Raw genomic sequence first — 55,932 nt, forward strand, 5'->3', positions numbered from 1 at the left:
GCTGTCGCCTTCACGCTCGGCCCGTCGACGACCACCACGGACAAGAAGGGCCGTGCGTATCCGACGCCGGGGCTGACGCAGGAGACGGAGCGCTCGCGCGACCTTATGCCCGCCGGCGTGCTCGTCGCCTGGGCGGACGACGAGTCAGGCAATCGCGCCGTCGTGATGGACGACGGCCGTGTCCTGTGGTGGTGGCACGACGCCGACCCGGGGGACGAGCTCGAGGCGGTCGAGATCGTCTGGGATCCGTCGCCCGAGGCGTTCGACGCGGTCGAGAACGGCGAGCCGCTGCCGTAGCGCGCCGCGTCAGCCAGTGAGCCGGCAGGTGCGCGCGAGCCGCACGCGCAGGTCGATCGCCCGCGCGACCGACCCGCGGACCGCGGCGAGGTCCAGCCGCTTGCGGCCCAGGTCGGCCGTCAGCGCGCGCGACGCCGCCAGGGCCGCGTCCGTCGTGACGCCGTAGAGGAGCAGGTCGACACCGGCCAGGGCCGCCGCACGGGCGACCCCGGTCTGCGACGCGGCGCCGGCGAACGCGCCGGCCTCGAGGTCGTCCGAGATCGTCACCCCGCGGAACCCGAGCCGGCGCCGCAGCTCTGCGTTGACGAGGTTCGGGTTGAGCACCGCCGGCGTCGGGCCGAACGCGGGGTAGATCGCGTTCGAGAGCATCACGAGGTCCGTGCCCGCGCCGATCGCGGCGCGGAACGGCAGCTCGTCGGCGGACCGCAGCGCCTCGGGCGCCGCGGTGATCCGCACGCGGGTGTCGTCCGTGTTCGCCTGCGCCCGGCCGAGGCCGGGGAAGTGCTTCGTCGCCGTCGCGATCCCGCCGCGGCGGGAGGCCGTGACGAGGCTGCGCACGGCGCGCGCCGTGGTCGTCACGTCGTCGGCGTACGTGCGGCCCTGCTGGGCGATCGCGCCCGTGCCGACGTCGGCCACGGGCGCGAGGTTCACGTTCACGCCCGCGCGGCAGAGCGCGACGGCGCTGTCCGTCCCGGCGCGGGCGACGGCGCCGAGGCCGGCGGCGCCCTGGGCGCTGGCGCTCGCCCGCGGCGGGGCGTCCGTGATGCGGCGGACCTGCCCGCCCTCCTGATCCGTCAGCACGAGCAACGGCACGTCGCGCAGCTCCGCCGGGCGCGGCAGGGCCTGCAGCCGGCGGGTGAGGCGACGGACCTGGGCGAGCGTGGTGGCGTTCTCCGAGAAGAGGATGACCCCGCCGACGCGTCCGCGCCGGATCGCGGTGCGCAGCGCGGGCGGGATCGCGCCCGCGCCGGCGCGGCGGAACGGGCTGATGATCGTCTGCCCGACGAGCTCCTCGGCACTCAGGGTGCGGGCGATGCGCTGGCCGGCGGTGGGCTGCGACTTCGCGGCCGGCTTCGGGTCGTCCCCGCCGCAGGCCACCACGAGCACGACCACGAGCAGCAGCAGCCCGAGGACCCCCAGGAGCACCGCGCGCCGGCGCCGCGCGGCGAGCTCCTCCCCCGGCGGGCGCCGCCGGCGGGGGCGGACGAACGGGTCGTCTGCGGGCGGAGGGGCTGGCGCCGACACGTCCCCCAGGCTAGCCGTCGCGCCCGGCGGCGTGAGCGACGAACCACTCCAGCGCCGTAGGGTCCTGCAGGTTGTCCGGGTTGACGACCTCGTGGGCGGCTCGACCCATGAGGATCCGCTTCACCGGCACCTCGAGCACCTTGCCCGACAGGGTGCGCGGCACCGCGCCGACCGCGAGCACGACGTCGGGTACGTGGCGCGGCGACGCCGTCTCGCGCACGCCGCGCGCGATCCGGCGGCGCAGGTCGTCGTCGAGCGTCGCCCCGTCGCGGAGGACGACGAAGAGCTCGATCGTGCTGCCCCCGGCGTCGTCGGGCAGGTCGACGACGAGGGCGTCGACGATCTCGTCCTGCGCCAGCACGCCGGCGTAGATCTCGCTCGTGCCCATCCGCACGCCGCCGCGGTTGATCGTTGCGTCAGAGCGGCCGTGGAGCACGGCGCCGCCGTCCGGCGTGCGCTCGAGCCAGTCGCCGTGACGCCACACGCCGGGGAAGTGCTCGAAATACGCGTCCCGGAGGCGCGATCCGTCCTCGTCGCCCCACAGCCGCAGCGGCATCGAGGGCATCGGGCGGGTCAGGACGAGCTCACCGACCTGCCCCGTGGCGACGGGCGTCCCGTCCTCGTCCCACGCCTCGAGCGCCGCGCCGAGCGCGGGAGCCTGCAGCCGCCCCTCGACCACGGGAAGCGTCGGCACGCCGCCGACGAACGCCGAGCAGACGTCGGTCCCGCCCGAGGTCGAGAACAGCCAGACGTCCTTGCCGAGCTCGTCGTAGACCCAGCGGAAGCCCTCCGGCGACAGCGGGGACCCCGTCGAACCGATCGCGCGCAACGCCGAGAGGTCGCGCCCCTCGCGCGGGCGCACGCCGGCCTTCGCGCACGACTGGAGGAACGCGGCGCTCGTGCCGAACGTCGTCGCGCCCGCGTCGGCCGCCAGCTGCCACAGGCGGCTCAGGTCCGGCGCGCCCGCGTCGTCGGGCGGCGACGGCGAGCCGTCCCACAGCACGACCTCGGCGGGCGTCAGCAGCACCCCGACGAGGAAGTTCCACATCATCCAGCCCGTCGTCGTGAACCAGAACACGCGGTCGCCGTCGCGCGCGTCGAGGTGCAGCGTCATGTGCTTGAGGTGCTCGAGCAGGATCCCGCCCTGCCCCTGCACGATCGCCTTCGGCAACCCCGTCGTGCCCGAGGAGTAGAGGACCCACAGCGGGTGGTCGAAGGGGACGGGCTCGTACGTCAGGTCGGCGTCCGCGCCCGCACCGCCGTAGTCCGCCCACGCCACCGCGTCGCGGAGCGTCCCCGGGTCGGCGCCCGCGTCGAGGTACGGCAGCAGCACGGTACGGCGCAGCGACGGCAGCGCGTCCTGCAGCGCACGGACCGCGGCGAGACGGTCGAAGTCGCGGCCGTTGTAGCGGTAGCCGTCGACGGCGAGCAGCACCGTCGGGGTGATCTGCCCGAAGCGGTCGAGGACCGCGCGCGGTCCGAAGTCGGGCGAGCACGACGACCACGTCGCGCCGATCGCGGCGCAGGCGAGCACGCCGGCCATCGCCTCGGGCACGTTGGGCAGGTACGCGACGACGCGGTCCCCGGGGCGCACCCCGTCGGCGCGCAGGCCGCGGGCGATCCGGGCGGCCTCGGCCCGCAGCCGCCCCCAGGTCCACGTGTCGAGTGACCGCAGCTCCGAGGCGTGGCGCAGCGCGACGGCGTGCTCGTCGCGGCCCTCGAGCACGTGCTCGGCCAGGTTGAGCGTGGCGCCCGGGAACCACTCCGCGCCCGGCACCTGCTCGGGCGGGGTGCCGAGGACCCGCTCGGGCTCGGCGTGCCAGCGCACGCCCGAGAACGTGGCGACGGACGCCCAGAACTCCTCGAGCCGGTCGACCGACCACGTGTGCAGCGCCGCGTAGTCCGGCAGCTCGACCCCGTGACGCTCGGCGGTCCAGGCGCGGAACCGCTCGAGGGTCGCGTGCTCCAACCGCTCGGGGTCCGGCGGGTGGACGCGCGGGGCGTCCGCCGCCGTCGCCGCGTCCCCCGGCAGGCCGCCCGTCCCCGGGGCGTCGCCCGTCCCCCGCGCCGCGCTCATCGCAGGCCCCCCGGGCCGTTCGTCGCCGGGATCCGCGGGCCCGCGGTCGACAGGGCGCTCGGCAGCTGGTGCCCGACGAGGTCGCGCAGCAGGGCGCTGGCGTGCAGCAGCATCCCCAGGTCGATCCCGGTGTCGACCCCCAGGTCGTCGAGGACGGAGACGAGGTCCTCCGTCGCCAGGTTGCCCGCCGCGCCCTCCGCGAAGGGCGACCCGCCGAGCCCGCCGACGGAGGCGTCGAACCGCGTGACCCCGCGCTGCAGCCCCGCGTACGCGCAGAGCAGGGCGGTGCCGCGCGTCTCGTGGAGGTGCAGGCCCACGTCCGTGCCGACCGCGTCGAGCACCTCGTCGATGCGGCGCGGCGTGGCCATCCCCGTCGTGTCGGCGAGCGTCACGCGGTCGGCGCCCCGCTCGCGCGCCGCGGTCACGAGTCGCGCGACCTCGTCCGGCGCGATCTCGCCCTCGTAGGGAGAGCCGAAACAGCAGGAGATGACGGCGTCCAGCGGCGTGTCGGCCGTGCGGGCCGTCTCGCCGATCGCCTCGAGCGCCACGAGCGACTCCGCGATGCTCATCCGTACGTTCCGGCGGCTGTAGCCCTCGGACGCCGACAGCGTGGCGGAGAGCTCGTCGGCCCCGGCGGCCACCGCGTCGATCGCGCCGCGATCGTTCGGCACGAGCGCGACCAGGGTCACGCCGTCGATCCGGCCCAGCGCCTCGAACAGGTCGGCCGCGCCGGCCATCGCCGGCATCGCCCGCGGCGAGACGAACGAGCCGACCTCGATGTGCCTCAGCCCCGCGGCGACCAGCGCGTGCACCAGCCGGGCCCGGTCGGCGACGCTCAGCGGCTTCTCCACCTGCAACCCGTCGCGGGGACCCACGTCGCGCACGGTGACCTCCGACGGGAGGGAGCGGGACGGCGCTGGGGGCGTCATGGGCCCATCATCGCCCGCGGTAGGCCCCGAGCGCCAGTGCGGGTTCTCGCCGTTCAGGCCGCCGGGCGGCTCCGCCGGGTGGCGGAGGGCGGCCCGTCCACCCTCAGATCCACCGCCGCCACTTGAACACCGCCCACAGCACCACGCCGACGAGCACCATCATCACCAGCGCCATCGGGTACCCCAGCTGCCACTCAAGCTCGGGCATGGTCTTGAAGTTCATCCCGTAGATCGTGCCCACGAGGGTGGGCGCGAAGAGGATGGCGGCCCAGGCGGAGATCGTCTTGACCTCCTCGTTCTGGGCGATCGACGCCTCGGACAGCGCCTTCGTCTCGAGTGTCAGATTGACGTTCAGGATGTTCTGCAGCAGCTCACGGAACCCGGCCGCCTGCTCCCGGACCCGCAGCGCGTGGTCCTGCACGTCGCGCAGGTAGCGCCGCTCCTCCTCGCCGACGTGCTCGTGGGCCATGAGCCGCCCGAGCATCTCCGGCAGCGACACCGTCGCGCGCTGGAACTCGATGACCTCGCGCGTGAGCTCGTAGATCCGCCGCGACGCGCTCGGGCTGCCGTCGAAGACGTCGTCCTCGATCTCGTCGATGTCGTTCTCGATCCCCGCGACGACGGGGTTGTAGTCGTCGACGACGCGGTCGACGATGGCGTGGGCGATGGCCAGCTCGCCCAGGCGCAGCAGGTCGGGGCGGGACTCGAGCGCCGCCCGGACGCCCTTGAGCACCGACGCGTCGCCGTGCCGCACCGTGATGACGAACCCGGGGCCGACGAAGACGTGGACCTCGCCGAACTCCACCGTCTCCGTCGCGTCGAGGTAGCGGGCGGTGCGCAGCACGAAGAACCGCGTCTCGCCGTACTGCTCGAGCTTCGGCCGTTGGTGCGCCTGGATCGCGTCCTCCACGGCCAGCTCGTGCAGATCGAACTCGCGGGCGACGTCCGCGAACTCCTCCTGGGTGGGGGCGTGCAGCCCGAGCCAGACCACCGTCCCCGGCGTGCGGCACTGCGCGAACAGCGCGCCGAGGTCGTCGGGGGCGTCTTCGACGCGACGGCCCTCGCGGTAGATGGCACGTCCGACGATCACGGGCGCGAGCGTAGCGAGCGGTGCCTTGCCCGCCCGCCACGACGCGGCCCGTCCCCGACCGTGCGAGCCTCCGCCCCATGACCACGACCGCACGGGACTACACCGTCGAGCTCGACCGCATCCCCGGGGCCGGGCAGGACGAGGAGACCTTCGTCGTGCGCCAGGCGGACGGATCCGACGAGCGGATCCGTCTGCACGACTACGACCGCGTCTACGCGATCCCGGGCCTCTACGAGGAGGTCGTCCAGCAGCAGCTCGAGTGCGCCTCGCCCGCCACCATCGTCGCGAAGCTGGCCGAGGCGATCGCCGCCGACGGTCGCCACGCGGGCGACATCCGCGTGCTCGACGTCGGCGCCGGCAACGGCGTGATCGGCGAGGGCCTGCGCGACGCCGGGTTCCGCGTGCCCGTCGCCTCCGACGCCCTCGTCGAGGCGCGCGACGCCGCCGAGCGCGACCGCCCCGGCCTGTACGCGGAGTACGTCATCGACGACGGCACCGTCGAGGCGTTCGGCAAGATCGCCGGCGCCATCCGCCGCCACGAGCTCAACGCGCTGACCTGCGCGGCCGCCCTCGGGCCGGGCCACATCCCGCTCGAGCGCCTCGTCGGCATCTGGGGCCTGATGCCCGCCGGCTCGTACCTCGCGCTGACGGCGTCCTCCGCGCTCGTCGCGGAGTGGGGCGGCGCCCAGAACGCCCTCAACGCCGTCTCCGGCGACGACGCCCCGACCGAGGTCCTCGTCGCCGAGCCCTTCCGCCACCGCCTGCTCATGCGCGGCGGCAGCGTGGACTACGACGTGATCGTCGGGCGCAAGCCGCTCGAGGGCTGAGGGGACCCCGGGCCTCCGGGACCCGGCGGGCGCCGTCACATGCTCGGTCTCGTCACGGCGACGCTCGCGGGCCTGGCGCTCGTCGTCCTGGTCGTGGCGGACGTGTTCGACGTCCTCTTCGCCCGCGGGTCCCGTCCGTGGTCGCTGAGCCGACGGATCGCGGCCCTCGTGTGGCGCCTCGTGCACGCCTCCGGACGCAGCCGCCTCGGGCTCGCGGGGCCGCTGGCGCTGGTGCTCGTCGTCGTGGCTTGGGCGACGTTCCTCATCGGCGGGTTCGCGCTCGTCTACCTGCCCCACGTGCCGGACGGATTCGTGCTGCCCGCCCACCTCGCGGAGGACCACCCGGCGTGGACGTCCCTGTACTTCTCGGCCGTGACGATCGGCACCCTGGGCTACGGCGAGATGACGCCCCGCACGGGCCTGATGCAGGTCGTCGCCCCGGTCCAGGCCCTGGTCGGCTTCGCGCTGCTGACGGCCTCGATCTCGTGGTTCCTGTCCGTCCACCCCGTGCTGGCGCGACGCCGCGCGCTCGCGTACGACCTCCTGCTGCTCGAGAAGGCCGAGGCGCGCCGGCCGGCGGGGAGCCGGCCCGCGCTGGCCGACGACCTCGACGGGCTCCACCGCCGCGTCATCGAGGTCGAGCGCGATCTGGTGTCGTTCCCGATCACCCTCTACTTCTCCGAGCTGGACGAACGCCACTCCCTGGCCGCGGCGCTCCCGCGGCTGCTGCGGGCCCTCCAGGACCTCGACCCCGCGGAACTCGCGGGCCCCGAACGCCTCCACGCCGAGATGCTGCAGGCGGCCCTCGACGACTACGCCGCCACCGTGAGTACGTTCCCGGGCTACCGGGAGGGCAGCACCGCCGACGTGCTCCGCACCCACGCGGAGCGGCACGCACCCGACCGGGGCCAGGCGACGGGCTGACCCGCCCGGACCGGTCCTAGCGTCGGCGGCGGCGGGTCGCAGCCGAACGCGGCGGCGTTGCGCGCATGTGGTCGCGCACGGGCTCCAGCAGGCCGGCCAGCGCCTCGACGTCGTCGCGCGACAACGGCTCCAGCAGCATCCGGCTGATGACCTCCGCGTGACCGGGCAGCACCTTCGCGACCCGCGCCCGGCCGTCGTCGGTGATGGTGACCGTGATGCTCCGCTCGTCCTCTGCGGACGGCGCGCGGGTGACCAGGCCGGCCTTCTCGAGCAGGCCCGCCTGGTACGTCAGGCCGCTGCGGCTGTAGACGACGCCGTCGGCGAGATCCGTCATCCGGTGGCTGCCCGTCGGCGCGTCGTTCAGGCGGGCCAGGAGCTGGAACTGCACGTAGCTCAGGTCGCCGGCCTCACGCAGCTGCTGCTCGACGGCGTGGCGGAGCAGCCCCACCACCTCGATGAGCGCGAAGTACGCGTCGAGCTGGACGCGGTCGAGGGGCGGTGGTGCGTCGGCCATGCCCGCAGTCTACGTGCTTCGAATTCAACGTACTTGCTTCGAATTCAAAGTCTTGCTACGGTGCTCACCAGGTGCTTCGAACTTGAAGCACGCCACCGACACCACGAAGGCAGGCCCCTCATGAAGGCAGTTCGATTCCACGAGCACGGCGACAGCGGCGTCCTCCGCTACGAGGACGCGGAGCAGCCCGTCCCCGCCGCCGGCGAGGCCCGCGTCCGCGTCGCCGCGACGTCGTTCAACCCCGTCGACGGCGGCATCCGCGGCGGCTACCTGCAGGGCCCGTTCCCGGTGACCCTCCCCCACGTCCCCGGCATCGAGGTCTCCGGGACGGTCGACGCGATCGGCGAGGGCGTGAGCAACGTCGCGGTCGGCGACGCGGTCGTCGGATTCCTCTCCATGACGGCCGACGGCGCGTCTGCCGAGTACGTCGTCACTCCCGCCGAGTTCTTGGCACCGGCGCCCACGAGCATCCCGCTCGCCGACGCCGCCGCACTGCCGATGGTGGGCCTCACCGCCTACCAGGCGCTCTTCGACGACGCGGGCCTGCAGGCCGGACAGCGCGTCCTCATCAACGGCGCGGGCGGCGCGGTCGGCGGGTACGCCGTGCAGCTGGCCAAGCACGCCGGGGCCTACGTGATCGCGACCGCCAGCCCGCGCAGCGAGGGGCGCGTCCGGTCCGCCGGTGCGGACGAGGTCATCGACCACACCACCACCGCGGTGGCCGACGCCGTGATCGAGCCGGTCGACGTCCTGCTCAACCTCGCGCGCATCGACGCCGACGCGCTGGTCGCGTTGGCCACGCTCGTCCGCTCGGGCGGCGTCGTTCTGAACTCGGTGCCGATGATCCCGACCCCCGCCGACGAAGCCCGCGGCGTACGCGGGGTCGGCATCTTCGTCCGCAGCGACGCCGACCAGCTCTCGCGTCTGGTGGGCCTGGTCGACCGCGGCGAGCTGCGCGTCGACGTCGCGCAGCGCGTCCCGCTGGCCGAGCTGCCCGCGGTGCACGCCAAGGACGACGCCGGGGAGCCCTCGGGCCGGGTCGTCGTCGTCGTCGTCGAGCACCAGAACTGACGGCGAGGAGCCGAATCATGTCCCTGAACCTCGATCCCGAGATCGCCGCGGCGCTGGCCCCGATGGCGGAGTCCGGCTTCGCCCCGCCGCCGGTCGGCGACGTCGCCGGACGCCGCGCCATGTGGGAGCCGATCATCGGCGCCGCGAGCGCCGCCCAGCCCATCCCGGACGACGTGACCACCAGCGAGTACTACGCGACCGCCGGCGATGGTGCCCAGATCAAGATGCGCTGGTACGCCAAGGATGGTGCGACGCCGGGTCCGGCGGTGCTGTTCTTCCACGGCGGCGGCTACATCTTCGGGCACATCGACCTGTTCGACGGACCGGTCTCCCGCTACGTGTCCGCCAGCGGCGTGCCGATGCTGTCGGTCGAATACCGCCGAGCCCCGGAGCACCCGTTCCCGACACCCGTCGAGGACGGCTACGCCGCGCTGCGCTGGTTGCACGAGCACGCCGACGAGCTCGGCGTCGATCCGGACCGGATCGGCGTGATGGGTGACAGCGCCGGAGGCGGCATGGCCGCGGCCCTGGCGATCCTCACCCGCGATCGCGGCGGACCGAAGGTCGCCCGGCAGATCCTCCTCATGCCGATGCTCGACGACCGGACGAGCACCCCCGACCCGCACATCGCGCCGTACGTCCTGTGGTCCTACGACGACAGCGCCACCGCCTGGCCGGCCCTGCTCGGGGACGCAGCGGGCGGACCGGACGTCCCCGCCACGGCCGCTCCCGCGCGGCTCGAAGACGCCACAGGGCTGCCGCCGGCGTACATCGAGGTCGGACAGATCGACGTGTTCCGCGACGAGGACCTCGCCTACGCGACGAAGCTCAGCCGCGCCGGCGTGCCCGTCGAGTTCCACCTCCACCCGGGTGCCCCACACGAGTTCGACTCGATCGCGTTCGAGTCCGACGTCGCGCGCCGCGCGATCGCCGACCGCGTCCGAGTCCTCAAGGCGATCTGAAGACGGAGCGCGGCCGCGGGCTGCCCGCGGCCGACGAACGCGCTCCCCCTCACCGGCATGGCCCCCGGCCCGCCGTCACCCCACGAACCGAAACGACACCACCATGACCATCTGGAACCCCATCACCGCCGGTGCCCTCGAGCTGCCGCACCGCCTCGCCATGGCGCCCATGACCCGCGGCCGCGCCCGGGCGGACGGCGTCCCCACCGACCTGCAGCGTGAGTACTACCGCCAGCGCGCCTCGATGGCCCTGCTCGTCACCGAGGGCATCCAGCCCTCCGACGACGGGCAGGGCTACACGCTCACCCCGGGCATCTACACCGAGCCGCACGTCGCCGGCTGGCAGGAGGTCACCGGCGCAGTGCACGCCGAGGGCGGACGCATCGTCGCCCAGCTCATGCACGTCGGCCGCGTCTCGCACCCCGACAACACGCCGCACGGCCGCCAGTCCGTCGCACCGTCGGCCATCGCGGCCAAGGGCACGATGTTCACCCCCACGGGCCCGCAGGACATGCCCGCCCCCCGCGCCCTGGGCACGGACGAGATCCCCGGGATCGTCGCCGAGTTCCGGGCCGCGGCGTCCGCCGCGATCGCTGCGGGCTTCGACGGCGTCGAGATCCACGGCGCCAACGGCTACCTGCTGCACCAGTTCCTCTCGAGCAACGCGAACGCGCGCACCGACGGGTACGGCGGCTCCATCGCCAACCGCATCCGCCTCGCGACGGAGGTCGTCTCGGCGGTGGCCGACGAGATCGGCGCCGAGCGCACGGGCCTGCGGCTCTCGCCCGGCACGCAGCTGAACGACATCGTCGAGCACGACGCGCACGACGTGTACCCGGCGCTCATCGCGGCCCTCTCTCCCCTGAACCTCGCCTATCTGCACCTGCTCCACGGCGGCGACGAGGAGTTGCTGCAGACGATCCGCAAGGCGTGGCCGACGACGCTCATCCTCAACCGCCCCGGCGCCGACCTCGACACGCGCATCGCGGACCTCGACTCCGGGCGGGCCGACGTCATCACGGTCGGGACGATGGCCCTGGCCAACCCCGACCTCCCCGCCCGCATCAAGGCGGGGGCACCGCTCAACAGCGCCGATCCGGCCACGTTCTACGGCGGTGACCACGTCGGCTACACCGACTACCCCACGCTCGAGGCCCCGGCTCCGAGCGACCCCGCCGTACCGGCCGCCGTCTGATGCGCGTCGGCGCCTTCATCGTTCCCGACGCGGCGGACCCGGCTACGACGGTCCGCCAGATCGAGGCCGCCGAGGGCGCCGGCCTCGACCTCGTCGGGATCCAGGACCACCCGTACCAGCCGCGCTTTCTGGAGACCTGGACGCTCCTGGCCTTCGCGGCCGCGCGGACCCGCTCGATCCAGCTGGTCAGCGGCGTCGCCAACCTCCCCCTGCGCCCGCCGGCGATGCTCGCCAAGGCGGCCGCGTCGCTCGAGCTGCTCAGCGAGGGCCGGTTCGCCCTCGGCCTGGGCAGCGGCGCCTTCGGCGACGCCGTCGCCGCCATGGGCGGCCCGAAGCGCACCGCACCGGAGGGCGTGGACGCGCTCGAGGAGGCCATCGCGATCATCCAGGGCTGGTGGCGCGGCGACCGGCCGCTGACCGTCGACGGCACGCACTACCGGGTCAAGGGCGCCCACCCGGGCCCGCCCCCGAGCCAGAAGATCCCCCTGTGGCTCGGGGCGTACAAGCCGCGGATGCTCGGCCTGACGGGGCGCCTGGCCGACGGCTGGCTGCCCACGATCCCCTACATCGACCTGGCGGCCGACGCGCAGCGCAGTCACCACGCCATCGACGAGGCGGCCAAGCGGGCGGGCCGCGAGCCGGGGGACGTCGAACGCGCGCTCATCGCGCCGCTCGACGGCCCGCCGCCCACGTGGCCCGACCAGCTCGTCCGCCTGCACGAGACCCACCGGTTCGGCACTGCCCTGGTCACCGTCCCCGCCGGCACCGAGGGACTCGACCAGCTCGCCCGCCTCGGCGAGCAGGCCGCGGTCGCCCGCGAGCGCACCCCCGCCGGCTCCTGACGCACCCACGATCCCACCGACCCGTCCGGGCCGCCACGGCGGCCCGGACACCGACCACCAGGACACGAAGCACCATGCTCATCACCGCAAGCGACACGACCGTCCCCGTCACCGTCCAGGGCCGCACGTCGGTTCCGCCCGAGACCGCGTTCGACGTGGTCGTGCCCATCGACCTCTCGCTGATCTTCACGGGCTGGCGCGGCATCTTCCCGGGCGTCCGAGGCTCGAAGAACGAGACCGGACCGTGGGACCACGTCGGCGCCTCGCGCAACCCCGACCTGGCCGACGGCTCGACCGCCACCGAGACCCTGGCGGAGTACACCCGCCCCTCGAGCTTCGCCTACACCCTCGTCGACTTCACCAACGTCCTCGGCCGTCTGGTCGGAGGCGTCCGCGGCGAGTGGACGTTCGCCCCCGACGGGACCGGCACGCTGATCCGTTGGACCTACGAGTTCAAGCCCCTCCCCGGTCGCACCGTGATCATGCGGCGGATCGTCGGGCCGCTGTGGCGCCGGTACATGGCCCAGGCCCTGCGGGCGACGATCGAGGTGGCCGAGCGGACGCCCTCGGAGGCGTCGAGCACCGGGACGCCGCAGGACGACGTGCAGCCCGCGCGCTCCGCGGCCGCCTGAGCCGCTCAGACCCTGAGGACCGCCCGCGCCAGCCTGGCGGGCGATGTCGCGCCGTCCGCGTGCACGAGTTCGGAGGCCAGGCGGGCCTGGCGGCGGACGGCGACGCCTGACGCGCCCCGGCTACCGGCGCAACCCGTCCAGGACGGTCTGCAGGAGCGGCTCGGCGAAGGCGGCGTCGCCCGGCATCCGGGCGACCGCGACGACGAGCAGCAGGACCTGCTCCAGGGTGAGGTCGTCGCGGACCTCGCCCGCCTCCTGAGCCGCCATCAGCAGCGGCGCGCCGGCGGCGAACACCCGGGCGCGGTTGCCGTCGAAGACGGGGTCGTCGCCGGCGGCGTGCTCCAAGAGCTCCGCCGCGACGTGGCGCTTGCTCCGGAAGTACGCGAAGAACCGGCGCAGCCACGCCTGCAGCGCCGCCCCGGGTGCCTCGTCGTCCAGCTCCTCCGCCGCCCGGACGACCGCGTCGACCTCATCGACGTAGAGCGCCTCGAGCAGCTCGCGGCGGCCCGCGAAGTTGCGGTAGAGCGTCGCCATGCCGACGCCGGCGCGGCGCGAGACCTCGGCCATGGAGACGTCGGCCTCCGGGTCGGCGAAGGCCTCGCGGGCAGCCGCGAGGATCTTCTCGCGGTTGCGCTCCGCGTCGGCGCGCTTGGTGGGGGTGCGGGTCGGTTCTGGAGTCATGACTCGTAAGTGGACTGGCTATCCGCTACTCTTTACGGACAGCCTCTCCACTTCATGGTGGATCGTACCCGACCGCGAGCATCGCGGTCGCCACAAAGGACACCCATGCCCCACCCCACGCCCATCCCCGCCGTCTCCGTCAAGCCGATCGTGCTGCCCGCCCCCGACCGGGGCGACGACCTGCAGGTGCGGGTCTCCGCCCCCGTCGCCGGCGGGGACCTCCCCGTCGTCGTCCTCTCCCACGGCCACGGGCAGTCGCTGCACGGCTACGGTCCCCTCGCGGACCATTGGGCCGCACACGGGTTCGTCGTGCTCCAGCCCACGCACCTCGACTCCCGCACCCTCGGCCTCACCCCCGCGGACCCGCGCTACGGCGACATCTGGCGCGTCCGGATCGCCGACCTCGTCCGCACGCTCGACGAGCTCGACACCCTCCTCGCGGCCGTTCCCGGACTCGCCGGCCGCGTCGACCGCGACCGGATCGCGGTCGCCGGGCACTCCTGGGGCGGCCAGACCGCCAGCACGCTGATCGGCGCGCGCGTCCTGAACGCCGACGGCACGCCCGGCGAGGACCTCTCCGACCCGCGCGTCAGCGCCGGCGTGCTGCTGGCGACGACCGGCGCGGGCGGGGACGACCTCTCCCCCTTCGCGGCGGAGCACTTCCCGTTCATGAGCCCCACCTTCGCCGGCATGAGCGTCCCGACCCTCGTGGTGGCCGGCGACCACGACGACTCGCCGATGTCGACGCGCGGCCCGGACTGGTTCACGGACCCCTACACCCTGAGCCCGGGCCGCAAGAGCCTGCTGACCCTCTTCGGCGCCGAGCACGGGCTGGGCGGCATCGCCGGCTACGAGGCCGCGGAGACGACGGACGAGAGCCCGGAGCGGATCGCGCTGGTCCAGCGCGTCACGACGGCGTTCCTGCGCAGCGCGCTGGGCGTCGACGAGGCGGGGTGGGACGACGTCGCCCGGGACCTCGCGGGGGAGGGCGACGGGGTGGGGCGCCTCGAGTCGAAGGCGTAGGGTCCGCCGCTCGTCGGCCCCGCGGGCGCGGGAGCCGTCGGGCGACGGGCGCGCCTACCCCTGACGCAGCAGGTCCCGCAGCTCCGTCCGGCGGATCTTGCCCGACACCGTCTTGGGCAGCTCCGTCACGAAGTGGATCTCCCGCGGGTACTTGTACGGCGCGGTGAGCTGCTTCGTGTGGTCCTGCAGCTCCTTCGCGAGCGCGTCCGACGCGACGAAGCCCGCCGCCAGGATCACGAACGCCGTGACGATCTGCGTGCGCTCCGGGTCGTCCTTGCCGACGACCGCGGCCTCCATCACCGCGGGGTGCTCGACGAGCACGGACTCCACCTCGAACGGGCCGATCCGGTAGGCCGAGGACGTGATGACGTCGTCGTCGCGCCCCTCGAACCAGAGGTAGCCGTCGGTGTCGCGCGCGGCCTTGTCGCCCGTCAGGTACCACCCGTTCCGGAACCGGTCGGCGGTCGCCTCGGGGTCGCGGTGGTAGCCCGCGAAGAGCCCGACCGGCCGGTGGTCCTCGTCGACCCGCACCGCGATCGACCCGACCTCGCCGTCGGGCGCCCGGGAGCCGTCCTCGGCCAGCACGTCGACGTCCCAGCCCGGGACGGGCAGGCCCATCGAGCCCGGGCGGACCGGCACGCCGGGGTAGTTCGCCACGAGCACCGTCGTCTCGGTCTGCCCGTAGGCGTCGTGGACGGTCAGCCCGCCCGTGCCCTCCGCCCAGACCTTGATGACCTCGGGGTTCAGCGGCTCGCCCGCACTCGTGCAGTGGCGCAGGGTCGAGAGGTCGTGGGCGGCGAGGTCGGCCTGCACGAGCGCGCGGTAGAGCGTCGGCGGCGCGCAGAAGGACGTGATGCGGTGCTCACGCAGGATCCGCAGGATGGTGTGGGCGTCGGGCCGCCCGAGCGCGACCTGCACGACGGTCGCGCGCTCGTGCCACTGGCCGAAGAGCCCGCCCCAAGCGGCCTTGGCCCACCCGGTGTCGGTGACCGTCCAGTGGCGGTCGCCCGGCCGCAGGTCGTGCCAGAACCGCGCGGTGGCGACGTGCCCGAGGCCGTACTCCTGGGTGTGGAGGACCATCTTCGGCTGCGAGACGGTGCCCGAGGTGAAGTAGAGGAGCAGCGGGTCCTCGCGGCGCGTCGGCTGCGCGGGCAGGTCCGAGCCGTCATCCGGCGCGGCGGCGAGCAGGGCGCCGAGGTCCTCCCAGCCGGCGGGCGCGGCCGGGACCGCGGTCGCCGCCGCCAGCGCCGGCCCGGGGACCGCGGGGGTCGCCGCCCCACTCGCCGGGTCCGCGTCGGGGAGCCAGGCGATCCGCGTGCGCAGCGACGGCAGCGGCTCGTCGATCGCGTCGATCTTCGCCGCGCCGGCGGCGTCCGTGATCGCCACGACGGCGTCCGCGCGGGTCACGCGGTAGGCGATGTCCTTCGGCGTCAGCAGGTTCGGGCCGGGCATCGGGACCGCGCCGATGCGGATCGCCCCGAGCACCGCCGTGTACCACGCCGGCACGCGCGGGAGCATCACGAAGACCGGGTCGCCCTTCCGCACGCCGAGCGCCTGCAGCGCGCTGCCGAACCGCCGCGCCTCGCGCACCAGGTCGGCGACGGACTGCTCGGCCACGGTCTCGCCGTTGGGCCCCAGCGAGAGCAGCGCCAGGTCGTCCGGCCGCTCGGCCGCCCACGTCTCGAGCAGGTCGACGACGGGGTTGAAGACGGCGGGCACGTCGACGCGGAAGCGCGCCCGCTCGGCCGCGTAGTCCTGCATGCGGGGCGGGGCGTCCCGCCCGGGGATCGTCGTGGCGTCGCTCATGGGTCTCCTCGGTCCGGCGTCCGGGGCGGCACCGGGTACGCCTTCGCGCGTGCCCGGTCCGGCGGTCGGGACAAGCCTACGACGACGGCGACGCCGGGCCGTGCCGCTCACCCGCGGAGCGTGCCCTCGGCCTCGCAGACCGTCCCGCGGGGGCCGACCGCGCGTCCACGGACCCGGTCGCCGCCGGGCAGATCCCGCAGCGAGAACCGCACCTCGAACCGGCCCGAGCCGTCCAGGCGTCGCACGGCGCGCTGGACCACGCGCCCGTCGCGGACGACGACGACGCGCCACGACTCGCGCGCCCGGCCCCGCTCGAGGCCGAAGCGCACCGCGATCTCGCCGTCGCGACCGCGCAGCTCGAGCCGCACGCGCGCCGCCTGCCCGCAGCGGCGCTCCGTGCGCACGCGGTCGCCGTCGCCTCCGCGGGCGACGGCCGGGGCGGGCGCGGCGGCCGCGAGGGTCGCCGCGATCAGGAGGACGACGGGGGCACGGCGGGGGCGGCGGACGGGCACCCCTTCACGGTGGCGGTCGGGTGGTCCGTCGCGCAACGGGACCTTGGTCGCACCGCTCAGTGTCCGCCGTCGCCCGGGAACCCGCGACGCTCGGCCCACAGCGCCGCCTGGGTCCGGTCCGTCACGCCGATCTCGCGGAACACGCGCGTCAGGTGCGACTTGACGGTCTTCTCCGTGATCTCGAGACGGCGGGCGATGAGCTTGTTCGGCAGGCCCTGGACGAGCAGCGCCAGCACGTCGCGCTCCCGCGGGGACAGCGCGTCGAGCGGATCGCGCTCCGTGCGGGCGGTGAGCACGGTGCGGGCCGCGCGGGGGTCCAGCGGCGACTCGCCCCGGGCGGCGGCGCGGATGCCGTCGGCGACCTCGGTCGACGAGGCGTCCTTGAGCAGGTAGCCGCAGGCGCCCGCCTCGAGCGCCGCGAGGATCCGCCGGCGGTCCGAGAACGCGGTGAGCACGAGGACGGCGGTGCGCGGGCTCTCGACCCGCACGCGCCGCGTCGCCTCGATCCCGTCGAGCACGGGCATGTCGAGGTCCATGACGACGACGTCCGGCGTGAGCTCGCGCGCCCGCTCGACGGCCTCGCCGCCGTCGGCCGCGGTGCCGACGAGCTCGATGTCGTCCAGGGCGCCGATGAGCCGCCCGAGGCCCTCGCGCATGACGCCGTGGTCGTCGGCCAACAGGACGGTGACGCTCATGCGGGGACCTCCACCTCGATCAGGGTGCCACGGCCGGGCCAGGACGCGATGCGCGTGGTGCCACCGGCGTGGGCGACGAGCTCCTCGAGGAGCGGGAGCCCGAGGTGCCCCTCCGCCCGTCGGCGGTCGCGCTCGGCGCCCTCGAACCCGCGTCCGTCGTCCTCGACCCGCAGGCCGGTGCCGCCGTCGGTCGTCCGGCGTACCGTGACGGAGACCCGCGAGGGCTCGGCGTGCTCGCGGGCGTTGCGGACGGCCTCGCGCGCCACGCGATAGAGCAGCTCGTCGTGCCGGCCCCCGGCGGCGACCTCGTCCTCGACCTCGAGCGTCGCCTCCACCCCGGCCGCACGCAGCGGGCTGAGCAGGTCCTCGATCGCTGCCTCGAGGCCCGTGGCCGCGACGGTCGGCGGGTGGATCTCGAGCAGCAGCGCGCGCAGGTCCCGGACGCCCTGGCGGAGCCGGCCGACGGCCTCGTCGACGACCTCCGCGCGCTGCGGCCGCCCCTCGCGCCGCTCCTCGTCCGCCAGCGGCGCCAGGCCGAACGCGACGCCCGCGAGGTCCTGGACGACACCGTCGTGGAGGTCCGCCGCGATCCGCCGCCGCTCGCGGCTCGAGGCCTCGACGGCGGCGGCCAGAAGGCGCTCTCGCTCCTCGTGGCCGCGGCGCAGCCGCCGGGCCATCGACCAGGCCAGCGGGGTCTGGAAGAGCAGCAGCACCAGCAGCCCGCCGAGCAGCGGCGGGGCCAGCGCGCGCAGCAGGCGCTCCGCGCTGGCGGTGACGGACGAGAACCGCTGGTAGAGCTCGAACATCACCGGGGTGCCGTCGGGGAGCCGCACCACGGTATGGGCCTCGAGCAGCCGGCGCTCGCCGCGCTCGAACGCGTTCTCGTCGCGCCCCAGCTCGCTGAGCTCGGCCTCGGACCCGCCCGTCTCGAACAGCTCGCGCTCCTCCTCGTCGAGGACGAACCGCCGACCGATGAGGCGCGGCTCGTCCGCGTAGAGGATGCGCCCGTCGGCGGTCCAGAGCTTGACCCGCACGACGGAGCCGCCGAGGACCTGGCCCTGGACGAGGTCGTCGAGCCGCTCCAGCGCGCGCCGGTCGCCGGTCTTCAACCCGTTCGAGAGGCCGGCGGCCTGCACGAGCTGCCCGTCGATGCGCACAAGCTCGCGCGTGTCGCGCTCGGCCTCGGCGATCGTCACGGAGCGCAGCGCGAAGTACCCGCCCAGGACGACCACGAGCAGTGCCGCGAGGCTGCCGGCCATGAACCGCAGCACCGCCGCGCCCGTGCTCGGCGGTCGTGGTGCGCTGCGCGGCGCGTCGTCCTCCCTTCCTCTCACCGGCGACATCCTGCCCGCTCCGACGCGCGGCCGGGTCGGACTCGGACCAAGGTCCCGTTGCGGCTGGGACCGCGTCGGGCGCAGTCTGCCGTCCAACACCGCACCCCCCCAGTCCCAAGGAGCACCACATGCGACCCCTCACCCCCATCGCCCTCGCCGGCGCCGCCGTCCTCGCCCTCGCCCTCCCCGCCGCGGGCCAGGCCCGCCACGGCGCCGACGACGGCCCCGGCCACGAGCGCCACGCCTCCGGCGGCGTCCACCACCGCCACGACTCGAGCGACGACCGGCGCACCGCCGCCGAGCGCGCCCGCCGTCGCGAGGAGCGCCGGCGTGAGGACCGCCGCCGCCACCACGAGCGTCACGGCGCCCACCACGAGCGCGGCGACGACCACGGCCGCCACGGCTCCCGCCACGACCGGGGCGACGACCATGGCTCCCGTCACGAGCGCGGCGACGACCACGGCCGCCGGCACGGGGGCCGCGGCTCCGACGACTGAGCCCGAACGCTCGGGCGGGGCGGCCGGCACACACCCCGCCCGCTCAGCGCCCCGCGCGCGCCCCGGTCCGCGGGTCCGCACGCCCCGCCACCCGGAACGCCGGTCGCCCTCGGACGATGCGCGACCCGGGACGCCGCACCCCCTGGGACGATCCGCGACATGACCGACCCCTTCGCCCACGACCGGTTCGTGCTGCACCAGCGCATCCGGCTCGTCGTCAACCAGTACGAGTTCTCGGTCCCGGGGCCGGACGACGACGGTGAGCCCTTCTGCTTCGTCGAGCAGAAGCGGTTCAAGTTCAAGGAGGACATCCGCTTCTTCGGGGACGAGAGCAAGAGCACGGAGCTCCTGCGGATCAAGGCCCGGAAGCGGTTCGACCCCGCCGCGACGTACGACATCACCGCGGACGGCGCGGTCGTCGGCACGATCCGCAAGGCGTTCGGCGCGTCGGTGCTGCGCTCCACGTTCGTGCTGACGGACGGGCGCACGGGCGCCGAGGTCACCGCCCAGGAGCGCAGCCTCGGCGTCGCGCTCCTGCGCCGCGTGATCGGCTTCGTCCCCTTCATCGGCGGCGTCGCAGATTGGCTGCCGATCCCGTTCGACTTCGAGTTCCTCGCGGCGGACGGCCGTCGGCTCGGCGAGAACCGCCGCCGCCGCTGGAAGCTCCGCGACGTCTACGAGCTCGACTTCACCGCGGACCCCGAGCGCGAGCTCGACCGCCGGCTCGCGGTCGCCGCAGCCGTGGGCATGGACGCGCTGATGGCCCGCTAGGTCCCCCGGGCCCGCGCCGAGCCGCGCGGACCCGGACCGTCGCGACCTACGCGCTCTCGAGCACCTCGAAGGCCATGCCGGAGTCCTGCAGGCGCTTCAGGAGCGCGTCGCCCATCGCCTGGGCGGTCGTCACCTGGCCCGCCGTCTCCGGCAGGTCGTCCAGGGCGAGGCACAGGCCGGACTCGGCGAGCATCCGTGCCGTCTCGTCGTAGCCCGGGTCGCCGCCGCGGACCTCGGTGACCACGCGCTCCCCGCCGCCCTCGCCGACGAACCGCACCTTGAACCAGCTCTTCAGGCGGCGCGCCTCGGAGGGCCCGTCGCCCGCGCCCTTGGTCTTCAGGAGCAGGTCGCGCGTCGGCTTGAGCTGCGCCAGGGCGAACAGCGTCCCCACGCCGAGGGGGAGCGTGACGACCGTCTGCGCCTTCTTCGCGAAGACGTAGTGGCCGTAGGAGAAGTCGGGGCCGTAGCGCTCCAGGGCGCGGGCGGAGCGCTTCACGATCTGGGGGTCCACGGTCGGCAGCGGGATCGCGTAGCCGCCCATCGCGGACACGCGCCGGATGCCGGCCTTGACGGACCGCACCTTCCGCCCCTCGAGCCGCGGCTCCTTCGCCCGGCGGCGCTTGCCCTCGGCCGCCGTCTGCCGCGCGCGGCCGAACGCGTTGACGGCGGAGTGGAACGTGCCGCCGGAGAACTCGGCGTTGGCGCGCACGAAGCCCTCGACCTTCAGCGGCACCCCCTCCGGGAGCTGCTGCACGGTGAAGTACGCGCCGAGGTCGTGGGGGATCGAGTCGAACCCGCAGCAGTGCACCAGGCGCGCACCCGTCTCCGTCGCGCGTTCGTGGTGCAGGTTCCACATCCGGTCGACGAACTCCGGCTCGCCCGTCAGGTCGCAGTAGTCCGTCCCCGCCTCGGCGCACGCGGCGACGAGCGGCTCGCCGTGCAGCGCGTACGGGCCGACGGTCGTGACGACGACGCGCGCCGACTCCGCGACGCGCTTCAGCGACGCCGGATCGGTCATGTCGGCCTGGAGCAGCTCGAGCTGTCCGGCGTCGTCCGCGAGCCCTTGGAGCCGCTCGCGCAGCGCCTCGAGCTTCTGCGGGTTGCGGCCCGCGAGCGCCCACCGCAGGTCGCTCGGCGCGTGCTTGGCCAGGTACTCCGCGGTCAGCCCCCCGGTGAAGCCGGTGCCGCCGAAGAGGACGAGGTCGTAGGGACGAGACGCTTCCATCGGCGCAGTCTCGCACCCGACTGGCCGACCGGCCAGTCGAGAGTGGAGGAGACCGCGGCGGGCAGTGGCCAGATGAATTGATGTGGCGAACAGGCTGGGCTGCGACCATTCATCCATGAGCGACGACGACGACCGGCCCAAGAGCTTCGAAGAGACGCTGCGCAACATCGCGGCCGAGGTCACGAAGTCCGCGGAGCGCATCTCGCAGAGCGACCTCTCCGACCTCGAGCGCGTGGCGCGCGAGAACGGGATCGACCCTGCCCGTGCCCGCGTGATGGCGGACCTCGCCGGCGGCTGGCTGAAGAAGCAGCTCGACGGCAACCAGGGCTTCCCCACGGCGCGGCCCGGCAGCCCCGCGTCCTCGGCCCCCACTCCGAAGGCCCCCGATACCCCGGCCGACATCGCCGAGACGCCCCTGGCGCCCGGCGTCCCGTCGCCGGTCGACATCCCCACGGCCGCCCAGGGCCGCGCCCTCGCGGCGCTGGACTCCGGCCGCTGGACGGTCGAGCCGGGCACCGTCACGCTCGCGACGCAGACGGGCAAGGGTCCCCAGCCCGACAACGCGCAGGCCCTCGGCCTGGCGCTGCACGTGCGCGACTGGGTCGACCAGGACGGCGACCTGACCGCGGCCGGCGTGCACGCGCTCGATCGCTGGCTCGACCTCTCCTCGACGGACGAGTAGGGGAAGGGGCGCGGGCCCCGGCCCGTGCTTCTCGGGCCGGACCGCGCAGGACTGCGGCGCGGCCCGGTCCACCCGCAAAGGGGCGCGGGCCCCGGCCCGTGCTTCGCGGGCCGGGGCCTAGTCCCTCAGGCGCCGCGGGCCGGGCCGTCGGCCGACGGCTCGAGCTCGCCGACCTCGCGGTAGGACAGGTACTGGATCTCGGCCTGGCCGTCCGTGAACAGGTCGACGATCGCGAAGCCCGCGGGCGTGTCGCGGTAGCCCGGGTCCTTCGTGTCCCACCAGTTGCCGCTGACCGCGCCGCCGTTGGCGAACCGCACCGTGTTGTAGGTGATGTCGTCGCGCACGTGGTTGTGGCCGCTGAGCGCCAGCCGCACGTTGGGGTGGCGCAGCAGCAGGTCGTTGATCTCGGGCAGATCCGAGTGCACGCCCCAGCCGCCCGGGACGACGAAGTCGTCGCCCTTGCGCAGCGACGAGTCCGTGAACGGCAGGGCCGTCTGGATCGGGATGTGCGACGCCAGGACCACCGGCGTGCGGGCCGGCGTGCTCTGCAGCTCCTGCGTGAGCCACGCGGTCTGCTCGTCGCCGAGGCGGCCGACGTAGCTCGTGCCCGTCGTGAGCGTGATCGAGTCGAGCACGATGAGCTTCCAGCGGCCGAGCTGGCGCGCGTAGTACGTCTGCTCCAGGCCGAGCTCCTTCTTCGCCCAGGCCTTGCCCTGCAACGGGTCGCCCGCAGAGCCCGGACCGGTCCAGCAGTCGTGGTTGCCGATCACGTGCGCGACGGGCACGCGCACGCCACGGTAGACCTCCTGGTGGGCGGCCCACTGCGCGGCGACGGACTCGCGGCCGGCGGCCAGCGCGTCGAAGATCGTGTCGCCGCCCTGCAGGACGATGTCGGGCCGGTACCGCAGGCCCAGGCCGAGCGCACGGCGCGACTCGGTGATCGACCGGGGGCGCTCGGGCGTGATGTGCGCGTCGGTGAAGTGCAGGATGCGCACGCGACCGAACGGGCTGTGCCGGGGCAGCGTGGCACCGGCGGGCGTGGCGGCGACGGCGGCGCCGGCCGTGGCGACTCCGGCGCCGGCGAGCAGCCGGCGACGCGTCGAGGAGACGGGGGACAAGGGGGGACCTCCGGTATGGAAGCCGCGCGGGGTGCGCGGCCTGACGGACCGGCAGCACGCTAGGCGCGGCGGCCCCCCTCGGTGTTGCCAGCCGGTGACCGCGGCGGCGCGGCCGGGCGTACCCCTGCGGGCCCGGGCGCCGCGACGGCTACAGGATCAACGTGGCCAGGAGGTAGAGGCCACCCGTGATGACGCCCCCGAGGGCAAAGCCCACGAGGTACCCCGCCACGCTGACCACCGCCTTCTCCCTGACGGTCAGGTCGTCGGCGGTGCCGTCGTCCTCCGGGGGGAGCACGGCCCCGGGTTCCCTAGTCCGACGAGTCCGCGAAGTTGCCGTCGAGGATGATCACGGGGATCTCGCGGTCAGCCTTCGCCTGATACTCGTCGTACTGGGGCCAGGTCGCGACGAGCTCCTTCCAGAGGCCCGGCTTCTCGGCCGCGTCCGCCGCGCGCGCGTGCGCCTCGAACTCCTGGTCCTTCACCTGCACCATGACCTCGGGGTGGTCCAGGATGTTCAGGTACCAGTTCGGCGGGTCGCCGCCGCCGTTGGACGCCACGACCGCGAACGCCTGCTCGCCCACCCGCCGGTAGATGAGCGGCGTGGAACGCAACTCGCCGCTCTTGCGTCCCGTCGTCGTGAGGATGAGGACGGTCGTCCCCTCCCAGTCGTGGCCCTCCTCGCCCCCGGTCTCCCGGTAGCGCTTGACGTGTTCCTGACCGAAGAGCATGTCTCGACGGTACCCGGGTGAGCGCGGCGCGTCACGAGGACGGGCGGATGCGCGGGGCCTCGCCGTGAACGCGTCGCCACCGCCCGCGCGGCCGCCCGTCGTTTCAGGAGAGCGCGTCACCACGCGGAGCGGCGTCGGTTCAGCGGGCGTCGGGGGCGGTGACGCCGAAGGTCCAGGTCACGCCGAAGCGGTCGGTGAGCATCCCGAAGCCGGGCGACCACGCCGACGGCGCCAGCGCCTCGATGACGGTGGCGCCCGCGGAGAGCGCCTCCCAGGGGCCCGTGACCTCGTCGAGGGTCTCGCCGGTGACGGACACGAAGAACGGTCGGTCGGTGATGGTCATGCCGTTCTCGCGGCGGGTCGAGCCCGTCGTGGCGCCCTCCGGGATGTCCTGGCCGGGGATGTCGTAGGCCATGACGCGGAAGCCGTCGGCCGACTGGACCTGACCGAAGACGACCTTGTCGGCGCCCGGGAGCTCCTGGGGCATGCCGAAGTCGCCGTAGGTGTTGACGTGCACCTGGCCGCCGAAGACCTCGGCGTAGAAGGTGAGCGCCTCCCGGGCGGTGCCGCGGAAGTTGAGGTGCGTGGTGGTCGTGACGGGCATGTTCGGTCCTTGTTCTCGAGGGGGCGATCGACGCCGGGGCGGCGTGTTCCATCAGTCTGACGGCCGTAGAGGCCAGGTTCTGGCCTCTACTCCGCCCGGTCCCGGCCGCCGTCCGCAGCCCGGCCGGACCCGGCCCAAGCCCAGCCGGGCGCCCCCCTCCTAGGACGCACCCGCCGCTCGTTCGCAGCGCGCAGCCAAGGCGCGGAACGCGTCCGCCAGCTCCGGCGGCCCGATGACCTCGACCTCGGCGTCGAACCCGGTGATCCGGCTCGCGAGCGCGACCCACGACCACGCGCCGAGCGTCAGGCGGCAGTGGTCGTCGTCGATCGGGGCGAGCTCCGCGTCGCCGACGAACGGCTCGAGGGCCGCAGCGGCCCGGTGCACCACGACCTCACCACGGCACGGCCACTCGCCGGAGCCGTCCGTCGAGCCGCGGAAGCGGCTCGAGACGTAGGCCGCCAGATCGCCGCCCGGGACCGCGCGGGGCGTGAACCGCGGTCCCGGGTTCGAACGCGGCGCGATGCGGTCCACGCGGAAGGTCCGCCAGTCGTCACGGTCGAGGTCGAACGCGACGAGGTACCACCGCCTGCCCCACGTGACGAGGTGATGCGGCTCGACCCGCCGAGGTGGGTCCTGCGAGCCCCCGGTGTCGCCGGCCCCGTACGAGAACCGCAGCACCTGCTCGGCCCGGATCGCCTCGCCGACGGCCAGCAACGTGGCGGTGCTGACCTGCGGCCCCGGCCGCGCACCCACCGGCTCGATGACCCGGACACGGATCGCGTCGACCCGCCGACGCAGCCGCGACGGCATGACCTGCCGAACCGTCCCCAAGGCCCGCAGCGCGGCCTCTTCGACGCCGGTGCCGGCCGTCGCGGCGCTCTGCAGCGCGACGGCGACGGCGATCGCCTGATCGTCGTCGAACAACAGGGGCGGCAGCTCGCTGCCGGCGCCCAGCCGGTACCCGCCGTCGGGCCCCTTCGCCGCCGCGATCGGGTAGCCGAGCTCCCGCAACCGGTCGACGTCCCGACGGACCGTCCGCGGGCTCACCTCCAACCGGTCGGCGAGCACCGCGCCGGGCCAGTCCCGCCGGGACTGCAGCAACGAGAGCAGCGAGAGCAGCCTGGCTGAGGTCGACGCCATCCGGGGAGCATGGCGCGAGAGGCGGACAAGATCTGACCTCTACGGGCGTGATGCCGCTCCTGCGGCCGCCCCGGCCACGCCACCTCGCCTCAGCCCGCCGCGGCCGCCTGCAGCTCCGCGATGTCGAGCTTGCGCATGCCCAGCATGGCCTGCATCGCCCGCTGCGCCCGCGCCGGGTCGGGGTCGCCCAGGATCCCGCCCATGCCGTTGGGGACGACCTGCCACGAGACGCCGAAGCGGTCCTTGAGCCAGCCGCACTGCCCCTCGGAGCCGCCGTCCGTGAGGGCGTCCCAGTAGTGGTCGACCTCGTCCTGGTCCCGGCAGCCGATGACGAACGACGTCGCCTCCGTGAACGCGAAGTCGGGCCCGCCGTTCAGCGCGCTGAAGCGCGTGTCGCCGAGCTCGAAGCCGACCACCATCGCCAGACCCTCCGGCTGCGGGCTGCCGGGTCCGTAGCGCTGGACGTGCGTGATCCGCGACCCCGGGAAGACGGAGACGTAGAACTCCGCGGCCTCCTCGGCCTGCGTGTCGAACCAGAGGCTCGTGGTGATCATGGGGGCGGTGACGTCGGGCATGCGGGGTCCTCGTTCGGGGCGGGGTCGTGCTGGTGTCCGAGGGAAGGACCGCGGCCGGGCACGAAACTCATCGCCCGGGAGCGCGGTACCGGCGGGGAGCGTGGTCGCTTCCCGGTCGATGCCCACCGCTGTGGCCCGGGCGATCACGATCAAGGACCACCGGTTCCGATCACGTTCGCGCATACTGGGTCGTCCCGGCGAACCCTCGTCCGTCGGGTCCGCTCCACCCGTCCAACCGCCCCGGGACGCCGCCCAGTGACAATCGACGTAGCCATGCCCGAGACCCCCTCCACGCTCGACCGCGACACCGCCCTCCTCGAGCGCCTCCTGGGCGACGTCCTCGTCGAGCAGGAGGGCCCCGCGTTCCGCGACCGCGTCTTCTGGCTCCGCGAGCGCGCCGCCGCCCTGCGCGCCGACCCCTCCGCGCCCGACGGCGAGGAGCTGGTGCAGGCCGTCCGCCGGCTGTCCTCCTCCGACCTCGGCCCCGTCGTCCGCGCCTGCTCCGTGCAGCTGCAGCTGTCGAACATCGCGGAGGAGCTCGAGCGGCTGCGCCGCCGCCGTGCGCACGACGCCGACGATCAGGGCCCGCAGCGCGAATCCCTCGCCGCCGCGGCCGCCGCGACGGCCGGGATCCCGCAGAGCCGCCGCGCCCAGGCGCTGGCCGACCTCGACGTCGGCCTGGTGATGACGGCGCACCCCACCGAGGCCACGCGCCGCTCGATCTTCGACCACCAGCAGCGCGTGTGGGCGCTCATGGAGCACCTCGACGACCCGCGCGTCGGCCCGACCCGGCGCCGCGCGCTCGAGGCCGAGCTGCGCGAGGTCCTGACGGTCTGGTGGCAGACCGACGACGTCCGCGCCCGCCGCCCGCGCCCGGACGACGAGGTCCGCCGCACGCTCCTGCACGTGGAATCGGTGCTCTACGACGCGGTCCCGGACTTCCTGACGGAGCTCGAGACCACGCTGGGCGTGACGCTCGACGGCGGGGCTGTGGTGCCGCCCGGCGCCCCCGATCCGGCCTCCGTCCCCGCCCCCGGGCGCCAGGACCCGACCGCTGGCGGCGCCGCGGGCGCCGGCCGCGAGGGCCGTGCCACCGCCGCGCACGCCGGCCGCGGTGGCCGGGCGGGCCGCGTCGGCCGCGCGCCCATCGGCTTCGGCTCGTGGGCGGGCGGCGACATGGACGGCAACCCCAACGTCGGCCCGGACACGATCGCCGAGACGCTCAACCGCCACCGCCGCACGGCCCTGCGGCTGCTGGGCGAGCGGGTCGACGCCCTGGCCGTCTTCTTCTCCCAGGCGGACGACCGCGTCTTCGTCACCCAGGAGCTGCGGGCCTCGATCGAGCGCGACGAGCGCCAGCTGCCCCGCGTGACGTTCCCGGGCGCGAGCGCGAACGAGCCGTTCCGCCGCAAGCTCACGTTCGTCGCCGCCCGCCTGGACCGCGCCGCGCAGGGCGGCGAGGGCGGCTACGCGGGGGTCGACGAGCTGATCGCCGACCTCGAGCTGCTGCGCGCGTCGTGCAGCTCGTCCCGCGTCGCGCACGGCCGGATCTCGCGCCTGCTCGCCCAGGCGCGGACCTTCGGGTTCATCGTCGCCGCGCTCGACGTCCGCCAGTCCGCGGGCCCGCTGCAGCACGCGACCGCGCACCTCATCGAGGGCTACGCCGACGCGGACGAGCGCGGCCGGCAGGAGCTGCTGGTCGCCGCGCTGAACGGTCCCCCCTCCTACGTGCCGGAGCCGGAGGACGACGAGGCCCGCGGCACGATCGCGGGGATCGCCGCCGTCGGCCGCGCCGTCGCCGACCACGGCCCCGAGGCCATCGGCCGGCTGATCATCGCCATGGCGCGCCAGCCCTCCGACGTCCTGTGCACGCAGTTCCTCCTGCGCCACACCGCCCCGGACGAGCACGGCGCGACCACGAGCGGCGTCGCCCCGGCCGTCCCGATCGTCCCGCTCTTCGAGACGGTCGACGACCTCGAGGGCGCCGAGGGAACGATGGGCGACCTCTACGCGACCGCGCCCTACGCGGCGCACCTCGAGCGGTGCGGCGGGTCGCAGGAGATCATGCTCGGGTACTCCGACTCCGCGAAGGACGGCGGGTTCATCGCCTCCCAGTGGGGGCTCTACGGCGCGCAGGAGCGGCTCGTCGCCCAGGCCGACGCGCAGGGCATCTCGGTGCGGTTCTTCCACGGCCGGGGCGGCTCGACCTCGCGCGGCGGCGGCCCGCACCACCGGGCGATCCTGTCCCAGCCGCCCGGCTCCGTCCGCGGCCGTATCGCGATCACGGAGCAGGGCGAGACGCTCTCGCAGCGCTACCCGCACCCCGAGCTGGCGGTGCGCTCGCTCGAGCAGACGGTCTCCGCCGTCGTGCTCGCCACGCTGACCCCGGCCGACGGCCCGCCGGACCGCTACCGCTCGGCGCTGGACGACCTGACGCGGATCTCGCGCGAGACGTACCGCGCCCTGGTCTTCGAGGACGAGCGGTTCCCGCGCCTGTTGCACCAGGCCTCGCCGCTGGCGGAGCTCTCGGCGATGAACATCGGGTCGCGCCCGGCCAAGCGCGGCGGCACGACCGGCGTCGACGGTCTGCGCGCGATCCCGTGGGTGTTCTCCTGGATGCAGAACCGCCTGCTGCTGCCCGCCTGGTACGGCACGGGGACCGCCCTGGAGCAGGGCGACCGCGACCTGCAGCGCGAGATGGTGGAGAAGTGGCCGTTCTTCCGCACCATCGTCTCCATGCTCGAGATGTCGCTGTTCAAGAGCGACCTCGGCGTGGCCGAGCGCTACCTCGAGCTCGTCGACGAGGACGTCCGCCCCCTGTGGGAACCGATCCGCGCCGAGCACGAGCGGGTCCAGTCCGTCGTCCTCGAGATCCGCGGCACCCCGGAGCTGCTCGACCGCACCCCGGCCCTGCAGCGCCGCCTCGCCCACCGCAACCCCTGGATCGACCCCCTCTCCCACATTCAGGTCGCGCTCCTGCGCCGGAGCCGCGAGGGCGACGAGAACGCCCAGGGGCCGCTCCTGTCGACGATCGGCGGGATCGCGGCGGGGATGCGCAATACGGGCTAGGGTCGCCGTCGATGTTCGCCGACCGCCCGCCACGGCTCATCCCCGCGCGGCCGGCCGTCGTCGCCTTCGCCGTCTGCGTCGTACTGGGGATGGTTGCGGACCTCGCGCTGGCCGCCGAGACCTTCCGGTGGGTCGGCCCGGCGGTCTACCTCGTGGCGGGTGCCGTCGTGCTCCTCGCCGACCTGCCGCCGACACGGCGACCCGGGTGGCGCCTCATCCAGGTCGCCACCGGTGGGGGATGTGTCGCGAGCGGGATATGGATCGCCCTGGGCGGTGCCTGACCGTGCGATCCGCGCAGACCTTGAGCGAGGCCGACCGACGCACCGTCGCGGCCTGGGCCGCCGACTGCGCGGAGCGGACGCTCGGGCTCTTCGAGGCCGAGGTGCCGGGGGACGACGGACCCCGCCGGGCGATCGCGCGGGCACGCGCCTTCGCCCGCGGCGAGCTCGACGTCGCGGAGGAGATCCGCAGGCGGTTCGACAGCGACGGCGCGACGCGCAGCCGGCACTCGCCCGCGGCGTTCGCTGCGGCGAAGGCGGCCGGACAGGCCGCCGCGGTGCCCCACATGGGCGCGCACGCCTTCGGGGCCGCGGCGTACGCCGCCAAGGCGGTGCGCCTTGCCGCGCCCGACCGCGAGGACGCGGTGGCCGAGGAGCTCTGCTGGCAGCTCGGCCGGATCACCCCGCCGGTGCGGGACGCGCTGCGTCAGCTCCCGCCCGTCGGCGAGCACCGCGCCGGCCCGCTCGGCCCGGGTCTGCTCGCGTCGGGGCTGCTGGGCTCCGTCATCCGCGAGCTGCAGGCCGGTCTCGCGGACGCCAACCGGCGTGGCTGACCCTCAGGCGTAGCTGCCGATCCGCTCCCCCACGTGCCGCCGGAACTCCGCGAAGGCCGGGTCCAGGCGCAGCGCGGCGTCGCGGGTGTCCGGATCGAACGGCACGGGCTCGTCGAGCACGACGCGCCCGGGCCGGGGGCTCATCACGAGGACGCGCGTGCCCAGGTAGGCGGCCTCCTCGACGCTGTGGGTCACGAAGACCACGGTCTTGCCCGAGCCGCGCCAAATCCGCAGGAGCTCGTCCTGCAGGCGCTCGCGGGTCAGGGCGTCGAGCGCGCCGAACGGCTCGTCCATCAGGAGCACGTCCGGGTCGTTCGCCAGCACGCGGGCGATCTGGGTCCGCTGCTGCATCCCGCCGGAGAGCTCGTAGGGGGCCGCGTCGCCGAAGTCGCTCAGGCCGACGAGCGCCAGGTGCCGATCGGCGATCTCGTGCCGCTCGCGCCGGCCCGCCCCGCGCAGCTGCGGCCCGAGCGCCACGTTGTCGCGCACGGACTTCCACGGGTAGAGGTTCGGCTGCTGGAAGACGACCCCGCGGTCCGGCGACGGACCGGCGATGGCGTCGCCACCGACCGTCGCGACGCCCGACGACGGCTGGAGGAACCCCGCGAGGATCTGCAGCACCGTCGTCTTGCCGCACCCCGACGGGCCGACCACCGACACGAACTCCCCCGGCTCGATCGTCAGGTCGACGCCGGTGAGCGCGTCGACGTCGGCGCCGCGCCCGCGGTACCGGTGGCCGACATCCCGGAGCTCGATGCGGTGGCCGGCCATGTCAGCGCGTGCTTCCCGCGACGGCCTGCGCCGGGGCCGCGTCCGCCGCGCCGGTGTAGGCCTCGTCCGGCTTGACCGCGGGGATCTGCCCGACGGCCTTGTTGAACGCCGCGGTGCTCAGCAGGTCCTTGCCCAGCGCCCCGCCGAGCGCGTCCGGGCCGGCCTGGGCCCCGGCGTCCAGGAACTCGAGCCCCTTGATCTGCTCGGCCACCTCGTCGGCCGACAGGTTCAGCTCCGCGCCGATCGCCTTCGTGGCCGTGGCGGGGTCGTCCTTCAGCAGCTTCACGGCGGCGTCCTGCTGCGCCACCCACGTCTGCAGCGCGTCGGGATACTGCTTCGCGAACTCGTCCGAGACCACGGCGAGGTCGTACGTGCGGTGCCCCGCGGCGGCCTGCTTCGCGCTGTCGGTGATGACCGTCCCGCCCTGCTTCACGAGCGTCGCCAGCGTCGGGTTCCAGACGTAGGCGGCGTCGATGTCGCCCCGCTCCCAGGCGGCCGCGATGTCGGCCGGCTCGGCGTCGATGATCTTCACGTCCTGCTGCGCCACGCCGGCGTCCTTCAGCGCGGCGAGCAGCGAGTAGTGGGTCGTCGACGCCAGCGGCGCGGCGATCTTCTTGCCCTTCAGGTCGGCGAGCGTGCTGATGCCGCCCTTCGCGACGAGCGCCTCGGCGCTGCCGATGACGTCGTGGATCCACGGCACGCGGTACTCGATGCCCTGCGAGATGCCGCGCGAGACGGGGCTCGAGCCGGCCAGGCCAATGTCGAGGCTGCCGCCGGCGAAGGCCTCATTCAACGATCCGCCCGAGTCGAACTGCTTCCACTCGATCTTCGTGTCCGGCAGGGCCTTCTCGAGCAGCCGTTGGTGCTTGACGACCAGGTCGCCGTTCGGGATCGCCTGGTAGCCGATGGTCAGCGACGCGGGCGCCTTCGTGCCGCCCTCGGCCGCGGCGTTCGTCGTCGACTCGGCGTCGTCGCCGCCGCACGCCGCGAGCAGGAGCGTCGCCACGAGGGCGAGGAGGAGCAGGGGGACGGTCGCCGCTGAGCGCCGTCGGACGGTGTGGGTCATGGGGTCTCCGGGGTGGTGGTGAGGAGGGGAAGAGGGGATGCGTGGCGCCGCGGGCGACGGGCCGCGGCCGGGCGACGGGCGACGCAGGACGACGGGCGGAGCGGGCGCATCAGGCGCGGCCCTTCCACGGGACGGCGCGGCGCTCGACCGCCTTCACGGCCTGGTCGAGGGCGATCGCGGTCAGCCCGATGACGAGGATGCAGAGCACCGCCACGTCGGTCTGCTGGAACTTCTTCGTCGTCCACGCGAGGCCGCCGATGCCGGGAATACCGTCGACGGTCTCGGCGGCGACGATCGTCGTCCACGCGAACCCGAGCGAGAGCCGGATGCCGGTGAACAGCTCGGGCAGGACGGAGGGCAGCGTCACGTGGCGGATGACGCCGAGCCGGCCGGCCCCGAGCGCGTGCGCGGCGTCGATCCGGTCGCGTCGGATCCCCTCCACCCCGCTCACGACGGACAGCGCGATGGGCGCGAACGCGGCGAGGAACAGCAGCCAGACCTTCGACGTGTCCTCGATGCCGAACCAGATGATGAGCAGGCTGAAGTAGGCCAGCGGCGGCAGCGCACGGATGAAGTTCACGTACGGCTCGACGATGACCCGGAACGGCCGGACGGTCGCCAGCAGCAGCCCGAGTGGGATCCCGACGACGATCGCCAACCCGACGCCGAGCCCGATCCGCCGCAGGCTCGCGCCGAGGTGCTCCCACAGGTAGTAGCCCGAGAGCCCCTTCTGGCCGTCGTGCACCGACACGGAGTCGACGAAGCGGTCCCACACCGCCGTCGGCTTGGGGACGAACAGCTCGGACCACACCTGCAGCTCGGTCACGAGCCACCAGGCGACCAGCAGCACCGCGAGGGAGAGCAGGCGGTAGCCGACCCGCCGGGCGAGCGGCGCCCAAGGGCGCGAGGGTCCCGCGCCCGCATCGGCGACCGCTGGTCGCCGGCTATTCACGGTAAAGCCGATAGGCATTGCGGCTTTATGGCCGATGCAGCCGAGACGCACCGTCCCGCCTGCCGGGCCGCCACGTTCGCCCGGCCGCCCCCGCACGCCGCCGCGCCACCTCCCCCGCCGCGCCATCCGCCGCACTACGCTGCGCCCATGGCCACGCCCGAGCTCCCCCTGAGCGTCTACCAGTTCGAGATCTACGGGAAGGGCCTCGGCGGCGAGCGGCCGCTGCTGCCGACGTCGTACGAGGGGCTGCGCGCGCGGGCCGAGGCCGAGCTCTCCGACGCCGCCTACGGCTACGTGGCCGGCGGCGCGGGCGAGGAGCGCACGATGCGCGACAACCGCGCCGCGTTCGACCGCCACCGCCTGCTGCCGCGGATGCTCGGCGAGGTCGCCCAGCGCGACCTGAAGACGACGGTCTGCAACACGACGCTGAACGCGCCGATCGTGCTCGGCCCGGTCGGCGTGCTCTCGATCGTGCACCCCGACGGCGAGCTGGCCGTCGCGCGCGCCGCCGAGGAGGTCGGCATCACGCACTGCCTGAGCAACGCGGCGTCGACGACGATGGAGGCGGTGGCCGAGGCTACGCCGACCGCGCCGCGGTGGTTCCAGCTCTACCCGCCGAACGATCCCGAGGTGCGCCGCAGCCTCGTCGCCCGGGCCGAGGCCGCCGGCAACGAGGCGATCGTCGTCACCCTCGACACGCTCACGATGCCGTGGCGCCCCCGCGACATCCAGACGGCGTACCTGCCGTTCCTGCTCGGCGAGGGCATCGCGAACTACACCGCCGACCCGGTCTTCCGCTCCAAGCTCGAGAAGACCCCGGAGGAGGACCCGCAGGCCGCGATCGGCCTGTGGGCGATGACGTTCCCGAACCCGGCGATGAGCTGGGACGACCTCGCCGCCCTGCGCTCCGAGACCACGCTGCCCCTGATCGTGAAGGGCATCCTCCACCCCGACGACGCCCGCCGCGCGATCGACCTCGGCATCGACGGCATCGTCGTCTCGAACCACGGGGGACGCCAGGTCGACGGCTCCGTCGCCGCCCTGGACCAGCTCCCCGCCGTGGTCGCCGCGGTCCCGGACGGCACGCCGGTGCTGGTCGACTCGGGCGTCCGCACGGGCTCCGACGTGCTGAAGGCCCTGGCCCTCGGCGCCCGCGCGGTGATGGTGGCGCGACCCTGGGTGTGGGGACTGGCGCTCGAGGGGCAGGCCGGGGTGACGCAGGTCGTGAAGTCGCTGCTGGCGGACTTCGACCTTTCGATGGCGATGTGCGGGGTGGCGAGCGTGGCGGACGTGAACGCGGACGTCCTGGTCCCGGCCCCGTAGGGCCGGGACGGCTCACAGGTTGATCATGTGTCCCTCGAGGCCGTGGAAGGCCTCCTGGAGCGCCTCGGAGAGCGTCGGGTGGGAGTGGACGTTGCGCGAGAGCTCGAAGGCGCCGAGGTCCCACCGCTGCGCCAACGTCCCGCACCGCAGGAGCGTCGACGACGCGGCCGCGAGCGAGCAGCTCGGCGGCATCCTCGGCGTCCCCCTGCTCGCCGGCGACGAGACGCTCGGGATCCTGCTGGCCGCCGACCGCCGACCGCGGAGCTTCCGGGTCGGCGAGGTCGAGCTCCTGGCCTCGCTCGCCGCGCACGCGGCGATCGCGATCCGCAACGCGCGCCCACAGCACCACGCGCGCACCTGCGCGGAGCTGCACGTCCATGCCAACACGCTCTACCAACGCCTCGCCGCCGGCGATGAGCCCGCCGTCCCCGGCGACGCCCCCGCCGCCCTCCGCCCGTGACCGTCCCCCGCCCCGCCGCCCCCCTGTCCGACGCCGCCCTGCCCGGGCTGCCCAACGGGGTCCTCCGTCCGACGTACGACCGCGCTGATCTCGTGCCGGGGATCGTGCACGTCGGCGTGGGCAACTTCCACCGCTCCCACCTGGCCGTCCACATCGACGACCTGCTCGCCGCCGGCCACCGAGGCTGGGCGATCTGCGGCGTCGGCCTGCGCCCGTACGACCGGCTCGTCCACGATGCGCTCGCGAGCCAGGACGGGCTGTACTCCGTGGTGACCCTGCGCCCCGACGGAGGACGCGACGTGCGCGTCGTGGGATCGATCGTCGAGCACCTCCTGGCGGAGGACGACCTCGAGGCCGTCCTGGACCGGATGGCCGCGCCGAGCACCCGCATCCTCTCGCTGACGGTCACGGAGGGCGGCTACTACCAGCGGCCGGACCGCACCGTCGACCTGGACCACCCGGAGCTGCGGGCCGACGCGGCCACGCCGGACGCCCCGCGCACGATCTTCGGCGTGCTCGTGGCGGCCCTCGCGCGCCGCCGCGAGCGCGGCCACGGCCCCGTGACCGTGATGTCGTGCGACAACCTCCCCGGCAACGGCGCGGTGACCCGCGAGGGCGTGATCGGGCTCGCCGGGCGCGTCGACCCCGCGCTGGCGGCCTGGATCGCCGAGCACGCGTCGTTCCCGTCCGCCATGGTCGACCGCATCACCCCGGCGACGACCGACGCGCTGCGCGCGTGGCTCCGCGACGACGCCGGCGTCGTAGACGCCTGGCCGGTGCCGGCCGAACCGTTCACGCAGTGGGTGCTCGAGGACGACTTCGCCGCCGGTCGGCCGCCCTTCGAGGCCTCCGGCGCCCAGCTCGTCGCCGACGTGGCCCCGTACGAGCTCCGGAAGCTGCGGCTGCTCAACGGCGGCCATCAGGCGGTCGCCCACGTCGGGCGGCTGGTCGGCCACGACGTCGTGCGCGAGGCGCTCGCCGACCCGGACGTCCGCCGCTTCGTGACGCGGTACCTGCAGGACGAGGCGCGCACCACCCTGCCGCCCGCGCCCGGCATGGACCCCGGCGCCTACGTCGACACGCTCGTCGACCGGTTCGCGAACCCGTACGTCGCCGACACCCTGTCGCGCCTGGCCACGGACGCCTCGGCGCGGCTGCCGCAGTTCGTCGTCCCCGTGGTGCGGGCGCGTCGGGCGGCGGGCGACCGGGCGCCCCTCGCCCTCGCGGTCGTCGCCGCCTGGGAGGCCGGCCTGGTGGCCGGCGGTCAGGACGGCTCGCCGCCCGAGGTCCCCGACGCCGCGATCGGCGCCGGCCCCTGGGACGCCGGGCGCGCCGCGGCGCTCGTCCGCGACGTCCTCGGCGACCTCGCCGACGACGCGGTCGTGCAGGCGGACCTCGCCTGGGCCCGCGCCGCCGTCCGCGGGGGCGCGGGCGGACTCGCGGCCGCCCCGCGCGACTGAGCGCAGGGTGACCCGGTCACAGTGCCGCGGCCCTCCGGCATCTGACCACGCGAGCCCGCCCCCGCCCATGCAGGATCCCCACGACGTTCGCCTCCGGGGATGGAGGCTTCCTCCACCCCCGGCCCGCGGCGACCCACCCCCTACCGGTTGCGCCCCAGCTGATCGTGCGCCGACACCCACTCGCCGGCCGAGATCGCCGAGCCCAGCGAGATCTCGCCGCAGAGCACCGTCGCGGCGACGATCTCGGCGAACTTGCCGACCTTGCCCGCGCCGGAGCAGCCCATCACGTCGAGGCACTCCTTCTGCGTGGGCAGGCCGGTGCCGCCCCCGTAGGTCGCAACGATCAGCGACGGGATGGTGATGGAGTAGTAGTAGTCACCGTTCTCCCGCAGCTCTGCGTAGACGAGGGCGGTCGAGGACTCCGACACGTTCGCGACGTCCTGGCCGCACGCGATGAAGATCGCCGTGATGCCGTTGGCGGAGTGCGAGCCGTTGTTGTTCGCGCCCGACATCAGGCCGCCGAACGTCGCGATCTGACGGGCGCGGTACATCCGCTCCGTGCGGGCGCGGGTCACGCGCTCCATCAGCTCGGCGGGGATCGTCGCCTCGGCCACCACGCGCTTGCCGCGGGTCTTGAGCACGTTGATCTGCGACGCCTTCTTGTCCGTCGCGAAGTTCGACTCGAGGAAGTGGTCGCGGATCTCGGGCCGCTGCTCCAGGATCCAGCGGCACGCGGCCTCGGTCGCCTTGCCCGTCAGGTTCTGGCCGGCGGCGTCGCCCGTCGTGTAGTCGAAGCGGCAGAAGAGGATCGGGCCCGCCTGGTACTGCTCGATCTCGATCAGCTTGCCGCTGCGCGTGGTCGACTCGGCGACGTCGCGGATCTCGTCGTGGTGCTCGCGGATCCACGCGCCGAGCTCGCGGGCGCCGCGGGCGTCGTCGAAGACGAAGGACGGGGCACGCTGCATCCGGTCGTCCGTGATCGTCGTGGTGACGCCGCCGGCCTCGTGGAGGATCCGCATGCCGCGCGAGTAGCTCGCGACGAGCGTGCCCTCCGTCGTCGCCATCGGCACGTAGAAGTCGCCCTGGGCGTGCTCGCCGTTGACCTTCAGCGGCCCGGCCAGCCCGATCGGCACCTGCGCCACCCCGATCGGCGACTCGACGTTGCCGGGCAGCACCGACGGGTCGATCGACCCCGATGCGACGTGCTCCAGCGACGACTCCGTGTGCTCGCGGAGGAACGCCAGGCGGGCGTCGACGGCGGCGGGGCCGTAGTCGTTCTCGCGGTCGCGGGGGACGGGGACGCGGTCTTCGCTCACGGGGTGCAGCTCCTGTCTCGGGCGCCTCGGGCGGGCGCGTCGGCGCTCGTAACATGTCACATATGGCGCACACGTGGGGAGCATGCGCCCGCCGGCCCGCACGTCCCGGCCGTCCGCGCGGACGGCAGCTGCGCATCGTCGCGGTCGCCCGTTCCCCCGCCCTGCGCCCCGGGTACCGGCACGCCCGATCGCCACCGAGAGGACGCGCATGTCGAGCACCCAGTACTGGTTTGCCGGATCGACCGAGGAGTTCACGCCCCCGCAGCTCGTGGAGCAGGCGAAGGCGGCCGAGCAGGCGGGGTTCGACGCCCTCGGGGTTTCCGACCACTTCGCGCCGTGGTTCCCGGGCGGGCAGGGCTCGCAGGCGTGGATCACGCTCACGGCGATCGGTGCCGCCACGAAGCTCCCGCTCGCCACGGGCGTGACGCCGGTCGTCCACCACTACCACCCGGGCGTGGTCGCGCAGGCGTTCGCGGCGCTCGAGTCCCTGTACCCCGGCCGCGTCACGCTCGGCGTGGGCTCGGGCGAGGCGCTGAACGAGACGCCCCTCGGCCTGGACTGGCCGTCGCTGAAGGAGCAGCAGGCGCGATTCGACGCCGGCCTCGAGGCCATCAACCGCCTGTGGGACGGCGAGACCGTGACGATGGACGCCGGCTGGTTCGCGCTGAAGGAGGCGAAGCTCTGGACGCTCCCGGAGAACCGCCCGCGGATGATCGTCTCCGCCTTCGGCCCCAAGGCCGCGAAGATCGCCGCCGAGCGCGGCGACGGCCTGTGGACGCTGGGCGACCCCGAGTCGGCCCCGCCCGTCGTCGACGCCTACAAGGCCGCGTGCTCCGACCTGGGCAAGGAGCCGGGCACGATCATCATGCAGAGCGGCATCTCGTGGGCCAAGACGCAGGACGAGGTCCTCCGCGGCGCCCGCAAGTGGAAGCCGACGCAGCTGCCCGAGCTGTACACGAAGGACATCGCCGACCAGGTCGACATGCAGCAGCGCGCCGACGCCCAGATGTCGGACGAAGAGTTCGCCCACGAGGGCTTCATCGCGTCGGCCGACCCGGACGAGCACGTCGAGCGCGTGCGCGAGATCGCCGACCTGGGCGCCGACGCGGTCTGCCTGCAGCTCATCGGCTCGGCCGACCCGATGGGCACGATCCGCACCTACGGCGAGAGCGTGCTGCCGAAGCTGCGGAGCTAGGCCGCCTCGACCGGATCGCGGGGCGGGGCCGCGTTCGCCCCCGCGTCGTCCTCGCCCTGCGCCGCCGGCATCCGGCCCGTGTCGAAGTCGAAGTCGTGGCCGGCCTCGGAGCACCAGAAGTCCGGGTGCCGGTCGAGCCAGTCGTGGGCGTCGCGCTTGCCGGCCTCGATGAGGAGGTCGAAGTACAGGTCGTCGAAGAGCAGGAAGGACAGCAGCTCGCCGCGGGCCTTCGTGCGGCCGTTGCCCAGCAGGCGCGAGAAGAGCGGCAGGTCCGGGTTGAGCAGGCCGCGCCAGCCGGCGTAGCGGCGGTCGAAGACGTCGTCGGCCAGCTCGCCCAGCTCGCCGCGGTGGCGGGGCGAGACCAGGGCGTACTCGATCTTCCGGTAGGCGGGCTTGCCGCGGTCGGAGCGGAACCGGCGCGACGCCTTCGCGGCCTTCGAGCGCGGCGAGGCGAGCATCTCGTTCAGCGTCACCATCTGGTGCAGATCGTCGTTGACCTGGTCGACCAGCAGGCCGTCGACGATGTTCGAGATCACGTCGGCGATCCGTGGCACGAGCGGCTTGCCCGTCATCTCGCGCGGGGCCCGCTCGCCCAGCGGCTCGAAGCCGATGACGATCACCTTGTCGGCCCCGAGCGCGAGCGCGGGGGCGATCGGGGTGTTCAACCGGGTGGCGCCGTCGACGTAGTAGTCGGACTCCTCGTCGGGATGGTCGACGCGGACGGGCGCGAACAGCAGCGGGATCGCCGCCGAGGCGCGCACGTGCTGCGCCTCGAGCTCCTCGACCGGCACGTACCGCAGGTCGGCGGTGCGCCGCGACTCGGGGACGGCGGCCGTCCCCTGCACCCAGGCGACGGGGCCGCTGCGTGAGAGCGAGGTGGCGACGAGGCAGACCGCGTCGTACGTGCCGTCGCGCCCGTTCTTGGCGAGGCCCTCCCAGTCGACGATCTTGTCGAGCGTCTTGCGCAGCGGTGTGGGGTCCATCAGGCCGGCGAGCCGGACGCCCGGAACCTCGAGCATGTCGCCGACGAGCCGGAAGAGCGTCCGCGGCAGGCCGGGGCCGACGACGCTGCGGATGATGTCCTTGCGGGACAGCGCGCGCCAGTGCTCGAGACCGCGCTGCACCTGGTCGTGGACGGGCAGGTGCGCGACGGAGCCGAGGTAGGCGGCGTTGATCGCGCCGACGGAGGTGCCGCAAAAGATCGTCGGCTTCTCGCCGCGACGCTCGAGCTCGGGCAGCAGGACCGAGAGCGCCCCCACCTCGTACGCCCCTCGCGCGCCGCCTCCGGGGAGCACGATCGCGATGCGGTTCTCGGGCGGGTCCCCGGCGGTTCGGTCCTGGGGACGCATGAAGGGGGAAGTATGGCGGGCCGCGGCCGTCGCCCGCCTCAGGTGCGGACGAAACGCGACCCCGGGTAGGGCCGCGTCGGTGTCCTAGAAGTCGAAGTCCCGCGGGGGCTTCTGCTCGAACCAGAGCCGGTCGTGGTCCGGCGTCTCCTCGAGGAACTCGGGGGTCTGCGAGAGCGGATCGCTCGTGACCTCGCCCTGCGTGGCGTCGCCGTCGATGCGGCGGCGCGGCACGGCCGGCACGCTCGTCCGGTCCCCGGCCGGCGGCGCCGGGGGTACGGCCGGCGTAGGCGGCGCCTCGGGGGCCATGGCCGGCGGGGGCGGCGGCGTGGCGCTGCTGCCCGACGGGGCGGGCGGGGCCGGGGCGAAGCTCGGCGGCGGGGGCGGCGGCGTCAGGCCGGCCGGCGGGGGCGGCGGAACCGCGGCGCCGGCGGGCGGCGGCGGAGGCACGGCGGCGCCGGCCGGCGGGGGCGGCGGCACGTCGGACCCGGCGTCCCGGGGCGCAGCGGGCGGCGCGACGGGGCCGGCGCTCGGACGGAGATCCGAGGACGAGGCGGCGGACGGGGCCGGCGGCGCGACGGGCGTCGGGGGCGGCGGCGGGGTGGCCGCGGCGGGCGCGGGCGGCGCAGGGGCGACCGGCGTCGGCGCGGGCGGCGCGTCGCTCGACGCGGCCGGCGAGACGGACGTCGGCGAGGCGGTCGGCCCGGTCGGAGCCGGCGGGGCGACGGGCGGCGGCGGGGGCACGGCGCCCGTGGGCGGCGCGGGCGGCGTGTCGCCCATGCGGGTCGCGCCGTGGTCGACGGGCGCGGCGCCGCCGTCGGTGAAGTCGAACTCCTCGTCGTCCTCGTCCTCGAAGAACGGCCCGCTGGGCGGCGGGGGCGGCGACGTCGTGTCGGCCGGCGGCGCGTAGATCTCGGTCGCCTGCTGGTCCGGGGCCTGCGCGGCGGGCTGCTCCGACGCGGGCGCGTAGTAGCCGGGCGGCGGCACGCTGCCCTCGTCGACGAACGGCGGCGGCGGGGCGGCCTGCTGGGCGAAGGCCGGGGGCGGCGGGACGTCGTTCTGCGCCGGGGCAGCATCGCCGCCCCAGTTCGGCTCGTCCTCGGCCTCCAGCTCGGCAGCCGTCACCGGGCCGAGCGCCTCCCGCTCGAGTCGAGAGACCTCCACGGGATCAGACCCGTGGCGTCGCTTCAGCTCGAGGTGCTCGCGAATCGCGTCATCCAGCACGCCCATCGCTCTGATCCTACCCGGGCTGGCCCGCAACGTCAGCGGTGACCGTTCTGTTGCGTCCGCCGCGCTTGGCCTGGTAGAGCGCGTCGTCCGCGGCGGCGATGAGTCGGGGCCCGTCGAGCTGGTCCCCCTCGAGTGTCGCGATGCCGACCGAGGTCGTGAAGCGGACGACGTCGTCCTCGGACACGGGGACGGCGAGATCGGCGACCGCCTCGCGCAGGCGCTCCGCGAGGATCGACGCGCCCTCCCCGTCCGTGCGCGGCAGGAGCACGGCGAACTCTTCGCCGCCCAGGCGCGCCGCGACGTCGTTGCCGCGGACCGCGTCGTGCAGCGTCTTCGCGGTCGCCTTGAGGACCTCGTCGCCGATGCCGTGCCCGTACTGGTCGTTCACGTTCTTGAAGCGGTCGAGGTCGAGCGCCAGCAGCGAGACGGGCCGGCCGTCGCGCCCCGCCTGGTCGACGGCCGCGGCGAGCAGCTCGTCGAAGCGGCGGCGGTTGGCGAGCCCGGTGAGCGGGTCCGTGTGTGCCTCGCGCTCGGCCTCCTCGTGGCGGCCGACGTTCTCGAGCGAGACGGCGGCCTGCCCGGAGAGGTAGCCCACGAGCTCGGCGTCCGCGCTCGTGAAGGGCACGTCCTTGCGCGCGACCACGACGGTGCCGATCAGGCGGGCGGAATCCATCGCCACCGCGACGGCGTGCTGGTCGCCGTCGGAGAGCAGGACCTCCTGGCCCTTCGCGGCGCGCTCGCCGGCGCGGCGCAGGAGCGCGTCGAAGTCGCCCGTCGCACCGGCCTCGGCGACCTCGCGACGGCCGTCGGCGATCACCACGGCGCGCGCGGCGTCGGCGCGGACGCCGTCGGCGGCGGCGCGGGCGACGATCTCGAGCAGGCCCTCGCGGTCGAGGTTGGCGGCGAACGTCTCGCCGATCCGGCGGATCGCGGAGCGCAGGCGGCCGCGCTCGCCCTCGAGCTCGTCCATCCGCCGCCGCAGCTGGCGGCTCATGGTGTTGAAGCCGTCCGCGAGCTGCGCGAACTCGTCGTCGCCCCCGCCCCCGGGGATCTCGTGGTCGAAGTCGCCGCGACCCAGCCGGCGCGAGCCCTCGAGCAGGATGCCGACCTGACGCTGCAGCGACCGGGAGACCATGAGCGCGCCGGCGCCGGCGAGCACGAGGAAGACGAGCAGCGTGCCGACGAGCGCCAGCCGCTCCGTCGTCGACGCCCGGCTCTCCGACCCGCGCGCGAGCAGGACGATGTCGGTGGGTTGGTCGCCGAACCCGTTCTCGCGCAGCGTCACGGCCGTCCACGCGCCGTCGTCGACGGCCCGCACGCGGCCGGGCGGCGGGATCTCGGTCGCCGCGTCCTGCGTGCCGCCGATGACGCGGTCGGAGCGCGCGTCGCGGACCTGGACGGTGCGGCCCGTCAGGCGCCGGAACCGCGTGGCCAGCGCCTTCGGCCCGACGACCGACGTCTCGAGCGTCGCCAGCGGCTGCCGGTCGCTCGTGACGAGGTCATTGCGCTGGGGGAGCACCGCCGAGGGGCTGCCGACGTCGACGGTGCCGCCGGCGCGCAGCGTGAGTCGGATCCGCCGGGCGCTCGTGGCGGGCGAGACGAGCTGCCGGGCCCGACGCTCGACGCGGTCGGCGTCGCCGGCCCGCATCGCCGCGGCCAGGCGCCGGTCGGTGGCGATGGTGCGGGAGACGCCGTCGGCGTCGTCGCGCAGGTCGTCCGCCACGCGCGAGACGGCGCGGGCCTCGGAGGCGAGCGCGGCCTCGACCCGGCCCTGCGCCGCACCGTCGATGGTGCGCAGCAGCACCACGCCGACGGCGAAGAGCGGTGCCACGACGAGCAGCACGAAGAAGAGGTTGAGGCGGGCCCGAAAACTCACGGAAGAGGGGCAGCCTAGCCCCCGCAGGGGCCGGATCCCGTCCCCTTGGACGCATGCGCGGACGGTGGATACCGGCCGTCCGGCAGGGGTAGGTGGGCCTCGAGGCACGACCCAGATCGTCCTCGCTACACTTCGAAGTCCTGGGGCTATAGCTCAGCTGGAAGAGTGCCTGGATCGCACCCAGGAGGTCGTCGGTTCGAGCCCGACTAGCTCCACCTAGGACGCAGGACCGGAACCCCCGCCGCCGCGGGGGTTCCGTCGTTCCCGGACGGAGCCGATACCGTGCCTGCAGTGCGTACGACCCCCGACGAGGACGGTGACGGGGCGTCGAACCTGCTGCTCGAGCGCGACGACGAGGTGACCGCTCTGGCCGCTGCCATCCACCGGGCGGCGGGCGGCGAGGGCGGGGTCGTGCTCGTCCGCGGGGCGGCGGGCATGGGCAAGACCCGGCTCTTGGACGTCGCGGCGGGACTCGCGTCCGACGCCGGCATGGACGTCCAGCGCGCCCGGGGTGGCGCGCTCGAGCGCGAGTTCCCGTTCGGGGTCGTGCTCGGGCTCTTCGAGACGCGGGTGCGGACGGCCACGCGGGAGGAGCGGGCGGTCGCCATGGAGGGCAGCGCGGCGCTGGCCGCGCCGATGCTGCTGGGCATCCACGCGTCAGAGCGCGCGCTCCGGGACCTCCGCGAGGCGTCGCTGATCCACGCACTGCAGTGGCTCGCCGTGAACCTCGGCACGGTCCGGCCGCTGGCGCTGGTCGTCGACGACCTCCACTGGGCCGATCCGCCGTCGCTGCGGTTCCTGGCCTACCTGGCGGCGCGGGTGCACGAGCTGCCCGTGCTGCTCGTCGCCGCGACGCGACCCCGCGAGCCGGGGGCGGAGCACGAGCTCCTCGCCCAGCTCGGTGCCGCGCCCGAGGCCCGCGTGCTCGCCCCACAAGGGCTCAGCGTCGCGGCCACCGCCACGCTCGTCCGCCACGGGGTCGACGCAGACGGCGACGGCACCAACGCGGAACGCGCGGGCGTCGATCGACGGAACGCGGGCCAGGACCAGGAGGTCGACGCGTTCACGCGCGCGTGCTTCGAGGCGACCGGGGGCAACCCGCTGCTCCTCCGCGAGCTCCTGCGGGCCCTGTCCGCCGAGGGCCGCGGCGGCTCCGACACGGACGTCGACCGCGTGCACGAGCTGGGGCCCGAGCCGGTGGCGCGGAGCGTCCGTTCGACCCTCGGCCGGCTCGGACCCGACGAGGGGGCGATCACCGCCGCCATCGCGGTGCTCGGCCGGGATGCCGGGCCGTCGGCGGTCGCGGCCCTCGCGGGACTCCCGGCCGATGCCGCCGCGACGGCGGCCTCCCGGCTGCAGGACGCCGGGATGCTCGCCGCCACCGACGAGCTGCGGTTCGCACATCCGATGCTCCGCCAGGTCGTCTACGACGACATCGCGCCGGCCACGCGCGGGCGGATGCACCGGCGGGCGGCCGAGCTCCTGCATCGGCACGGCCACGCGCTGGCGGTCGCCGGGCACCTGCTGCTCGCCCCCGGTGCCGGGGAGGCGTGGGCGGTCGACGCCCTGCGCACCGCGGCGGACGAGGCCGAGGGGCGGACCGCCCACGCGACGGCGGCGCGGTTGCTCCGCCGGGCCGCGGAGGAGCCGCCGCCGACAGATCTACCCCTGGCGCTGGCCGAGGCCGCGCTGGCCGGCGCCAGGGCCGAGGACCCGGACGCCCGCGAGACGCTGGAGGTCGCACTCGCCGCCGCCGACGAGCGGCACCGTGCTCCGCTGCTGCTCGCGCTGGCCAAGGTCTGGACCCGGCAGGGCGACGCGGCCGAGGCGATGGCGGCCTGCGACCGCGGGCTCGCGGGGCCGGGGGTCGACGAGACCCTCCGGCACGAGCTGGAGGCCGCCTGGGCGGCCGCAGCGCTGTGGACGACGGAGGGGTCGGAGCAGGTCGCGCGGCGCCTCGCGAGCACGCTGGCCGCGGAGCGTCCCGTCCGCACCCAGGGCGAGCGCGAGCTGGTGGCCGGGCTCTCCGCGATCGAGCTGATCCGCGGCACGGACCGGGACGCGACGCTCGCGCTCGCCCGCCGGGCGTGGGGCGACGGCGCGTATCTCGCCGAGGGCACCTGCGACGCCTCCGCGCTGGGTCCGATCGTGTCGGCGCTGCTGCGCTCGGGCGCCTTGGCGGAGTGCCTGGAGGCCCTGGATGCGCTGATCGCGGACGCGCGTCGACGGGCAGCACGATCCGCCTACGCGCAGTGGCGCACCGCCCGAGGCTCCTGCCTGCTGCACCTGGGCCGGCTCGAGGAGGCCGAGAGCGACCTCGACGAGGCGCTCGGCGCGCATGCCGTGAGCCGCCTCGCCGTGCTGCCGTTCGCGGTCGACGCCCAGGTCAGCGTGCTGCTGGAGCGGGGGGAGCCGGCGCGAGCGCGAGCGGTCCTCGACGTGGCGCGGGCGGCGGAGTCGTCGTTCGCGGGGAACTCGCTGTGGAGCCTGGTGCACGCCGCGCGGGGCCGGCTCGCGATGGCGGAGGGCGATCCGGGGACGGCCCGGGAGGAGCTCCTCGTCGCCGGGCGCATCGCCACCGACGTGGTGGGGACGTCGAACCCGGCCGTCCTGCCGTGGCGGTCCGAGGCGGCGCTGGCGACCCGCCGGCTCGGCGACCTGGCGGAAGCGGCGCGCCTGGCCGCCGCGGAGGTCCAGGACGCGCGCCGGTTCGGCGCCCCGCGGCCGCTCTCCATCGCCCTGCGCGTGCAGGCGGTCGTCGTCGGCGGCGCCGAGGGCATCGCGCTGGCCGGCGAGGCCGTCGACCTGCTCGAGGGCACGGAGGTCGCCCTCGAGCACTGCCGGGCGCTCGTCACGCTCGGCACGCTCCTGCGCGCCGCCGGCAAGCGCACGGACGCCCGGGCCGCGCTCGGGCGGGGCCTCGACGCCGCGGGCGCCCTCGGAGCCCGGGCGCTGGCCGCCGAGGCGCGGGAGGAGCTGCTCGCCGCCGGGGCGCGACCGCGCCGCGAGCGCACGCGGGGGCCCGACTCGTTGACGGCGGGCGAGCGGCGGGCGTCGCGGCTGGCGGCCCGCGGACTGTCCAACCGGGCGATCGCCGACGCCCTGTTCGTCACGCCGAAGGCCGTGAGCTTCCACCTGTCCAACGCCTACCGCAAGCTGGAGATCCGTGGCCGCGACCAGCTCGCGGCGGTCCTGGGCCCCGAGGAGCCGGCCGAAACCCTGGTACCGCCGCCCAGTGTGCGGCCGGTGCCCGGGACGTAGCGTCCGCCTCCGCTCGAATGCAACCGGCATGCCGCCGGCCGCTTCCCGTCCGGAGGACCATGCTCGTACCAGCATCACCCGTTCACCCCGCGCGCCGACGCGCCCACGCCGCGCTCCTGCTGCTGCTCGCGTGTTGCATCGCATGCCTGGCGTTCGCCCCGGGGTCCCGGGCGGCCGACGTCACGCTGAAGCAGCTCGGGCAGATCAACCAGACGACGAGGTCGAGCGAGCCCTCCGGGAGCGTCGCCTTCCGCGGCAGCACCTACCAGACGGTGAACGACGAGGTTCACGGTCCCGAGCTGTGGAAGTCCGACGGCACGCGGGGCGGCACGACCCTGTTCAAGGACATCAATCCGGGTGACGGCGGTGCGAACCCGCAGGGGCTGACGGTCGTGGGCGACACGCTGTACTTCTCGGCGGACGACGGCGTCAACGGCTACGAGCTGTGGAAGTCCGACGGCACCGCCGCGGGCACGACGCTCGTCGCCGACGCCGCGCCGGGGGCCGACTCCTTGGCGCCGCGGTCCCTGACCGCCGTGGGCGACACCGTGTACTTCGTGGCGAACGACAGCACTCACGGCTCCGAGCTCTGGAAGTCCGACGGCACCGCCGCCGGCACGACGATCGTCATGGACATCCGGCCGGGGGCTGGCCACTCGTTCCCGAACAACCTGACGGCCGTCGGTGACGCCCTGTACTTCACCGCCGAGGATGGCGCCAACGGCCGCGAGCTGTGGACGTCCGACGGCACGGCAGCGGGCACGACGCTCGTCAAGGACATCCGGCCGGGCATGATCGCGTCGAACGCCCAGGTTCTGACGGCGGTCGGCGGCAAGCTGTACTTCCGGGCCGACGACGGCACCAACGGCGCCGAGCTGTGGACGTCCGACGGCACCGCCGACGGCACGACGCTCGTCAAGGACATCCGGCCGAACGCCGGCTCCAACCCGACGAGCCTGACGGCGGTCGGCGACGCGCTGTACTTCGCGGCCACCGACGCCACCAGCGGCACCGAGCTCTGGAAGTCCGACGGCACCGCCGCGGGCACGACGCAGGTCAAGGACGTCCGGCCCGGCAGCGCCAGCGCGAGCCCGCGCGAGCTGACGGTCTTCGGCAGCACCCTGTACTTCGCCACCTACAGTGGCGACTCCAACTACGAGCTGTGGAGGTCCGACGGCACCGCCGCGGGCACGACGCTCGTCCGGAGCTTCCCGCAGGGGAACGACGACTCCTCCGGTCCGTCCGACCTGACGGTCGCCGGTGGCGTCCTGTACTTCACGGCCGACGACGCCACCTACAGCACCGAGCTGTGGAGGTCCGACGGCACCGCCGCCGGCACGACGCTCGTCAAGGACATCCGGCCGGGCGCCCGGTCCTCGGGCCCGGGAAACCTGACGGCCCTCGACGGGAAGCTGCTCCTGACGGCGGACGACGGCACCCACGGGACCGAGCTCTGGAGCTCCGACGGCACCGCGGGCGGCACGACCCTGGTGCTCGACGCGAACGCCAGCAACCGGGATGCCTTCGGCGGGGACCGCGATGCGGTGTCCATCGGCGGCGTCGACTACCTCGTCGCGAGCGACGGCGTCCACGGCGGCGAGCTGTGGAGGTCCGACGGCACCGCGACCGGCACGACCCTCGTCAAGGACGTCCGCCCGGGCGAGAACTCCTCGAGCCTCGAGAACCTGACGGCCGTCGGTGGCACGCTCTACTTCACGGCCTACGACGAGACGCACGGCCACGAGCTGTGGAAGTCCGACGGCACCACCGCCGGCACGACCCTCGTCAAGGACGTTCTGCCGGGCGCCGACTCCTCGGGCCCGTCGAACCTGACGGCCGCCGGCGGCAAGCTGTACTTCGTGGCCGACGACGGCACCCACGGGTACGAGCTCTGGAGGTCCGACGGCACGGACGCCGGCACGACGCTCGTCAAGGACGTGCAGCCGGGTGGGAACTCGTCGTCTGCGCAGAGCCTGACCGCGGTGGGCAACACGCTCTACTTCTCGGCCGACGACGGCACCCGCGGGTACGAGCTCTGGAAGTCCGACGGCACGGACGCCGGCACCACGCTCGTCAAGGACCTCGCGCCCGATGGCGGGTCGTCCTACCCGGGGAACCTGACGGCCGTCGGCGGCACGCTGTACTTCGTGGCCGACGACGGCACCCACGGGTACGAGCTCTGGAAGTCCGACGGCACGGACGCCGGCACGACGCTCGTCGAGGACCTCGCGCCCGATGGCGTGTCGTCCTACCCGGGGGACCTGACGGTCGTCGGCGGCAAGGTCTACTTCATCGCCTACGACCCCACGCACGGCTACGCGCTGTGGACGTCGGACGGCACGGACGCGGGCACCACGCTGGTCAAGGACGTTGAGCCCCGCAGCGACGAAAACACCTCCCTGCAGAGCCTGACGGCCGTCGACGACACCTTGTTCTTCGTGGCCGACGACGGGACCCGCGGCGCCGAGCTGTGGACGTCCGACGGCACGACCGCGGGCACCACGCTCGCCAAGGACGTCCAGCCGGGCAGCGGCTCCTCGTCCCCGTACAGCCTGACCGCGGTGGGCAGCACGCTCTACTTCGCGGCCGACGACGGGACCCACGGCACCGAGCTGTGGGCGTCCGACGGCACGGCCGCGGGCACCACGCTTCAGGCCGACGTCGCCCCCGGCCCGGGGTACTCGTACCCGACGTTGCTGCCCTCCAGCACGCCCGGCACCCTGCGGTTCCTCGCCGACGACGGCCGGCACGGCCGTGAGATCTGGCGCCTCGGCGCGGACGACGTCGTCTCGCCGCCCGTAGTGACGACGCCGACGGAGACCCCGGCCACGCCGGTCACCCCGGCTCCGCCGACGACGCCCGTCCCGGGCTCGCCGGCTCCGACCCCGCCGACCCCGCCGGCGACGGGTCCCGGCACGCCCACCCCGGCCTCGGGCGCCCGGGTCGGCAGCGTCAGCGGCCGCGTCGTGATCCGCGACTCGAAGGGTCGGACCCTCACGCTGAACGCCGGGAGCGTGATCCCGCAGGGCGCGACGATCGACGCGACGCGCGGGCGCATCGTGCTCCTCGTCCCGAACGGGGCGGGTCGCACCACGCCCGTCCGGGTCGGGGGCGGCCAGTTCCGCTACGGGCGCGTGGCGATCCGCGTGCCGGGCCGCTCGACGGCGCGCACCACGGTCACGCGCCTGACGCTGCGGGGCGGCCGCAAGGTGACCTGCGCCGCGGGCCGGGGCCTGCTGCGCCGGCTGACCGTCACGACCTCCGGCTCCGGCTGGGTCCAGGTCGTCGCCGGCAAGGCGAGCGGGCTGACGCGCTCCGCGACGTCCACGACGACGGATCGCTGCGGCACGACGACGGTCTCGGTCGCGAAGGGCTCGGTCCGCGTGACCGACGCCAAGCGCCGCCGCACGACGCTCGTCGGGCGCGGTCACCGCTACCGCACGGCGGCCCGGTAGCCGCACCGGCCCCGGGCGGGGCGAGCCGGCCACTCCTCATACGGAGGGCCTGGCTCGCCCGCTCGCCGGGGCCACCCCACGGCGTCCGCCGGCCCCGGCGTCCCGGGGCCTCCCGCGACGCCGTGCCCGCGGATCAGCCGCGCACGATGTCGGCCAGCGTCACCCGCGAGACGTCGTAGGTGATCTTCACGGCCGGCTCGGACTCGCCGTCCTCCCGGCCCGTGAAGCGGATCGGCATGCCGGTGCCCGCGTCGACCGTGAGGCGCTCGGTGTAGGCGTGCTTGGACTGCCGGGCCGCGAGGACGAGGACCTGGCGGTCGCCCTCGGTGGCCTTGGTGACCTTGACGCTGCTCAGCGTGCCGAGCAGGTGCAGCACGCCCGCGCGCACGGCGGGGCGGGCCGCGCCCCCGTTCAGCGCGTCCATGGAGTTGACCCAGATCCGGTTCTCCTCCCAAGCCGCGGCCTCGGCGCGGGTCGGGACGGGCGGGGACGTCTTGCTGGGCACGGCGCGGGGCTCGCCGTCGTCGCCGCGCACCCACTCGAGGTTGGACGGCTTGCGGCCCGGGACGAAGGCCGCGTCGCCCATCCGCTCGCGGGCTGCTTCGATCGGGCCGTCGAACGCGGCCTCGGCGGCCGCGACGGCGCGGCCCACGAAGCTCCGGTCCGCGGTCAGGTCCTTGTCGGCCTTCTGGTCGGCGATCGCGGCCGCCAGCCCGTCCGGCTTGCCGGCGTAGTAATAGACGCCGTCGTCGGTGAAGAGGTCGGCGCCCACGGTCGCCCCGTCCTGGTGGCGGACGATCAGGGACGCGTCGCCGGGCAGCGACGCGGTCGCCCGGGCGGCACGCGCGCGCAGGCGGGTGGTCAGCCGCTCGAGCGGCGCAGCGTCGGCGGCCGGCGGGCCGCCAATCAGACGCAGGCGCGCCGACGACGGACCGTCGGCCCCGGGCTGGGTCGTCACCTGCGGGCCGCCGGTGGCCAGGACCGCGACGGCCAGGCCACCGACGGCCACGCCGCCGAGCGCCAGCCGCACGACCCTGCGGCGGCGCTTGGGCCGCCGCGCCGCCGCGCCGCGAGGAGCACCGCCGGCCATGTCGGTCATCAGCGCGGCACGCGCCCGGCGCGTGGCGGCCTCGTCCAGCTCGACGCCCCGCGGCCGGCGCTCGGCCAGCCACTCCAGGTCGCGCTCGTCCTGCTGCTCGGTGATGCTCATCGGTCGTCCTCGGTCTCGTGCTCGGCGATGTGGCCACGCACGCTGCGGCGCGCGCGGTGGATGCGGGACCGCACGGTCCCGATGGGGATGTCCAGGGCGCGGGCGATCTCGTCGTAGTCGAGCTCGCCCCAGGCGCGCAGCAGCAGTGCGTCGCGGTCGGCGGCCGGCAGGCCGCCCAGCGCGGCCGTCAGCTGCGGTCCGAGCATCTGCGCCTCGAGCTGCTGCAGCGGCTCGGCGCCGGTCCGGGCGTCGTCGGCCGCGCCCAGGGCGGTGGCCCGCCGCAGGGCCGACGCGCCGCGGGCGGCGCCGCGGAAGTGCACGCGCAGCAGGTTGGTGGCGATGCCGTACAGCCAGGGCCGCGCGTCGGCGAAGGTCAGGTCGTAGCGGTCGCGGCGCGCGAAGGCGACGCGGAACGCCTCAGCGGCGAGGTCCTCCCCCTCCGCCCCGGCCCGCGCGGTGCAGAACGCGTGGATGCGCGCCCAGTGGCGGTCGAAGACGGCTTCGAAGGCCTGCGGATCGCGCCGCGAGCGAGCGATCGCTGCGGCGTCGTCGCCGGGCGGAGATGTGGACGTGGGGGCCGGCGGCCGGGCGGGCACGGCGGCGGGCTCCCTGTGCAAGGCGGTGGCCGGCACCGCGTGGTTGTCGATCAGCGTCATGTACTGGTTCATCTGCCGCACGGCCCCGAGAAGTTCGCGGCGCGACGGCCGGACCACGCGCGCGCCGGTGCGAGGAGCGAACGGCTCGATCTCGCCGGCGCGTTGCAGCATCGCCGATGCCCTCGTCGGGCGCCGGCCTACGCCCCCCGCGCCGCCTGCAGCGCCGCCGCCTCCCGCTCAGGAGCGAGCCCCGGTGCCGGCAGGTCGCGCCGCAGCGCCGGCGGGCCGTCCAGCGACGCCAGCCACGCCCACGTGTCGCGCACCGTCTCGTCGACCGCCCGCGGCAGGAATCCCGCGGCGTGGATCCGCTCGACGTCGGCCCCGTGCAGCGCCCGCGACTCGTGGTCGGGCGGCAGCCAGATCGGCAGCTCGATCCACGGCTCGATGCCCTGGGCGGCGACGAGCTCCGGCGTCGCCCAGACCAGGGCGGCGTCGCCGCCGGTGGTGCGGATCGCCGCCTCGATCAGCGAGCGCATCGTCGCGTGGCCCCGGCGGCTCACCGCGTTGTAGGGCCCGTGGCGGCCGGCGGCCGCGGCGTCGAGTGTCCAGGCCGCCAGGTCCCGGACGTCGACGAGCTGCAGCGGCGCGTCGGCCGGTCCGGGCGCGAGCACCTCTCCCCCGCGGGCGATGCGCGCCAGCCACCAGGGCAGGCGACCGTCGTCCTCGTGCGGCCCGAGGATGAGCCCGGGGCGGACGAGCAGCGCCCGATCGCCGAATGCCTCCTCGACCGCCAGCTCGCTTCCGCGCTTGCGCACGGCGTAGTCCGGCCCGTCGCCGTCGTCGGGCGAGCCCGGGACGGTGGGGTACCCCTCGCTCACGCCCATCGGCACCGGCGGCGCGTAGACGGAGCAGCTCGACACGTACGCGTAGTGGCCCGCCCGGGACGCCAGGACCGCCGCGCTGGCTCGGACGGCGCGCGGCGCGCCCGACCACGTGTCGACGACGACGTCCCAGTCCTCCGCCCCGAGCGGCGCCAGCGTCGTCGGGTCGTCGCGGTCACCGAGGATGCGGCGCGCGGCGGGATGCGACCACGCGCCGCGACCGCGGTTGAACGTCGTCACCGCCCACCCGCGAGCGACTCCCTCCTCCACGACCGCTCGTCCGACGAACGAGGTCCCACCGAGGACGAGCAGGCGCATGGGGAGGTTGTACCGCAACCCAACGGTTGCGTGTCACGGAGGCGACGCGCCCGGCGGCCCGGTCACCGATCGGAGGATGGGCCGGTCGGGCGTCCGGCGTTCCGCGACCCGTGCCGCGCGGTACTCCTCGTCCCCGCGTGCGGCGCCGCACACGCCGTCCGCGCCCCGCCCCTTACGCTGGTTGGTCTGCACAACGATCGTCTAGCCACCCGCCTACGCCGCCGCGTCGCGGGCGCGCCACCCACCCGCGTAGAGCTCCTCGCCGGGCTCGTCACCGCGCTGGCCCTCATCCCCGAGACCATCTCGTTCTCGATCGTCGCCGGCGTGGACCCACGGATCGGGCTGCTCTCGTCGTTCACGTTCTCCGTGGTGATCGCCTTCGTGGGCGGCCGGCCCGCGATGGTCTCGGCCGCCGCGGGCTCCATGGCGCTCGTGGCCGCGCCGCTCGTGCGGGAGCACGGGTTCGAGTACCTCGTGCTCGCGACGGTGCTCGGCGGCGTCCTGCAGCTCGGGCTGGCGCGGGCCGGCCTCGCCGAGCTGCTCATGCGGCTGCCCCGCGGGGCGACGCTGGGTTTCGTCAACGGCCTCGCGATCCTCATCTTCCTCGCGCAGATGGACCACATCGTCTCCGTGCCCGTCGTGCTGCTCGTGCTCGGCGGGGTGGCGATCCTCGTCGCCGGGCGCGCGGCGGGCGTGCGCGTTCCGCCGTCGCTGATCTCGACGGCCGTGCTGACGATCTTCGCCGTGCTGCTGGTCGCCGACGCGCCGACCGTCGGCGACGAGGGCACCCTGCCGACGGGTCTGCCGGGGTTCCACGCACCCGACGTCCCGATCGCCTGGGCGACCCTGTGGGCCGTCCTGCCCACCGCGGTCAGCCTCGCGGCCGTCGGGCTCGTCGAGTCCCTGCTGACGGCGGACCTCGTCGACCGGCTGACGAAGACGGAGTCGCCGAAGCGGCGCGAGGCCTACGGGCAGGGGATCGCGAACGTCGTCACGGGCTTCTTCGGCGGCCAGCCCGGCTGCGCCATGATCGGCCAGTCGCTGCTGAACGTCGAGAGCGGTGGACGGGGGCGCGTGTCGACCCTGGCCGCGGGCGCGTGGCTCCTGGCCCTCGTCGTGCTGCTCCACCCGCTGATGGAGATCCTGCCGACGGCCGCGCTGGTGGCCACGATGATCGTCGTCGCGGTCACGACGTTCGACTGGGACTCCGTGACGCCGCGGGGCCTGCGCACGACGCCCGTGGCCGAGACCGCCGTGATGCTCGTCACCACCGTCGTGGTCGTCGCCACGTCGAACCTCGCCTACGGCGTCGGCGTAGGCGCGATCGTCTGGCTGGTCCTGCGGCGGCTCGGCGCGCCCACGCACGACGACGACGGCACGGCCGACGAGCCGCCGGCCCCCACGGCGCCCCGCGCCGCCGGGACGCCGCTCGCCGCCGACTGACCGCGGGCGGCCGGGGGGTCCGCATCCGCCGCCCCGTGCGGCCGGCCCGGGCGTCCCCCCGGACCGGCCGCCGGATCAGCTCGCCGGTGTCCCGACCGGCTCGCCCAGCGCGGCGGCGACCGCCGGCTTGACCTCGGTGCCGAGCAGCTCCACGGCCCGCAGCATGTCGGCGTGCGCGAGCCGCTCGTTCGTCATCTGCAGCGTGACCCGGTCGATCCCGCCGAGCGCCTCGGACATCGCGGTGATCTTGCCGGCGACCGTCTTCGGGTCGCCGAGGAACAGGGCGCCGCCGGGGCCCCGCTGCGCGTCGTAGCCCTGGCGGGTGGGCGGCGGGAACCCGCGCTCACGGCCGATCCGGCCGAACATCTGCGCGTAGCCGGGGTAGAACAGGTCGGCCGCCGCCTTCGTCGTGTCCGCGACGAGCCCGGGGACGTGGACGGACACCTTGAGGGTCTCCGGGTCGTGCCCGGAGCGGCGCGCCGCCTCGCGGTAGAGGTCGACGAGCGGGCGGAACCGCGCCGGCTCACCGCCGATGATCGCCACCATCAGCGGCAGGCCGAGCACGCCGGCGCGGACGAAGGACTCCGGGCTGCCACCGACGCCGACCCACACGGGCAGCTCCTCCTGCACGGGGCGGGGGTAGACGCCCTGCCCGGTCAGCGCAGGGCGGTGCCGGCCGCTCCACGTCACCCGCTCGCTCTCGCGGATCCGCAGCAGCAGGTCGAGCTTCTCGGCGAAGAGGGAGTCGTAGTCCTCGAGCGGCAGCCCGAAGAGCGGGAACGCCTCGGTGAACGATCCCCGGCCCACGACGAGCTCGGCGCGCCCGCCGCTGATCAGGTCGAGGGTGGAGAACTGCTGGAAGACCCGCACCGGGTCCGCGGCGCTGAGCACGGTGACCGCGCTGTTCAGGCGAATCCGCTCCGTCCGCGCGGCCGCGGCGGCGAGCAGCATCGGCGGCGCCGAGTCGAGGAACTCCTCGCGGTGGTGCTCGCCGATCCCGAACGTGTCGACGCCCGCGCGGTCGGCCGTCTCGATCTCGTCGAGCAGGTTGGCGACCCGCTCCACCGGAGTGGCGGTCTTCCCGGTCTCCGGATCCGTGACGGAGGAGACGAAGCTGTCGATACCGATCTGCATGGTGGAACCCCTTGCTGGGCGCCTGGCGCCCCGAGAACCCGGACTGGTCGTCCGCTCGGGTTCACCGTAGCACTGAAGCGGACCGCGGTCCACTTATGGGGCCGGGGGTGGACGACGGGTCGCGCCCCGCTCAGCGCGTGGGGGCCAGCACCGGGTCGGCAGCCGGCTCGGACACGGCGTCCTGCCCCTGTCCCGCCGCCCCCGCCGGCCGCTCCCCCAGCTTCACCACGATCACGCCGGCCACGATCAGCCCGCCCCCCACCATCTGCAGCCCGTCCGGGATCTGGTCGAGCAGGAGCCACGCGAAGACGACGCCCGAGACGACCTCGAGCAGGGCGACGAAGGACGCGACGCGCGAGCCGAGCCGGCGGCTGGCCGCAATGCCCGTCGTGTAGGACACCCCGGCGGTGACGATGCCGAGGCCCAGCAGCGGCAGCCACCACGCGACGGCATCCCCCGCGTAGACCGGTGCCTCGGTCGTGGCGCGCATCGGCATGAGGCCCACGAGCCCGAGGAGCGCCAGGCCGACGGCCCCGACCGCCAGGCCGCTGCCGGCCAGCGCGAACGGGGGCAGTCCGGAGGTCGTGCGGGCGGAGAGGACGAAGTACGTCGCCGCCCCCGTCATCGCGAGGAGCGCCCAGAGGACGCCGCCCAGGGCGAGGTCGGCGCCGGAGAGCAGGTCGAGGACGAGCACGAGGCCCACCGCGGCGATCGCGGCGCCGAGCACCGTCACGCCCGTCGG

51 protein-coding genes, 1 tRNA gene and 1 pseudogene (2 of these 53 cut by a window edge) are annotated in these 55,932 nt (G+C 74.8%); 23 read left to right on the forward strand and 30 right to left on the reverse strand.

From position 1 onward, the window contains the following. On the forward strand, positions 1-297 hold the 3' portion of the coding sequence (locus F593_RS0102770) for a hypothetical protein (RefSeq protein ID WP_022927236.1). It extends 144 nt beyond the left edge of the window; 297 of the gene's 441 nt are visible here — the last part of the coding sequence; its start codon lies beyond the left edge, outside the window; its stop codon occupies positions 295-297. 9 nt (positions 298-306) lie between these two features. On the opposite strand, the gene F593_RS21955 is transcribed toward F593_RS0102770, so the two are convergent. The 4 genes from F593_RS21955 to F593_RS0102790 form a co-directional block, all read right to left on the reverse strand. Further along, a complete protein-coding gene (locus F593_RS21955; RefSeq protein WP_022927237.1) occupies positions 307-1,542 on the reverse strand; it encodes a glycoside hydrolase family 3 N-terminal domain-containing protein in 1,236 nt (411 codons plus the stop codon). Positions 1,543-1,552: 10 nt separating this feature from the next. Further along, positions 1,553-3,619: an acetoacetate--CoA ligase gene (locus F593_RS0102780; RefSeq protein ID WP_022927238.1), complete on the reverse strand. Its 2,067-nt coding sequence runs from the start codon at positions 3,617-3,619 to the stop codon at positions 1,553-1,555. After that, positions 3,616-4,548, reverse strand: a complete 933-nt coding sequence (locus F593_RS21960) for a hydroxymethylglutaryl-CoA lyase (protein WP_022927239.1) — start codon at positions 4,546-4,548, stop codon at positions 3,616-3,618. The genes F593_RS0102780 and F593_RS21960 overlap by 4 nt, the downstream gene beginning before the upstream one ends. 103 nt (positions 4,549-4,651) lie before the next feature. After that, positions 4,652-5,638 carry a magnesium and cobalt transport protein CorA gene (locus F593_RS0102790; RefSeq protein WP_022927240.1) on the reverse strand — a complete coding sequence of 329 codons (987 nt, stop codon included), beginning with the start codon at positions 5,636-5,638 and terminating at the stop codon, positions 4,652-4,654. A gap of 77 nt (positions 5,639-5,715) precedes the next feature. Here F593_RS0102790 and F593_RS27700 point away from each other — a divergent pair, with 77 nt between their 5' ends. Together F593_RS27700 and F593_RS27705 are read left to right on the forward strand one after the other, a co-directional pair. Further along, positions 5,716-6,465, forward strand: coding sequence for a hypothetical protein (locus F593_RS27700; protein WP_022927241.1), 750 nt, complete (start codon positions 5,716-5,718; stop codon positions 6,463-6,465). 39 nt (positions 6,466-6,504) lie between these two features. Further along, positions 6,505-7,389 carry a potassium channel family protein gene (locus F593_RS27705; protein ID WP_022927242.1) on the forward strand — a complete coding sequence of 295 codons (885 nt, stop codon included), beginning with the start codon at positions 6,505-6,507 and terminating at the stop codon, positions 7,387-7,389. 16 nt (positions 7,390-7,405) lie between these two features. Here F593_RS27705 and F593_RS0102805 read toward each other — a convergent pair whose 3' ends face one another. Beyond that, complete coding sequence (locus F593_RS0102805; RefSeq protein ID WP_022927243.1) at positions 7,406-7,903, reverse strand: MarR family winged helix-turn-helix transcriptional regulator; 498 nt, start codon at positions 7,901-7,903, stop codon at positions 7,406-7,408. A 120-nt stretch (positions 7,904-8,023) separates the two neighbouring features. Between F593_RS0102805 and F593_RS0102810 the strand changes: the two genes are divergently transcribed. From F593_RS0102810 to F593_RS21980, 5 genes are all read left to right on the forward strand, one after another. Next, a complete protein-coding gene (locus F593_RS0102810) occupies positions 8,024-8,974 on the forward strand; it encodes an NADP-dependent oxidoreductase (RefSeq protein ID WP_022927244.1) in 951 nt (316 codons plus the stop codon). Positions 8,975-8,991: 17 nt separating this feature from the next. Then, positions 8,992-9,936, forward strand: coding sequence for an alpha/beta hydrolase (locus F593_RS0102815; protein WP_022927245.1), 945 nt, complete (start codon positions 8,992-8,994; stop codon positions 9,934-9,936). A 103-nt stretch (positions 9,937-10,039) separates the two neighbouring features. Next, complete coding sequence (locus tag F593_RS21975) at positions 10,040-11,131, forward strand: alkene reductase (protein ID WP_022927246.1); 1,092 nt, start codon at positions 10,040-10,042, stop codon at positions 11,129-11,131. Next, on the forward strand, positions 11,131-11,973 hold the full coding sequence (locus F593_RS0102825) for an LLM class flavin-dependent oxidoreductase (protein WP_022927247.1): 843 nt from the start codon (positions 11,131-11,133) through the stop codon (positions 11,971-11,973). Before F593_RS21975 ends, F593_RS0102825 begins: the two co-directional genes overlap by 1 nt. Positions 11,974-12,047: 74 nt before the next feature. Then, a complete protein-coding gene (locus F593_RS21980) occupies positions 12,048-12,605 on the forward strand; it encodes an SRPBCC family protein (RefSeq protein WP_022927248.1) in 558 nt (185 codons plus the stop codon). 120 nt (positions 12,606-12,725) lie between these two features. On the opposite strand, the gene F593_RS0102835 is transcribed toward F593_RS21980, so the two are convergent. After that, positions 12,726-13,286: a TetR/AcrR family transcriptional regulator gene (locus F593_RS0102835; RefSeq protein ID WP_022927249.1), complete on the reverse strand. Its 561-nt coding sequence runs from the start codon at positions 13,284-13,286 to the stop codon at positions 12,726-12,728. A 105-nt stretch (positions 13,287-13,391) separates the two neighbouring features. Between F593_RS0102835 and F593_RS0102840 the strand changes: the two genes are divergently transcribed. Continuing rightward, positions 13,392-14,309 (forward strand): alpha/beta hydrolase family protein, encoded by a 918-nt coding sequence (locus F593_RS0102840; protein ID WP_022927250.1) that lies wholly within the window; start codon positions 13,392-13,394, stop codon positions 14,307-14,309. A 54-nt stretch (positions 14,310-14,363) separates the two neighbouring features. On the opposite strand, the gene F593_RS0102845 is transcribed toward F593_RS0102840, so the two are convergent. The 4 genes from F593_RS0102845 to F593_RS0102860 form a co-directional block, all read right to left on the reverse strand. Next, positions 14,364-16,115: an acetate--CoA ligase gene (locus F593_RS0102845; protein WP_022927251.1), complete on the reverse strand. Its 1,752-nt coding sequence runs from the start codon at positions 16,113-16,115 to the stop codon at positions 14,364-14,366. A gap of 107 nt (positions 16,116-16,222) precedes the next feature. Further along, positions 16,223-16,627, reverse strand: a complete 405-nt coding sequence (locus F593_RS0102850; protein WP_022927252.1) for a hypothetical protein — start codon at positions 16,625-16,627, stop codon at positions 16,223-16,225. A gap of 56 nt (positions 16,628-16,683) precedes the next feature. Then, positions 16,684-17,322 (reverse strand): response regulator, encoded by a 639-nt coding sequence (locus tag F593_RS0102855; RefSeq protein ID WP_022927253.1) that lies wholly within the window; start codon positions 17,320-17,322, stop codon positions 16,684-16,686. Then, complete coding sequence (locus tag F593_RS0102860; RefSeq protein ID WP_157251502.1) at positions 17,319-18,656, reverse strand: sensor histidine kinase; 1,338 nt, start codon at positions 18,654-18,656, stop codon at positions 17,319-17,321. The genes F593_RS0102855 and F593_RS0102860 overlap by 4 nt, the downstream gene beginning before the upstream one ends. A gap of 128 nt (positions 18,657-18,784) precedes the next feature. Between F593_RS0102860 and F593_RS0102865 the strand changes: the two genes are divergently transcribed. Together F593_RS0102865 and F593_RS0102870 are read left to right on the forward strand one after the other, a co-directional pair. After that, positions 18,785-19,153, forward strand: a complete 369-nt coding sequence (locus tag F593_RS0102865; RefSeq protein ID WP_022927255.1) for a hypothetical protein — start codon at positions 18,785-18,787, stop codon at positions 19,151-19,153. 159 nt (positions 19,154-19,312) lie between these two features. Further along, positions 19,313-19,924 carry an LURP-one-related family protein gene (locus tag F593_RS0102870; RefSeq protein ID WP_022927256.1) on the forward strand — a complete coding sequence of 204 codons (612 nt, stop codon included), beginning with the start codon at positions 19,313-19,315 and terminating at the stop codon, positions 19,922-19,924. Between the two features lie 46 nt (positions 19,925-19,970). Here F593_RS0102870 and F593_RS0102875 read toward each other — a convergent pair whose 3' ends face one another. Then, a complete protein-coding gene (locus tag F593_RS0102875) occupies positions 19,971-21,149 on the reverse strand; it encodes a saccharopine dehydrogenase family protein (RefSeq protein ID WP_022927257.1) in 1,179 nt (392 codons plus the stop codon). 115 nt (positions 21,150-21,264) lie between these two features. Between F593_RS0102875 and F593_RS0102880 the strand changes: the two genes are divergently transcribed. Further along, positions 21,265-21,831 carry a hypothetical protein gene (locus F593_RS0102880; protein WP_022927258.1) on the forward strand — a complete coding sequence of 189 codons (567 nt, stop codon included), beginning with the start codon at positions 21,265-21,267 and terminating at the stop codon, positions 21,829-21,831. 125 nt (positions 21,832-21,956) lie between these two features. On the opposite strand, the gene F593_RS21985 is transcribed toward F593_RS0102880, so the two are convergent. From F593_RS21985 to F593_RS0102910, 6 genes are all read right to left on the reverse strand, one after another. Next, positions 21,957-22,949 (reverse strand): metallophosphoesterase family protein, encoded by a 993-nt coding sequence (locus F593_RS21985; RefSeq protein ID WP_022927259.1) that lies wholly within the window; start codon positions 22,947-22,949, stop codon positions 21,957-21,959. 148 nt (positions 22,950-23,097) lie between these two features. Further along, the gene (locus F593_RS29680; protein ID WP_022927260.1) at positions 23,098-23,244 is read right to left on the reverse strand and encodes a hypothetical protein; all 147 of its coding nucleotides are present in this window, start codon (positions 23,242-23,244) and stop codon (positions 23,098-23,100) included. 13 nt (positions 23,245-23,257) lie between these two features. After that, the gene (locus F593_RS0102895) at positions 23,258-23,677 is read right to left on the reverse strand and encodes a nitroreductase family deazaflavin-dependent oxidoreductase (RefSeq protein WP_022927261.1); all 420 of its coding nucleotides are present in this window, start codon (positions 23,675-23,677) and stop codon (positions 23,258-23,260) included. A gap of 139 nt (positions 23,678-23,816) precedes the next feature. Further along, positions 23,817-24,281 carry a VOC family protein gene (locus tag F593_RS0102900; RefSeq protein ID WP_022927262.1) on the reverse strand — a complete coding sequence of 155 codons (465 nt, stop codon included), beginning with the start codon at positions 24,279-24,281 and terminating at the stop codon, positions 23,817-23,819. A gap of 159 nt (positions 24,282-24,440) precedes the next feature. Then, entirely contained in the window at positions 24,441-25,421 is a 981-nt protein-coding gene (locus tag F593_RS0102905; protein ID WP_022927263.1) for a helix-turn-helix transcriptional regulator, read from the reverse strand. A gap of 89 nt (positions 25,422-25,510) precedes the next feature. Next, positions 25,511-25,996 (reverse strand): VOC family protein, encoded by a 486-nt coding sequence (locus F593_RS0102910; protein ID WP_022927264.1) that lies wholly within the window; start codon positions 25,994-25,996, stop codon positions 25,511-25,513. Between the two features lie 273 nt (positions 25,997-26,269). Here F593_RS0102910 and F593_RS21990 point away from each other — a divergent pair, with 273 nt between their 5' ends. The 3 genes from F593_RS21990 to F593_RS0102925 are packed head-to-tail and all read left to right on the forward strand — an operon-like array spanning position 26,270 to position 29,897. Further along, positions 26,270-29,065 (forward strand): phosphoenolpyruvate carboxylase, encoded by a 2,796-nt coding sequence (locus tag F593_RS21990; RefSeq protein ID WP_022927265.1) that lies wholly within the window; start codon positions 26,270-26,272, stop codon positions 29,063-29,065. Positions 29,066-29,076: 11 nt separating this feature from the next. Next, positions 29,077-29,346 (forward strand): hypothetical protein, encoded by a 270-nt coding sequence (locus tag F593_RS0102920; protein ID WP_022927266.1) that lies wholly within the window; start codon positions 29,077-29,079, stop codon positions 29,344-29,346. Positions 29,347-29,348: 2 nt separating this feature from the next. Then, on the forward strand, positions 29,349-29,897 hold the full coding sequence (locus F593_RS0102925) for a putative immunity protein (RefSeq protein WP_028721369.1): 549 nt from the start codon (positions 29,349-29,351) through the stop codon (positions 29,895-29,897). A 3-nt stretch (positions 29,898-29,900) separates the two neighbouring features. On the opposite strand, the gene F593_RS21995 is transcribed toward F593_RS0102925, so the two are convergent. The 3 genes from F593_RS21995 to F593_RS0102940 form a co-directional block, all read right to left on the reverse strand. Beyond that, complete coding sequence (locus F593_RS21995) at positions 29,901-30,668, reverse strand: ABC transporter ATP-binding protein (RefSeq protein WP_022927268.1); 768 nt, start codon at positions 30,666-30,668, stop codon at positions 29,901-29,903. Between the two features lies 1 nt (position 30,669). Next, positions 30,670-31,734: a taurine ABC transporter substrate-binding protein gene (locus tag F593_RS22000; RefSeq protein WP_022927269.1), complete on the reverse strand. Its 1,065-nt coding sequence runs from the start codon at positions 31,732-31,734 to the stop codon at positions 30,670-30,672. A 109-nt stretch (positions 31,735-31,843) separates the two neighbouring features. Continuing rightward, on the reverse strand, positions 31,844-32,704 hold the full coding sequence (locus tag F593_RS0102940) for an ABC transporter permease (protein WP_028721370.1): 861 nt from the start codon (positions 32,702-32,704) through the stop codon (positions 31,844-31,846). Between the two features lie 129 nt (positions 32,705-32,833). On the opposite strand from F593_RS0102940, the gene F593_RS0102945 reads away from it, so the two are divergent. Next, positions 32,834-34,009: an alpha-hydroxy-acid oxidizing protein gene (locus tag F593_RS0102945; protein ID WP_022927271.1), complete on the forward strand. Its 1,176-nt coding sequence runs from the start codon at positions 32,834-32,836 to the stop codon at positions 34,007-34,009. Between the two features lie 12 nt (positions 34,010-34,021). Here the strand turns inward: F593_RS0102945 and F593_RS31175 are convergent. Continuing rightward, a pseudogene (locus tag F593_RS31175) lies at positions 34,022-34,147 on the reverse strand (hypothetical protein); the annotation flags it as partial. On the opposite strand from F593_RS31175, the gene F593_RS0102950 reads away from it, so the two are divergent. Continuing rightward, entirely contained in the window at positions 34,101-34,469 is a 369-nt protein-coding gene (locus F593_RS0102950; RefSeq protein ID WP_022927272.1) for a GAF domain-containing protein, read from the forward strand. The pseudogene F593_RS31175 and the gene F593_RS0102950 overlap by 47 nt on opposite strands. Next, positions 34,466-35,929, forward strand: coding sequence for a mannitol dehydrogenase family protein (locus tag F593_RS22005; RefSeq protein ID WP_022927273.1), 1,464 nt, complete (start codon positions 34,466-34,468; stop codon positions 35,927-35,929). The genes F593_RS0102950 and F593_RS22005 overlap by 4 nt, the downstream gene beginning before the upstream one ends. A gap of 140 nt (positions 35,930-36,069) precedes the next feature. Here F593_RS22005 and F593_RS0102960 read toward each other — a convergent pair whose 3' ends face one another. After that, positions 36,070-37,245 (reverse strand): hydroxymethylglutaryl-CoA reductase, encoded by a 1,176-nt coding sequence (locus F593_RS0102960; RefSeq protein ID WP_022927274.1) that lies wholly within the window; start codon positions 37,243-37,245, stop codon positions 36,070-36,072. Between the two features lie 208 nt (positions 37,246-37,453). Between F593_RS0102960 and F593_RS22010 the strand changes: the two genes are divergently transcribed. Then, positions 37,454-38,440, forward strand: a complete 987-nt coding sequence (locus tag F593_RS22010; protein ID WP_022927275.1) for a TIGR03557 family F420-dependent LLM class oxidoreductase — start codon at positions 37,454-37,456, stop codon at positions 38,438-38,440. On the opposite strand, the gene F593_RS22015 is transcribed toward F593_RS22010, so the two are convergent. The 3 genes from F593_RS22015 to F593_RS27715 all read right to left on the reverse strand — a co-directional run bounded on the left by F593_RS22015 (position 38,437) and on the right by F593_RS27715 (position 42,892). Then, the gene (locus F593_RS22015; RefSeq protein WP_245540765.1) at positions 38,437-39,789 is read right to left on the reverse strand and encodes a patatin-like phospholipase family protein; all 1,353 of its coding nucleotides are present in this window, start codon (positions 39,787-39,789) and stop codon (positions 38,437-38,439) included. The genes F593_RS22010 and F593_RS22015 overlap by 4 nt on opposite strands. An 84-nt stretch (positions 39,790-39,873) precedes the next feature. Further along, positions 39,874-41,016 carry a hypothetical protein gene (locus F593_RS31030; RefSeq protein ID WP_022927276.1) on the reverse strand — a complete coding sequence of 381 codons (1,143 nt, stop codon included), beginning with the start codon at positions 41,014-41,016 and terminating at the stop codon, positions 39,874-39,876. Positions 41,017-41,026: 10 nt separating this feature from the next. Then, positions 41,027-42,892 (reverse strand): diguanylate cyclase, encoded by a 1,866-nt coding sequence (locus tag F593_RS27715; RefSeq protein WP_022927277.1) that lies wholly within the window; start codon positions 42,890-42,892, stop codon positions 41,027-41,029. 142 nt (positions 42,893-43,034) lie between these two features. Here F593_RS27715 and F593_RS0102985 point away from each other — a divergent pair. The 3 genes from F593_RS0102985 to F593_RS22030 all read left to right on the forward strand — a co-directional run bounded on the left by F593_RS0102985 (position 43,035) and on the right by F593_RS22030 (position 49,608). Continuing rightward, positions 43,035-43,107, forward strand: a tRNA-Ala gene (locus tag F593_RS0102985). A 76-nt stretch (positions 43,108-43,183) separates the two neighbouring features. Continuing rightward, positions 43,184-46,153 (forward strand): ATP-binding protein, encoded by a 2,970-nt coding sequence (locus F593_RS0102990; protein ID WP_022927278.1) that lies wholly within the window; start codon positions 43,184-43,186, stop codon positions 46,151-46,153. A 59-nt stretch (positions 46,154-46,212) separates the two neighbouring features. After that, on the forward strand, positions 46,213-49,608 hold the full coding sequence (locus tag F593_RS22030) for an ELWxxDGT repeat protein (RefSeq protein WP_022927279.1): 3,396 nt from the start codon (positions 46,213-46,215) through the stop codon (positions 49,606-49,608). 133 nt (positions 49,609-49,741) lie between these two features. On the opposite strand, the gene F593_RS0103000 is transcribed toward F593_RS22030, so the two are convergent. From F593_RS0103000 to F593_RS0103010, 3 genes are read right to left on the reverse strand one after another with little or no spacing between them, the layout of a single operon-like run. Next, complete coding sequence (locus tag F593_RS0103000; RefSeq protein ID WP_022927280.1) at positions 49,742-50,818, reverse strand: hypothetical protein; 1,077 nt, start codon at positions 50,816-50,818, stop codon at positions 49,742-49,744. Beyond that, positions 50,815-51,585 carry an RNA polymerase sigma factor gene (locus F593_RS22035; RefSeq protein WP_022927281.1) on the reverse strand — a complete coding sequence of 257 codons (771 nt, stop codon included), beginning with the start codon at positions 51,583-51,585 and terminating at the stop codon, positions 50,815-50,817. The genes F593_RS0103000 and F593_RS22035 overlap by 4 nt, the downstream gene beginning before the upstream one ends. Before the next feature lie 26 nt (positions 51,586-51,611). Beyond that, positions 51,612-52,613, reverse strand: a complete 1,002-nt coding sequence (locus tag F593_RS0103010; RefSeq protein ID WP_022927282.1) for an NAD-dependent epimerase/dehydratase family protein — start codon at positions 52,611-52,613, stop codon at positions 51,612-51,614. Between F593_RS0103010 and F593_RS22040 the strand changes: the two genes are divergently transcribed. Then, positions 52,497-54,056 (forward strand): SulP family inorganic anion transporter, encoded by a 1,560-nt coding sequence (locus F593_RS22040; protein WP_157251506.1) that lies wholly within the window; start codon positions 52,497-52,499, stop codon positions 54,054-54,056. The two genes, F593_RS0103010 and F593_RS22040, sit on opposite strands and share 117 nt — an antisense overlap. Positions 54,057-54,131: 75 nt before the next feature. Here F593_RS22040 and F593_RS0103020 read toward each other — a convergent pair whose 3' ends face one another. Together F593_RS0103020 and F593_RS22045 are read right to left on the reverse strand one after the other, a co-directional pair. After that, positions 54,132-55,190 (reverse strand): LLM class flavin-dependent oxidoreductase, encoded by a 1,059-nt coding sequence (locus tag F593_RS0103020; RefSeq protein ID WP_022927284.1) that lies wholly within the window; start codon positions 55,188-55,190, stop codon positions 54,132-54,134. A gap of 130 nt (positions 55,191-55,320) precedes the next feature. Beyond that, positions 55,321-55,932, reverse strand: partial view of an EamA family transporter gene (locus tag F593_RS22045; RefSeq protein WP_022927285.1) — the 3' portion only. Its footprint extends 390 nt past the window's final position; 612 of the gene's 1,002 nt are visible here — the last part of the coding sequence; its start codon lies beyond the right edge, outside the window — the gene reads right to left on this strand; the stop codon is at positions 55,321-55,323.

Origin of the sequence: Patulibacter americanus DSM 16676 (assembly GCF_000420025.1) — a bacterium.
GTDB classification, from domain to species: Bacteria; Actinomycetota; Thermoleophilia; order Solirubrobacterales; family Solirubrobacteraceae; genus Patulibacter; species Patulibacter americanus.

Bases quoted from the DNA above. Each gene is read 5' to 3' on its own strand.
- F593_RS21980 (WP_022927248.1), top strand. From the start codon at position 12,048: ATGCTCATCACCGCAAGCGACACGACCGTCCCCGTCACCGTCCAGGGC.
- F593_RS21990 (WP_022927265.1), top strand. From the start codon at position 26,270: ATGCCCGAGACCCCCTCCACGCTCGACCGCGACACCGCCCTCCTCGAG.
- F593_RS0102910 (WP_022927264.1), bottom strand. From the start codon at position 25,996: ATGCCCGACGTCACCGCCCCCATGATCACCACGAGCCTCTGGTTCGAC.
- F593_RS0102815 (WP_022927245.1), top strand. From the start codon at position 8,992: ATGTCCCTGAACCTCGATCCCGAGATCGCCGCGGCGCTGGCCCCGATG.
- F593_RS0102905 (WP_022927263.1), bottom strand. From the start codon at position 25,421: ATGGCGTCGACCTCAGCCAGGCTGCTCTCGCTGCTCTCGTTGCTGCAG.
- F593_RS31030 (WP_022927276.1), bottom strand. From the start codon at position 41,016: ATGGGCGTGCTGGATGACGCGATTCGCGAGCACCTCGAGCTGAAGCGA.
- F593_RS0102880 (WP_022927258.1), top strand. From the start codon at position 21,265: ATGAGCGACGACGACGACCGGCCCAAGAGCTTCGAAGAGACGCTGCGC.
- F593_RS0102840 (WP_022927250.1), top strand. From the start codon at position 13,392: ATGCCCCACCCCACGCCCATCCCCGCCGTCTCCGTCAAGCCGATCGTG.
- F593_RS22010 (WP_022927275.1), top strand. From the start codon at position 37,454: ATGTCGAGCACCCAGTACTGGTTTGCCGGATCGACCGAGGAGTTCACG.
- F593_RS27700 (WP_022927241.1), top strand. From the start codon at position 5,716: ATGACCACGACCGCACGGGACTACACCGTCGAGCTCGACCGCATCCCC.
- F593_RS0103010 (WP_022927282.1), bottom strand. From the start codon at position 52,613: ATGCGCCTGCTCGTCCTCGGTGGGACCTCGTTCGTCGGACGAGCGGTC.
- F593_RS0102845 (WP_022927251.1), bottom strand. From the start codon at position 16,115: ATGAGCGACGCCACGACGATCCCCGGGCGGGACGCCCCGCCCCGCATG.
- F593_RS0102780 (WP_022927238.1), bottom strand. From the start codon at position 3,619: ATGAGCGCGGCGCGGGGGACGGGCGACGCCCCGGGGACGGGCGGCCTG.
- F593_RS0103020 (WP_022927284.1), bottom strand. From the start codon at position 55,190: ATGCAGATCGGTATCGACAGCTTCGTCTCCTCCGTCACGGATCCGGAG.
- F593_RS0102875 (WP_022927257.1), bottom strand. From the start codon at position 21,149: ATGGAAGCGTCTCGTCCCTACGACCTCGTCCTCTTCGGCGGCACCGGC.
- F593_RS0102805 (WP_022927243.1), bottom strand. From the start codon at position 7,903: ATGGCCGACGCACCACCGCCCCTCGACCGCGTCCAGCTCGACGCGTAC.
- F593_RS22000 (WP_022927269.1), bottom strand. From the start codon at position 31,734: ATGACCCACACCGTCCGACGGCGCTCAGCGGCGACCGTCCCCCTGCTC.
- F593_RS0102900 (WP_022927262.1), bottom strand. From the start codon at position 24,281: ATGCCCGTCACGACCACCACGCACCTCAACTTCCGCGGCACCGCCCGG.
- F593_RS22015 (WP_245540765.1), bottom strand. From the start codon at position 39,789: ATGCGTCCCCAGGACCGAACCGCCGGGGACCCGCCCGAGAACCGCATC.
- F593_RS27705 (WP_022927242.1), top strand. From the start codon at position 6,505: ATGCTCGGTCTCGTCACGGCGACGCTCGCGGGCCTGGCGCTCGTCGTC.
- F593_RS0102825 (WP_022927247.1), top strand. From the start codon at position 11,131: ATGCGCGTCGGCGCCTTCATCGTTCCCGACGCGGCGGACCCGGCTACG.
- F593_RS0102855 (WP_022927253.1), bottom strand. From the start codon at position 17,322: ATGAGCGTCACCGTCCTGTTGGCCGACGACCACGGCGTCATGCGCGAG.
- F593_RS0102940 (WP_028721370.1), bottom strand. From the start codon at position 32,704: ATGCCTATCGGCTTTACCGTGAATAGCCGGCGACCAGCGGTCGCCGAT.
- F593_RS0102945 (WP_022927271.1), top strand. From the start codon at position 32,834: ATGGCCACGCCCGAGCTCCCCCTGAGCGTCTACCAGTTCGAGATCTAC.
- F593_RS22030 (WP_022927279.1), top strand. From the start codon at position 46,213: ATGCTCGTACCAGCATCACCCGTTCACCCCGCGCGCCGACGCGCCCAC.
- F593_RS22035 (WP_022927281.1), bottom strand. From the start codon at position 51,585: ATGCTGCAACGCGCCGGCGAGATCGAGCCGTTCGCTCCTCGCACCGGC.
- F593_RS21975 (WP_022927246.1), top strand. From the start codon at position 10,040: ATGACCATCTGGAACCCCATCACCGCCGGTGCCCTCGAGCTGCCGCAC.
- F593_RS0102870 (WP_022927256.1), top strand. From the start codon at position 19,313: ATGACCGACCCCTTCGCCCACGACCGGTTCGTGCTGCACCAGCGCATC.
- F593_RS0102865 (WP_022927255.1), top strand. From the start codon at position 18,785: ATGCGACCCCTCACCCCCATCGCCCTCGCCGGCGCCGCCGTCCTCGCC.
- F593_RS0102895 (WP_022927261.1), bottom strand. From the start codon at position 23,677: ATGCTCTTCGGTCAGGAACACGTCAAGCGCTACCGGGAGACCGGGGGC.
- F593_RS21960 (WP_022927239.1), bottom strand. From the start codon at position 4,548: ATGACGCCCCCAGCGCCGTCCCGCTCCCTCCCGTCGGAGGTCACCGTG.
- F593_RS0103000 (WP_022927280.1), bottom strand. From the start codon at position 50,818: ATGAGCATCACCGAGCAGCAGGACGAGCGCGACCTGGAGTGGCTGGCC.
- F593_RS0102835 (WP_022927249.1), bottom strand. From the start codon at position 13,286: ATGACTCCAGAACCGACCCGCACCCCCACCAAGCGCGCCGACGCGGAG.
- F593_RS21995 (WP_022927268.1), bottom strand. From the start codon at position 30,668: ATGGCCGGCCACCGCATCGAGCTCCGGGATGTCGGCCACCGGTACCGC.
- F593_RS0102920 (WP_022927266.1), top strand. From the start codon at position 29,077: ATGTTCGCCGACCGCCCGCCACGGCTCATCCCCGCGCGGCCGGCCGTC.
- F593_RS22040 (WP_157251506.1), top strand. From the start codon at position 52,497: ATGCGACCACGCGCCGCGACCGCGGTTGAACGTCGTCACCGCCCACCC.
- F593_RS0102810 (WP_022927244.1), top strand. From the start codon at position 8,024: ATGAAGGCAGTTCGATTCCACGAGCACGGCGACAGCGGCGTCCTCCGC.